The following is a 55808-nucleotide window of genomic DNA, read 5'->3' as shown; positions in this document are numbered from 1 at the left end:
GGGGATATTGGGTGCTGAACCGGGTTTTTGTAAAAATCGGTCTTTTGACCCGGTACTCAGCCAGTGCGCCGCCGATTTCTGAGCAAGATAAGGACGATCCCCAGTGCTGAAAACAGCACCGCCCAGATGGAAATCGGTACGGCCTTGATGTCGTCGAGTCCGGGTAGGGTGATGGTCAGCACGTAGGCGCTGTCCGAATCACTCACCGCGTCTCCGCCGGGATTCGCGATACGGAGAATCTGCCTGCCGGTTACGGTCACCGTATTGATGTGGACGCCCACCCCGCCGCCGTTCACCACGGCATCGAAGGAGCACGAGTAGGTTGCGTCGATGGAAAGACGTTGGGGTAGGGAACAGGTGCCCTGACCGTCGAGGTCGCCGAACTCCGAGTCGTCAAGTTCGCCCAGGAGCAACACCTGAGAACCGGTGTTCGTCACCTCAACCAGAAAGCTGATCGGCGCGCCGGATGCCGCAAGGTTCGGACTGGCGGTTTTTACAACGCGGATATCCAGGTCCGAATCGACAATGGCTACGGTGGCGCTGTCATCGGCTGCGACGGTGTTGGAGAGTTCGTCCTCGCCGGAGGCGGTCACGATATCCGTGATGCCTTCGCCGGGATTGCCGGTCACCGCCTGCACAAACGCGCAAGTGTAGGTTTCTCCCGATGCCAGGGTCTGGGGTACGGCGCAGCTTGTGCTCACGACCGCACCCGCATTTGTAATGTCGTAGGCCGTGCCACCCTCGACGCTGTCCGTGAGACTGTCGATGGTCACCTCGACGGTGCTCGTGTTGAGCACCTCAACCGAGAAGGTCACCACATTCGCCTCGGGGGTCACGACGGATGGGTCGGCCCGCTTAAGCACGTCAAGGGTTCCTACCGGTGTCGCCACGATCGACACATTGGCGCCGCCGGAGGCTTCGAGGGGCATGCCGTCGTCATCGATGCCCGCAGCACGCACCGTGTTGGATACGACATCACCCTCACTAACGTTGTCGCCGCTGATGGACCGTTGAAACCAGCAGCTATATACCCGGCCAAAACCGGTCGTGAGCGTCTGGGGCAAGGAGCAGGCGGGCTTGCCCGGCGAAGCCGGCAGCGTGAGCACGTCTGTAGGCACGCTGGGGGGATTGACCCCCTCCTGTTGAATATCGGTCAGGGAATTGATCGTGACTGTGTCTGTCAGCGATTGATTGAAAACGATGAGTCGATAATCGATCGGGGTGTTGTTGCCGGCGCCGGGATCGGGAATTTCCTCGGGCACCGGCGTTTTGCTTACGGAGATCAACGCCGGGATATCCAGGATCTCGACTTCAGCGCGGTCCGACTCGACGAGGGCATTGCCCGGGTCCGAGTTGGGCTGTGCCGTGGCGGTAACCGTGTTGATGATAACGTCGCCGGCTGCTCCCGCAACGTTGAAGGGGTACGAGCAGTCGTAAGCCGAGCCGGGTGGGATCGTCTGAGGCAGCGAGCAATTACCAACGCCGCCCGCGGAGCCACCGAGCTGGTTATCGTCCAGTGTCGTGAGGGTCAGGGTGTCGTCACCGGTATTGATCACCTGTAGTGTGTATTCCACTTCGCCACCGGGCTCGGGAACGCTGGACGGCGCCGCGCCCTTGACGACCGTCATGGACGCGGGCGGTGGAGCCCCCGCGATGATGGAAACGACGGCGCTGTCGGAGGCCGATACGGCGCTGCCCTCCTCATCCGCACCGTTTACGGTCACGGTGTTTGTGTGGGTGTCTCCCGCAGCCCCGAACACGTTTGCCTCAAAGCGGCAGGTGCTGGAACTGCCCGGTTCGATCCCGTCGGGATCCAGAAGTACGTCGCAGTCGCCGGGAAGCGTCGTGATGTCGCCGAACTTGTCGTCGACCGCCGAACTGATAGTAACCGTGTCGGTGCGGCCTGAAGTATTCGTAACCACTACCTCGTAAGTTACGGATGCCCCGGGGGCTTCAATGATGTCGGGAATTGCGGTCTTGCTCACTGTGACTTCGGGCGGCGTCTCGACGGGGATATCAAAACCCAGATTCACGGAGCTTATACACTTAGATTTCTGATCGGGCACGAAGTCCGCAACCGTCGGCGGCGATGCACAGCTAGCGTTATTTTTGTTGGTCTTCCAGGTTACCGACGCAGAAATGTCGAGACGTCCGTCGCCGTCGTTATCGCGGCAAAGAATCTGCGTGCTTGTGATGTCATGAAGCGTTGTGTCGGCGTCCTCAATATCACCACACTGGTCTCCGGTGAGCTCCCTATAAGGCCCCACGCCGCTGGCGAGATCGGGAGTACCCGTGTTCGGAGTGAGGTAGGAAACGGAGCAGGTTTCCCCCGCTCCGGGATCAATCGTGGCGCTGCCGTTCTCCCCGATGAAGAAACCTAGATTGTAGCGTTCGCTCGCCGCTCTTGATGCCGCCGTCGACCCGATCGAGGTTCTAAACGTGACGCTGATGGTTTCTCCAAGCTCACAGCTGGGAGGGCCTGTGAGCACTTCGGCCTGCAGGCGCAGATCGTTTGCGGTGCAGGTGTTTCCGTTGCCGAGACTCGGCAGGCAGCTGTTGCCTTCCCCCGGGAGCGTCTGGGCAACGGTTTCCGCGCCGGATAGCGCGCACAGAATGAAGGTCAGTAACAATCCGGGGGATAGAGGGTGGCGTCTGCGGGTGCGGCAAGTTAAGAGGGCCATGTTTCTGATCTCGGTCCTGCCTGTGTCCGATCTAAATGCGCGTTTAGGTATGCACCCAAATTTCAAACGGGAATCATACCCGATTTGTCGCCGCCAGGTAGTTGAGACCCCCCTATTGAACGTACTGGGGAGAGCCAGATGGAGATGATGACCCGTAGAGCGTACGGATTCAGGAATTTTGAAAACTACCGATTGCGCGTCTTGGCCCATTGCGAGTGGGATGGCATCATTAACCGAGTTTAGTGAAAACCGGTCCACTCCCGTTGATTGGGCAGAGCCGAGAGCCTGTCTAATCTGCTGTTTTTGAGGGAGAAAAATGGTAGCTACGGGTGGACTTGAACCACCGACCCCAGCATTATGAATGCTGTGCTCTAACCAGCTGAGCTACGTAGCCACAAGGACGCTGAGGAGCGGTTGCTCTCAGCGGGGGCGTATTTTCTACAGAGAGCCCATTCAAGTCAAGCGCCAACGCATCTTCGCGGCGGCAGATTCTCGGCCGGACTCACACATTAAAGCGGAAGTGCACCACGTCGCCGTCGTTGACAATGTAGTCTTTGCCCTCGAGCCGCCAGCGGCCGGCTTCTTTGGCGCCCTGCTCGCCGTTGCCATCGATAAAATCCTCGTAGCCCACCACTTCAGCGCGGATAAACCCCTTTTGGAAATCGGTGTGGATGACACGGGCGGCTTGTGGAGCGGTGGCGCCGACTTGACGTCCAGGCGCGGACTTCTTTGGGGCCGGCGGTGAAGTAGGTTTGCAGATCGAGTAATTGGTAGGCGGCGCGGATGACGCGATTGAGACCGGGCTCCTCCATGCCGATGGTTTCCAGGAACTCGAGCTTTTCATCCTCTTCAAGCTCAATAATTTCTTCTTCGAGTTTGTTACAGATTGCCACCACCTGGGCGCCTTCTTCGGCCGCCAGGGTTTCCACTGCCGTCAGGTGTGGATTTTCTTCAAAACCGTCCTCGGCCACGTTGGCGATATACATCGTGGGTTTGGCGGTAAGGAGGTGCAGCGTTTTTATCAACTCGGCTTCGGTATCGTTTACCATCAGGCTGCGCACGGGTTGCACTTCGTTGAGATGTGGCAGCAGCTTGTCTTCAAGCAGTGATTTCATCGCCACGGACTCTTTATCGCCGCTTTTGGCGGTGCGTACGACCTTTTGCAGGCGTTTTTCACAACTCTCGAGATCGGACAGGGCCAGTTCGGTGTTAATGATTTCGATGTCTGCCAGCGGGTCGATGGCGTTGGCGACATGAATGACGTTTGGATCCTCGAAGCAACGCACCACATGGGCAATGGCGTCGGTTTCCCGGATGTTGGCGAGGAACTGGTTGCCCAACCCCTCTCCCTTTGAGGCACCGGCGACCAACCCTGCGATGTCGACAAACTCCATGGTGGTGGCAATGGTTTTATCAGGCTTCACGATAGCGGCGATTTTGTCCTGACGCGGATCGGGTACCGGAACTACCCCGGCGTTGGGTTCGATCGTACAAAACGGAAAGTTTTGCGCCTCGATGCCCGCCTTGGTGAGTGCATTGAAGAGCGTGGATTTGCCAACGTTCGGCAGACCAACGATGCCACATTTGATTCCCATACTTTGCCCTGTGTGCCTGTCTTCAGGCGTCGTTGTGATACTGAAAGCTGTGCAGCTGGGTCATGGCCTTGACCATGTCTCCCGCCAGTAGTTTGGGTAACGCCTCAATCGCAGCATCGATGCTTGCAGCAATGGCATCTCGGTCTCCGGCGCCCGGTTTGCGCAATACGTAGCCACTGACTTTACTGGCATGCCCGGGGTGGCCGATACCGACGCGAAGCCGGTAAAAGTCCTTGCTGCCACCCAGCGCAGGAATAATATCCCTGAGTCCATTGTGACCCCCATGCCCCCCGCCGTGCTTGAACCGCGCCTGTCCAGGCGGGATATCGAGCTCGTCATGGGCAATCAGGATCTCCTCGGGATTGATCTTGAAAAAGTGAGCCATCGCCGCGACGGCTTTGCCACTGCGGTTCATAAACGTAGTAGGAATGAGAAAGCGCAACGGAAGGCCATTGATGGTACCGCTGGCGGTATCACCGAAAAACTTACTCTCCGGAGAGAGCCGGCAGCCGGCACGGTTAGCCAGGGCATGAACGAAAAAGGCACCCGCATTGTGGCGGGTGCCTTCGTATTCACTGCCTGGATTACCGAGCCCGACAATGAGTCGGATTGCGGTCATGGCAGTTGCTCAGTCCTCGCCGTCCTCTGTGGATTCCTCGGCATCATCACCGGAATCGGTGTCTTCAGCGGCATCCTCAGCGGCAGCCGCATCCTCTTCCTCGATCTCAGCTTCCATGCGTGGTGCAACCACGGAAACAATCATCAGGTCGGTAAGCTCGCCGAACTCGAGTGCAGTAGACACAACGCCTTCCGGCAGCGTGACGTCGGTCAAATGGATGCTGTCACCGATATCGAGTGCTGCCATGTCGACTTCAATGTATTCCGGGATGTTTCTCGGCAGACAGCTGACCTCGATGTCGGTTTCCTGGCGCTGGATGACACCACCGTTGACCTTCACGCCGACACAGGTATCTTCATTCATGAAGTGAATCGGGATTGCCACCTTGAGTTCGGTATCGGCATTGATTCGCAGGAAGTCCGCGTGCATCGGGAAACCCTTGGCGGGGTGACGCTGCAGGTCCTTGAGAATTACGCTCTCGTGGGTACCCTCGACATCGATGTCGATAATGGCGGTATAGAAGGTTTCAGCCTCCAGCATTTTTTCGAAGTCCTTGCGGATCAACGTGATGCTGGTGGGCTCCTTGTCGGTGCCGTAAACGACGGCGGGCATTTTTCCGCCGGAACGACGTAGGCGGCGGCTCGCACCTTTCCCCGTGTCGGCCCGGACCTCGGCTGGTATCACAAAAGAATCAGACATGGTCTGTCTCCTTATTTAAACACCACCTTGCTTGCGACCGGCGCGGTGGTGGGTTGGTTTACGCTGTTTATTCTCCAAACAGCGCGCTAATGGATTCTTCGTTACTGACTCTGCGTATGGATTCAGCGAGCAGGTCGGCAATGGTCAATTGGCGAATCTTGTCGATGGCCTGTGCTTCTGCGGAAAGCGGGATGGTATCGGTCACGACCAGTTCATCGAGTTCCGAGTTGCGAATATTGGCCAAAGCTTTACCCGACAGCACGGCGTGGGTGCAATAGGCGACCACCTTGGTGGCGCCTCGTTCCTTCAGGGCACTCGCCGCCATGCACAGGGTTCCCGCGGTATCGACCATATCGTCGACCAGAATGCAGGTATGACCGTCCACGTCACCGATCAGATTCATGACCTGGGCTTCGTTAGCCCGTGGTCGCCGCTTGTCGATAATCGCAAGCTCGGCGTCGTTCAGTTGCTTGGCTATGGCGCGTGCTCGTACCACACCACCAATATCCGGCGACACCACAATGGGATCGCTGTGATTACATTTAACGATGTCGTTATTAAGAATCGTTGAGGCATAGACATTATCCACAGGCACAGTAAAAAAGCCCTGAATCTGCTCGGCGTGGAGATCGACGGTCAATACGCGATCCACGCCAACACTCACCATCATGTCGGCAACGACTTTCGCAGAAATCGGAACGCGGTTGGACCGTACCCGTCGATCCTGTCGGGCATAGCCGAAATAGGGAACCACGGCGGTGATGCGCCCCGCGGATGCCCGGCGCAACGCGTCGATCATCAGGACCAGTTCCATGATGTTGTCGTTGGTGGGGTAGCAGGTGCTTTGCAGGACAAATACGTCCTTGCCGCGGACGTTCTCTTCGAGCTCTACCGTGACTTCGCCATCAGAGAAGCGACTGACCTTTGCATTGCCCAACGAAAGATACAGTCGATCGGCGACGCCACGGGCGAGTTCCGGGTTTGCGTTCCCCGAAAAGACCATCATCTTGGATGACATGCTGCTAGCCTCACTGCTGCGCCGGTAAAAATTGGCTGGGGTGGCAGGATTCGAACCTGCGAATGCCGGGATCAAAACCCGGTGCCTTGCCACTTGGCGACACCCCAGTAGACGGTTTCCCGCTAAATGCGCAAAACGGGACTCTCATTGATTCCACGCACTACAACGGTCCGCAGGTCCTGTGGTGCGTCAAGAGCAACCGTCCGGGCAGTGTCTTCGCTGTCAAAGCCAGCAAAGACGCAAGCGCCGCTTCCGGTCATCATCGCCGGCGCCGAATTGCTCAACCAATTCAGCGCGTTACGCACCGCGGAGTAGTGTTCAACGACCACTGGCTCTAGATCGTTGCGCACCTGCCCTGCGAAAAGGGCCGACATTGTGATGGGCTTGGTGTTGCGTGTCAATCCGGGATGGCGAAAGATTTCAGCGGTCTGGACCTCGGCCTTGGGGATGGCGACGACGAACCAGCGCGGTGGTAGTGTCAGGGGCGTCAGAATCTCACCCAGACCCTCCGCCCAGGCACTGTATCCGCGGACGAATACGGGCACGTCCGCCCCGAGTCGCAGGCCAATCTCGGCGAGTTCCGATACGGAGGCGCCGAGATTCCAAAGCGTGTTGAGCGCGATCAGCGTGGTCGCCGCATTCGAACTCCCCCCTCCGAGTCCGCCTCCCATGGGAAGTCGTTTTTCGATGTCGATAACGGCGCCGGATTCCGATCCTCCGTAGCTTTCGAGGAGCAATGCCGCTGCCCTGAGAATGAGATTGTTGGACTCGGCGACGCCGGGCATGGGGTGCTTGAGAACAACGCCGGGCTCGGCTCGCGGGCTAAAGCGCATGGTGTCGCCCCAGTCGAGTAATTGAAAAACGGTTTGCAGCGTGTGGTAGCCGTCAGGCCGTCTTCCGGTGATATGCAGGAACAGATTGATTTTGGCTGGCGATAGAACCTCGATCACGGGTGTACTCATTGTGCCCGGGCTGCTGTGGATTCTGGAAGATTCCAGTCCAGTATCACCACGAGGACGCTCACTCCTGCATTCACCCCTGCGCCCTGAAGCGTCAGCTTCCTGGGGACGCTCCAGGCACCGGCGCGTTGCCACGAGTTTACTGTGGTGGACCAGTCTTCAGTAGGCTCCGCAGCCCCCATCAGCCAGCCGCCGAGCTGATCGAAGGGCAGTGTTTGCAGTAACCGCGATGCCTCGTCGGAGACGTCCTCCACATCGGCCAGCGGCACTTCACCATCACCGTCGTCCCAGATCACGTCGGACCCAGTGCGGGTGATCTGCACCCCACCCATACCGATCGGCCCGGTCAGGGTCAGCACTTCCTTGTCGAGGCTGAGCCGCTGCCAGTTAAAGTTGACCGATTCTCTCTGCTCGCGGGTGCTAAGCGCCATTTTTCCTCGGGCTTGCCAGGGCGTGAGCGTGGCTTCGGGTCTAGCGCCGCCCTCCACATCGGACTTTGATACCGGGCCCGCGCATCCCACCCCCAGGGCAATGGATAACAGCGCCAGTAGGCTGAGACCCCTCAGGCGCGGGAGCTCAGGGCAGTGGGAGGTCGACACCGAGCCTGCCGATGGTTTCATTGACGTGGGTATTGTCGGAGTCCTGCCGCAGGGCGCGTGTCCATATGGCTTTGGCGGCGTCAAACCGCCCGAGCGCCCACAGCGTCTCGCCGAGGTGAGCGGCTACCTCGGGATCGGGGAACTGCTGATAGGCGCGCTCCAGGTGCGTGAGTGCTTCTTCCAGACGCCCCATCTTGAAATACACCCAACCGAGGCTGTCGAGAGTGGCGGGGTCTCCCGGATTGAGCGCAAGTGCTCGCTCAATGAGTCCCGCCGCTTCCTCGAACCGATCGGACTGATTGGTCAGCATGTAGCCCAGGGCGTTCAGGGTGGTGGCATTTTCCGGGTCAAAGCTCAATATGCGCCGGAAATCCGCCTCCATTGCGGCGATGTCGCCCAATTGCTCGTGAACAATGGCGCGGCTGTAGATCAGGGGCATGGATTCGCTGTGGATCTCAATCCCTTCGTTGTACACCCGCAGTGCGCGTTCAAGCGCCTTTCTGTCCTGCAGCAGCTCTCCCTGCAGGGCAAACAAACGTTCGTCCAGATCGGGACTGCGCCACCGGTGGTCGTCAAAAAAGGCATCGAACTCGTCGAGCTCACCTGCATTCAACAACAGTCCGCCGGCCCGGCCCACTGCATCGAGCTGCTCCCTGCCTGATTCAACGCGATCGTAGGCGTCGATGGCGGCCCTTGGATTCCCCACCGCTTCCTCGAGCCGCCCGAGGTAATAGTAAGCCTCGTCAACCCGCTGTTCGAGGGCCAGGAGTTGATCGAGTCGCTGGCGACCCGCCTCGTAATCCTCGCGCTCGAGTTCAACCAGCGCGGCAGAGAGAAGGTAGTCACCATTTCTGGGGGAGCTCGCAATCAGTACGTCGAACTGCTCGAGAGCGCGATCGAGTTGGTCATTACTGGCGAGCAGGCGCGCATACTGGAGTCGCAATCGTTCGTTGTCGGGATTCTCATTGACGGCGTCGTCGATGCGGCCAAATGGCTTATCCCTATCCGTGTCGAGCGCGAGCTGCGTCCAGACCACCAGGGCGCGTTCATCATCGGGTTCGCGACTGAGCAGCGCATCGAGCTGCTCGATGGCCGCGGCGGTATCACCTTGCTCACGCTTCAATAGCGCCTGCGCCAGCGTGAGGTCCACATCCTCGGGATACTGCATCGCCAATTCGTTGATGCCTGTTGCGATGATTCTGCGTTCCGCTGCGGGGCGTTGTGAGAAATCCTGAAGCAGCGCTGGGGCGTTGATACGCCTGCCCCCGGCTTTGGCTTTTCGGGCGTATTCGATGGCTCGAGCGGGTTGCCCGACGGCGATTAACAGTCGCATTGCGGTGGCTGCGGCTGCGCTGTCATCGGGATCGAGATCGGCGAGTCGCATGGCAGCGATCAGCGCTGCATCATTGACCTGCATGAATTCTGCCAGCTGCAGCGCGCGCCGCGCCAACGCGGGATCGTCGAGAATCATGGCCTGCTCGAGTAATAACCGGAGGCCGGTCTGGAAGTCCCGATTACGCAGCGCAAATTCAGCCGCCAACAGCGGGTAGACGCTGGCTGCGGGAATCGGCTGCTCGGCGACCTCAGATTCTGGCGTTACCGGCGGCGCATCGGGCTTTGCTTCCGCCACGGGGTCGACGGGCTCGGGCGTTTCGGGCTGCGTGGCGCACCCGGCCAGCACCGCGCTGAACAGTAGCGGGCCTAAAAGAAAACGTTGTCGGAGAGATGTCATAGGACCAAATGATGACACATGGTAGACGCCAAACCCACGGCCCCCCGCGATTTTTCAGAACTTGCTATGATGTCGCCACAAAAGAAGTGGCTGGATGCACAGGGCGCGGCGTGATTCGAAATTTATTAACCATCGGTATTAACCACGATTCGGCATCGGTGGCTCTTCGCGAGCAGGTGGCATTTGCACCGGAGCGCCAGGCCGAGGCCCTCACCAGCGTTATTGAGCATACGGCACTCGAGGAGGCGGTGATTCTCTCGACCTGTAATCGCACCGAGGTTTACGGGATGGCGGCCGAGTCCGAGGATCCCGCAGCGCTCAGCGAGTCCGTGATGCGTTGGGTTGCGGACTTCCACGGCGTTGCTGTTAACGAGCTGGCAACCTGTACCTATCGAAATTACGGCGAGCAGGCCCTGGTTCACTTGACGCGGGTGGCCGCGGGACTCAATTCCATGGTGCTGGGTGAACCACAGATCTTCGGGCAGCTTAAGTCTGCTTACGCGGTCGCAGAGGAAGCGGGGGCTATCGGCGGCCGCCTGAGCCAGCTTTTTCCCGCCGCATTCCGAGTCGCCAAAAAGGTTCGCACGGACACGGCGATCGGTGAAAACCCCGTGTCGGTCGCTTACGCCTCGGTGGACCTGACCGGCCATATCTTTTCCGACCTGGCAAGCTGCACCGCGCTCGTTATCGGCGCGGGTGAGACAATCGAATTGGTCGCACGGCATCTCAAGGAGGCCAATCTCGGTCGTTTGATTGTTGCCAATCGAACCCTGGCGCGCGCGGAGGCCCTGGCACGCCAATTCAACGCTGAAGAAATCATGTTGGCCGATGTTCCCGATCGCCTCGCAGAAGCGGACATTGTCATTAGCTCGACGGGAAGCCAGTTGCCCATTTTGGGTAAAGGGGCGGTCGAGCGCGCACTCAAGGCCCGACGCTGGCGACCCATGCTCATGGTTGATCTCGCTGTGCCCCGGGACATCGAACCCCAGGTCTCCGAGTTGTCGGACGTCTATCTCTACACCGTTGACGACCTGCGCGACGTCATTGAGGAGAATCTGCGACTGCGCGCCTCCGAGGCCAGCAAGGCGGATGAGATTATCGCCGAGGGTATCGCCGGGGTTGAGCGCGAATTTGTTGCCCGACGCTCTTCGGATGTGGTCCGAAGCTACAGGGAATCGGCGCTCGCTATCCAGCATGAGGCGCTAACCCGGGCACACAAGATGCTGGAAAAAGGCGAATCGCCGGAGAAGGTTCTAGAGCGACTGGCGCGGGACCTCACCAATAAGCTCATTCACGCCCCCACCGCAGGTCTGAGGCAGGTTGCTCAGGAGGGCGATCCCGGTAATGTGTCGCGAGTCGCCGCCCTGCTGGGCGTGTCATATCCCCACTTGGAGCGGGATGAAAAAACCACTCTACAGTGAAGGCGTCATTAGTCAGTAAGTTAGAGCAGCTCCGCGATCGCCACGAGGAGGTCTCGGCGATGCTGGGCGATGCCGACGTTATCTCCGATCAGAATCAATTCCGCGATCTATCGAAAGAGTTTTCACAACTCGATGAGGTCGTTCGTGTCTTCGAGGCCTACCAGCGCTGCCAGTCTGATCTCTCTGAGGCCCGTGAGATGCTGAAGGACAGTGATCCTGAGATGCAATCCATGGCTCGCGATGAGTTGGATGCAGGGGAGCCTGAGCTCGCGGCCATGGAAGAAAAGCTCCAGCTTCTACTTCTACCCCGCGACCCCAGAGACAGCCAGAACGTCTACCTCGAGATTCGAGCGGGTACCGGCGGCGATGAAGCGGCGATTTTTGCCGGCGACTTGTTTCGCATGTACCAGCGCTACTCTGAATCCCGCGGCTGGCGTATTGAGGTGATATCCGAGCGCCCGGGAGAGCACGGCGGATTCAAGGAAATTATCAGCCGAATCCAGGGCGACGATATTTATGCCCATCTGAAGTTTGAATCCGGAGCGCATCGGGTTCAGCGGGTGCCGGAAACCGAGTCCCAGGGTCGAATCCATACCTCGGCCTGTACCGTGGCCATTCTGCCGGAACCCGACGCGGTGGAGGATATCGAAATCAACAAGGCCGATCTTCGCGTCGACACTTTTCGCTCTTCGGGCGCCGGCGGCCAGCACGTTAACACCACTGATTCGGCGGTCCGGATTACCCATTTGCCCTCCGGGATTGTGGTGGAATGCCAGGATGAACGTTCCCAGCACAAGAACCGCGCCCGCGCCATGTCACTGCTTCAGGCCAAACTGGCCAGTGCTTCGGAGCAGCAGGCCGCGGCGGAGCAGGCCGAGGAGCGTCGAAATCTCGTCGGTACGGGAGATCGATCGGATCGAATCAGAACCTATAACTTCCCCCAGGGCCGGGTGTCTGATCACCGAATCAACCTGACGCTCTACAAGCTCGATGAGGTCATCGAGGGGGATTTGGATGCACTAATCCAGCCGCTGCGCCGGGAGTATCAGGCAGACCTGCTCGCAGCACTGGCCGATTAGATGGCGAGTGTTCGCGCACTTCTTGCCAGCGCCGGTGCGCCGCTTATGGCGGCCGAAACGCTGCTGTTGCATTGTCTGGAGCGAGATCGGGCATGGCTCTACGCCCACGGTGATGATGAGGTTCCCGCGTCGGTCGCTGCCGATTTTCAGGCCCTTAACCGACGCCGTCTCCGGGGAGAGCCGGTCGCTTATTTGACAGGGGTTCAGGATTTTTGGTCACTGACCCTGAACGTGGGTCCCGGTGTGCTGGTGCCGCGTCCGGATACCGAAACGCTCATCGAGTGGTCGCTGGATCTTTTTCGCCATCGCACGTCACCGCGAATCCTCGATCTCGGCACCGGCAGCGGAGCGATTGCGCTGGCTTTGGCGAGCGAGCTGACCGATGCCTGTGTAACAGCCGCTGATATCAGCGCCGAGGCCCTGGCGACGGCGCGCGCGAACGGCGAGCGTCTTTCCCTCGAGGTTCAGTGGGTGGAGAGCGATTGGTTTGGCGCACTCAATGACGAGCGGTGGTCGCTTATTGTGAGCAATCCCCCCTATGTGGCGGAGGGCGACCCGCATCTCGCCAGCTTGTCAGCAGAACCCCAGTTGGCATTGTTGGGGGGCACTGAGGGTCTGGACTGTGTTGAGCGTATTGTTGCGGCGGCACCCGAGCACCTCGAGCCTGCGGGCTGGCTGCTCGTTGAGCACGGCTATGATCAGGGTTCGGCCGTGCGCACGCATTTGCAGCGGGCCGGTTTCGAAGGGGTTGAGACGCGCCGTGATCTGGCGGGACGCGAACGGGTAAGTGGGGGATATCGCGGTGATTAGTGACCAGCAACTTGAACGTTATTCGCGACAGATTCTGGTTCCCGGTATCGATTTCGCGGGTCAGGAGGCCATTTCCAGCGCCCGAGTACTCGTTGTCGGTTGCGGCGGGCTCGGGTGTCCCATCGCGCTCTATCTTGCGGGCGCCGGCGTGCAGACGTTGCGCCTCGTCGACGATGACTGCGTTGAGTTGAGTAATCTTGCGCGGCAGATCGCCTTCACGGAAGCCGATATTGATCAGCCGAAGGTCGGTGCCTTACAGGCGCGCTTGCAGGCGCTGAACAGTGAGGTAACGGTCGACGCTTACTTCGCACGATTCACATCCGACAACGCGCAGCAGATGCTGGCCGATATTGATTTGGTGATCGACGCCAGCGACTCCCGTGGCACGCGAAGTTTGATTGACCTGTCGACGCGCGAGCGGCAAATACCCTGGATCATGGGTGCTGCGGTGCAGATGAGCGGAATGTGGGCGGCGTTCAGCCCCGGGCGGAGCGAAGGTTGCTACCACTGCCTGATGCCGGATTCGGTCTCAGGACAGCCGGCGGATTGTGCCACGCTGGGCATACTGGGCCCTGTTGTCGCCATGGTGGCGTCGGCTCAAAGTGCGCTGGCACTGAAGTACCTGGCCGATCCCGAATCCATTGCCTGGGGGCGCTTATCGTTGCTCGATATGCGCTCTGAGGAGGTGCAGCGGTTGAATCTGCAGCGCAATCCCCAGTGCCCCTACTGCGGTCCTGTCAATGGCTCATCTCCTCAGTAATTCCCGGCATCACTTCGGGTTCGAAGGTGTCGGGATTGGGCAGGGGTCGGTGCAGTAAGCGCCAGACCCGCCACAGCAGTAGCACCGCGCAGGCCGTGATTCCAAGAATACTGGCGTACCAAAAGCCCGCGGCGCCATCGGCGGGGGTCGTTGCAGACACCAATCCCAGCCAGTAGCCAACGGGCAGCGCGATAAACCAATACGACACCAGCATGGCCCAGAAGGGAAAGCGCGTATCCTTGTAGGCCCGCAACACAAACGACATGATGATCTGGACGGCGTCAATAACAATAAAAAAGGCAGCCAGACGAATCAGGCGGACCGCGACGGTACGAATACTCTCGCTATCGGTGTAGATCGAGATGATGGCCTCGGGGACCAACACCAATATCAGGAGGGCACCGAGGGCGATGATCAGGGAGACCAGGCTGCCAACCAGCAGCGCCCGATTCACCCCCACCTTGTCCCCTGCGCCGATCGCATGACCTATACGTGTCGACATTGCCGACGCAATCGATAGCATCGGTATGTAGAAGACGTCCCAGATATTGAAGGCGATCTGGTGCGACGCCATCACGGTATCACCGAGTGTTGCCACCAGCAGCCCGATAATGGAAAACACCCCCACTTCGAGGAAGAGAGTCAGGCCAATGGGGATCCCCAAACCCAGAATTTCCCCCAGAGCGGCACGATCCGGTGGCGCCCATCGCAGCGGTGGGATGTATGGGGCAACCCGAGTCGACATCAGCATGTAGCCGACGATCAGCACCAGGGTGAGCCACATCGAGAGTGCGGTAGCGATACCACAGCCCTCGGCGCCGAGCTCGGGTGCCCCCCACTCACCGTAAATAAAAGCGTAATTGAGCGGAATATTGGCTACGAATCCAATCGCGCTTGACCAGGCGAAAGGCATGGTGATGCCAACGCCCTGGGTGTGGAAGCGTAGTGCCTGAAACACCGCGGCGGCCGGCAATCCAAGTGCGACCATGCGCAAATAAGCGCTTGCCTTGGTTTCGGTGTCGGCGGCGAGGTCGAGAAGTCCCAGCACCGGTTCGTTGAAAAACGCCAATGGCGTACTGAGAAGCCCCAGCAGGGCAGCGACCCACAGTGACTGGGGCAACAGGGATCTTATTTTCTCAATGCGGCCGGCGCCAAAATCCTGCGCAACAATCGCTGCGCTGGCGACCATGACGCCAACGATGAACAGCAGAAGCGGTAGCCAGGCATTGTAGCCAATGGCGATTGCCGCCAGATCGCCCGCGTTGTAGTGGCCGGCCATGATCGTATCGACAACACCGGTACCCATTTGTGCCAACTGCGCGACAAACAGTGGCCAGGCAATTCGCCACGTATATTTGAGCTCAGTCCTCAGCAGGGGGATGTCGGTTAGTGCGGACATGGATGTCGGCTAGGTTTTGCGTTTGGGGCGCGGAGTTTAGCATGTACGAGCTGTGCTAAACTCCGCGGCGTCTTTTAGAGCATCGAGTCGCCCGTTGAGCAAGCACAAGAAACCAGCACCCGAATCGAGCTGGGTCCCCTCCGATTTTTCCGTCCCCCCTGCTGACGGCAAAACCCGTTTTCACGACCTTGATCTGCGCGAGGAGATCATGCACGGAGTGGCGGAGGCGGGCTTTGAATATTGCTCACCTATTCAGGCCCAGATTCTGCCGCATACGCTTCAGGGGCATGATGCCATCGGCAAGGCGCAGACCGGCACCGGAAAAACGGCGGCATTCCTGATTACCATCTTCAATGACTTGCTTTGCAATCCGCTGGAGGGTGAGCGTTTTCTCGCCGAGCCCCGGGCGGTGATCATCGCACCTACCCGTGAGCTGGTGATGCAAATTGCCGCCGATGCCGAGGATTTGGGACGGCACACCGGGCTCAATACGGTGGCGCTCATCGGTGGGGCTGACTACCAGAAGCAGTTGCAGAAGGTGTCGCGTCGGGTCACGGACCTTATCGTCGCAACGCCTGGCCGTTTGATCGATTTCGTCGAGCGACGGGACCTGTATCTGGATCGTGTGGAAACCCTGGTGCTTGATGAAGCGGACCGAATGCTGGATATGGGTTTTATCCCGCAGGTTAAACGGATAGTGCGCTCGACTCCGCGGAAGGAAGATCGCCAAACCCTGCTTTTTTCGGCGACCTTTACCCCCGATATCATGAATCTGGCGCGTCAGTGGACCTTCGATCCCGTGACCATTGAAATCGAGCCCGACCACGTGGCCACTGACTCTGTGGACCAGAAGGTCTACCTCGTCGCCAGCCATGAACGTATGCGCGTTTTACTCAACGTTCTGCGCTCGGACGAAGCGACCAGCGTCATTGTATTCGCCAACCGCAGGGATCAGGTGCGCAATGTTTACGAGAAGCTTAGAAAAGCGGGAATTTCCTGTGGCATCCTCTCGGGCGAGGTCAATCAGGCCAAGCGCACCAAGACACTGGCCCAGTTCAAGGATGGAACTATCTCGGTGCTGGTCGCGACCGACGTCGCGGGACGCGGGATTCATGTCGATGGCGTCAGCCACGTGGTGAACTACAACCTGCCGGAAGACCCGGAGGATTATGTTCACCGGATTGGTAGAACGGGTAGAGCGGGTGCTACCGGCATTTCCATTAGTTTTGCCAGTGAGGACGACGGCTTTCTGTTGCCTGACATTGAAGCCCTGCTGGGTGAGCCACTGCCCTGCATTCAGCCACCGGAATCCCTGTTGCGCTGAAAGCTAAGCGAGTTCCTCGCACCAGAGGATAGTCGCGCCGACTACTGCCGCTGGGATGACGATCAGGTTAACCAGCGGTATCCCCGAGACGAATGCCACGACACCGCCAAACCCCAGGCTGCTGATGCGCCGTGCAGCGCAGGCGTCCTTGACGTCACTAAATTTGAGTCGGTGGTTATCCATGGGATAGTCGACGAACTGCAGGCTCATCATCCAGGCGCCGAGTAAGAACCACAGCACCGGGGACAGGGCGTTTAGCCCGGGAATCAGCGTTAACACCAGCACCAGCAGCGCTCGCGGCAGGTAATACACCAATTTGCTCAATTCCCTGACGAGTGCTCGCGGGATTTCCAACAGCGCCGCACCGATACCCTCAAGTGCCGGTACCTGCCTGCCTGTTATCCGCTCTTCTACCTTTTCAGCAAGCAGGGAGTGGAAGGGCGACGTCAGTAAAAGAACAACAAAGGTCGATAAGTAGCCGGTGAGCAGCCCACCGAGTATCCAGAACAGCGGTGCGATAATCCAGGAGAGGAAGCTCAACCATCCGGGCAGGCTCTCGGTGGTGTCCTGATAAATCCCATCCATGTAGGAATAGGCGACGCTGCCCAGGGAAAGAAATAGCACCACATTAGCCAATAGCGGAATAAGGACGAAGCCGCGTATGCCGGGTTCTGTGAGCATGCTCAGCCCGCGAAAGAAATAGCCCGCTCCCGTGATCGCATTGCCGCGCATAGGGTTACCTTCTGTTGGTGTTCAACCCCATTATACTGATTGGGTGAAGCGGCAGGTGACAAGGCGATGACCGAAGATGATCTCTTTGAATCCGAGATGGCGGGTGTAAAGCCGCTGCGCTCCGAACCTCGAGAGCGCTTGATTCGAACACCAAAGACGGTATCGGCTGAGGCGCGCCGGGAGGCGGCGGAGGGTCGCCAAAAGGCTACCAATCCACTGGTCGACGAAGGTGTGGAACCCCTCGACGGCTGGTTTGTGCTGAATTTCAAGCGCCCGGGCATTCAGAATGGGGTATTCAAAAAGCTTCGCATGGGCCGCTATGACATCGACGCCCGGCTCGATTTGCACCGAATGACGGTGAAAACGGCCCGGGATGAAGTCATGGAGTTTGTCCGCGAATCGATGGAGCTTGGCTTGCGCACCGTATTGATCTTGCACGGTAAAGGTCAGCAAAAGATCGATCAGCAACGAACCGCGGTCATCAAGGGCTACGTCAACCGCTGGTTGCAGGATATCGAGGACGTGCAGGCGTATCATTCAGCGCAGCCGGTGCACGGCGGCACCGGTGCGGTTTATGTGTTGTTGAGAAAAAGCGCGGAAAAGAAACGCGAAAACCGCGAGCGCTTTATGAAAGGCCGTGTGCCCTACGACAACCGCTAATCGGACAGCTTTTTCATAAGTAGCTGACTGACCAGCTGCGGATTAGCCTGGCCTTTCGACGCCTTCATGATCTGGCCGACAAAAAACCCGCTGAGTTTCTTCTGCTTGGCTTCATCCGCCGCCTGGTACTGTGCGACCTGATCGGGATTGTTGGTGATGACGTCGTCAATCATCGCTTCAAGCTCGCCGGTGTCACTGACCTGCTTCAGTCCGCGGGCTTCGATGATGTCATCCGCCGAACCCTCTCCCAACCACAGACCTTCGAAAACCTGCTTGGCCAGCTTGCTGGACAGGGTGTTGTCGGCAATGCGGGTGATGAGGCCTGCCAGTGCAGACGCCGATACCGGGGTCTGGTCAATGTCGAGATCTTCACGATTCATCGCCGCGCTGAGATCCCCCAATATCCAATTGGCAACCAGCTTGGGCTCATCGCAGTCTGCTACCGCCGATTCAAAATAATCGGCCATTGCCCTGCTCGACACCAAAAGCGCGGCATCGTAATCGCTCAGTGTGTACTGCTCGATAAAGCGTGCACGTTTGGGTCCCGGAAGTTCAGGCAGTGATTGGGCAATGCTTTCAATAGTTGCCTCATCCAGCACCACCGGAAGCAGGTCCGGCTCCGGAAAATAGCGGTAGTCGTTGGCAACTTCCTTACTCCGCATCGAGCGGGTTTCGTTGCGATCCGCGTCATAAAGCCGAGTTTCCTGGGTTACGGTCTCGCCATTATCCAGCAGGTCTGCCTGACGCTCTGTTTCAACCTCGATCGCTTTTTCTACGAAGCGGAAGGAGTTGACGTTCTTGATTTCGGTTCGGGTTCCCAGTGTGTCACTGCCCACGGGGCGAAGTGAGATATTGACATCGCAGCGCATCGATCCTTCAGACATGTTCCCATCCGAGATGCCGAGATAGGTCACCAGCGAGTGCAGGGCCTTGAGGTAAGCGACGGCCTGTTCCGCCGTGCGGAAGTCCGGTTCAGTCACAATCTCCAGCAGGGGAGTGCCGGCGCGATTGAGATCGATGCCGGTCTGATCGGGGAAGGCATCGTGGACTGATTTGCCTGCGTCTTCCTCGAGATGCGCCCGTAAAATACGAATGGGAAACAGTGACCCATCGGGCATGGGAACCTCGAATAGGCCCTCGCCGACGATGGGCTCAAAAAACTGACTGATCTGGTAACCCTTGGGCAGGTCAGGATAAAAATAGTTTTTACGATCAAAGACCGAACGACGTCCTATCTTAGCGCCCACGCCGAGTCCAAACCGGACTGCGAACTCGACGGCACGGGTATTCAGAACGGGCAGCATTCCCGGCATACCCAGATCGACCGCATCGGCCTGTACGTTGGGCTCCGCCCCGAACCGGCTGGGCGATCCCGAGAATATCTTTGAATCAGTGGCCAGCTGGAGGTGCACCTCCAGCCCCATTACCGTTTCCCATGGCATCAGCGGCTAACCTCGACATCGGGTGCGCGACGATGCCAGTCGGTACGCTGCTGCAGACGATGACCCGCTTTCAGCAGGGTACTCTCGTCAAAGGCTCGGCCAATCAGTTGCAGCCCAACAGGAAGCCCGTTAACGGCGCCGGCGGGCAGTGATAAACCGGGCAGCCCGGCAAGATTGACGGCGAGGGTATAAATATCCTCCATGTACATTGATACGGGATCGTTATTTTTCGAACCCAGCGGGAAGGCGGTACCCGGTGTCGCGGGGCCGGCAATAACATCGACCTGTTCAAACGCCCTTGAAAAATCCTCGGAGATGATTCGTCGTACCTGCTGGGCGCGCTTAAAGTAGGCGTCATAGAAGCCCGAGGACAGCACATAGGTGCCTACCAAGATCCGGCGCTTCACTTCATCGCCAAAGCCTTCAGTTCTTGAGCGGAAATAGAGGTCCTCGAGATCCTTGGGCTGCGCACAACGATGGCCGAAGCGAACACCGTCGTACCGCGACAGATTCGTTGAAGCTTCTGCGGGGGCAATGACGTAATAGGTGGCAATCGCGTCACGGGTGTGGGGCAGGTCGATATCAATGAGCTTGGCGCCTTCGGACTCGAGCTCGGACAGCGCCGTTTTGACCTGTGCTGCGATCGCCGTGTCGAGATCATCGCTGAAGTATTCCCGGGGTATTCCGATGCGCAAGCCCTCGATGTTGCCGCCAAGGTCCGCCCGGAAATCCGGTACCGGCCTGTCGGCCGAGGTGGAATCGCCACTGTCCATACCGGCGATTGCAGAAAGCATGAGCGCCGCATCCTCCACGGTTCGTGTCATGGGCCCCGCCTGGTCCAGCGACGACGCGAAGGCAATAATACCTAGCCGCGAGACCCGACCGTAGGTCGGCTTCAGGCCGGTAATACCGCACAGGGCAGCCGGTTGTCGGATGGAGCCGCCAGTGTCGGTCCCGGTGCTTAGGGGTGCAAATCCCGCGGCTACCGCTGCGGCCGATCCGCCCGAGCTGCCGCCGGGGACGCGACTGACATCCCAGGGATTGACGGTTGGACCATAAAAGCTGGTTTCATTGGAGGAGCCCATGGCGAACTCATCCATGTTGGTTTTGCCGAGCATGACGGTGCCGGCATCGCGCAATCGCGCCACGACGGTGGCGTCGTAGGGCGGTACAAAATTATCGAGCATGCGCGAGGCGCAGGTCGTTAGAACCCCATTGGTACAGAAAATATCCTTGTGCAGCAGCGGGATCCCCGTCAAAGGCCCCTGATCGCCTGCTGCAATACGCTGGTCAGCCTCGATAGCATCCTGCCGCGCAGCATCCTCCGTCACGGTAATCACCGCATTGATGGTGGGGTTCAGGCGCTTGATTCGCTCCAGAAAGTGCTCGGTCAGCTCAAGACTGGATACGTCTCCATTGGCCAGTGCAGTGGAGAGCTCGGTTGCGGAGGCCTTTGTCGGGTCGGTGGGTGACATCAATCGATCACCTTGGGGACCAGAAAATAGCCCTCTTCTACCGCGGGAGCTGCCGACTGCAGGGCCTCACGGTTGTCACCCCGAGATACGACGTCCGGGCGCAATCGCTGGATATCGTCGTGGGGGTTCGACATGGGGGCCGTATCCGAGACGTCTACCGCCTGTAATTCATCGACCAGTTCGAGAATGCGGCCAAACCGTTCAACCACGGTGTCGAGCTCATTCTCGGCAATTTCGAGACGCGCGAGGTGAGCAATCTGCACCACATCCTCAGGTGTGACCGACATAAGAGAAGAAGCCTGGGTAAATTAAAGGCGCGAAGCTACCACATTGTACCTTGCCCAAAAACCCCCGCGTTGTTACATTTCCCCGCATTGGAGCTGCCCCCGCGTTTGGGGGCAGCAGACTCGTTTCGTGTCCGGAGGTGGCCAGCGCTGAGCACAGTAGCTCGCGGCTGTCAGGGACGCCTCACAGAATTCAGCTTTAGCCGTTGGATGCGCCGCCCACGGGGCGCTCGGTAAGGCAAAAGGGAATAGAACATGTTCAAACGTCTGCGTGGCGTTTTCTCCAACGATCTGTCGATCGACCTCGGCACGGCGAACACCCTGATTTACGTGAAGGACAAGGGCATTATTCTTGACGAGCCCTCGGTAGTGGCCATCCGCATCCACAACGGTCAGAAATCGATCGAGGCCGTTGGGCGCGAGGCGAAGCGTATGCTCGGCCGCACCCCCGGTAATATCACGGCGATCAGGCCGTTGAAGGATGGTGTGATTGCCGACTTCCAGGTAACCGAGAAGATGCTGCAGCACTTCATTGCAAAAGTGCACGAATCCCAGTTTATCCGCCCCAGTCCGCGTGTTCTCGTTTGTGTGCCCTGTATGTCGACCCAGGTTGAGCGCCGAGCTATTCGTGAGTCCGCCTTGAGTGCGGGCGCCCGTGAAGTTCGCTTGATTGAGGAGCCCATGGCGGCGGCGATTGGTGCGGGACTCGATGTGGATGAAGCATCCGGCTGCATGGTGGTCGATATCGGTGGTGGAACGACCGAAGTGGCCATTATTTCGCTCAACGGTGTGGTTTACCGGGACTCCATTCGCGTCGGTGGCGATCGTTTTGATGAAGCGATTGTGTCCTACGTCAGACGCAGCTACGGTAGCCTGATCGGTGACGCCACTGCGGAACGTATCAAGCAGGAAATCGGCTGTGCCTACAAGGGCAGTGAAACCCGGGAGATCGATGTTCGCGGTCGCCACCTCGCGGAGGGGGTTCCCAAGAGCTTTACGCTCAATAGTGACGAGATCCTGACCGCCCTCGAGGACCCGCTGGACGCCATTATGCAGGCCGTAAAAATGGCACTCGAGCAATCACCGCCTGAGCTTGCTGCAGATATCGCGGAAAGTGGTATTGTGCTCACGGGCGGTGGCGCCCTGCTGAGGGATATCGATCGTCGAATCTCGGACGAGACGGGTTTGCCAGTGATTGTGGCTGATGATCCGCTAACCTGTGTCGCTCGTGGTGGCGGTAAGGCATTGGAGCTGATGGATCGCCATCGCCTGGATCTGCTGTCTACCGAGTAATCGGATAACAGCAAAACTGCCGGAGGTCGGGAGATCAAACCGCTCTTCCTCAAAGAGAGCTATGTCGGTGTCCGCCTCGCGGTGGTCGTGTCCCTCTGCGCCGTTCTTTTTTATTTTCGCGATGATCCCCGGCTGGCCCCCGCCCGTGCGGTAGTCAGCGACGTCACCAGTGTGTTTTATTCAATCGCGGCCGCGCCAGTGACGCTGTGGAATGGTGTGACCGGTTACTTCGTAAGCCAGGAACAGCTGCGCGAGGATAACGAGCGCCTGCGTCAGCAAAACTTTATCTTCAAAGGTAGGCTGCAGCGACTGGCGGCCTTGCAGGCGGAGAATGCTCGCTATCGGGCACTGCTCAATTCTGCAGGTATTGTCGACGACGACGTGATGGTGGCTGAAATTATTGCTGTCGCGTCAGATCCCGCGCGACATTTGCTGGTCCTTGATAAAGGCGTCTCGCACGGCGTGGTCGCCGGCCAGCCACTACTCGGCGCCGATGGGCTGATGGGGCAGGTGGTTTGGGTCGGTAATTCGAGTAGTCGAGCCATGTTGATTACCGATTCTTCCCACGCATTGCCAGTTCAGGTGGTGCGCAACGGTGTGCGCGCGGTAGCGGAGGGCACCGGCGGTCTGGATCGTCTCATCATCCGCCATGTCGCGGCGACTACTGATATTGTGGTTGGCGATATGCTGGAAACCTCGGGCCTGGGTCGCCGCTTTCCCCCTGGATATCCCGTGGCGCAGGTTACCGCGGTGGATCTTGAGGCAGGGGCCGCTTTTTCCACCGTTTCTGCGCAACCGCTGGCGCCACTCGATCGGGGGCGCCACGTGATGTTGGCGATCGGTGAAGACCCAGACGCCGGCGAGTACTGAGGATGGAGCGTGCACAGGCAGTCTGGGTTATTCCGGTCACGCTGATGGTCGCTCTTTTACTGCACGCTGCCCCATTACCCTTTGAGTGGCGCTGGTTCCGTCCCGAACTACCGCTGCTGGTACTGTTTTACTGGGTGTTGGCGCTTCCGCAGCGCGTTGGCCTACTCAGCGCGGCTGTCATTGGTATTGGCATCGATTTACTCGAGGGTAGTGCACTGGGCGGGCTGGCGCTTGGCCTGGTGGTCTCAACGCTGGTGCTACTCTTTACCTACCAACGAATCCGACAATTCAATCTGTTCCAGCAATGTCTGCTCATGGGCCTGCTGATTGCTTTAGCGCTGACGGTAGAAAACTGGGTTCATAAGTTCATGGCGCTACCGACCGGAGGTATGCAGTTTCTCTGGCCGGCGTTAGTTTCGATGCCGTTCTGGGCGGTCATCAGAAAGCCGCTGCGGGGTTTGCGTCGCTACTACGGGGTGACCTGATGGACATCATATTGGCGTCCCGGAGTCCTCGACGACGGGCGTTGCTAAAGCAATTGATTGATGTTTTTGAGTGTCGGCCCGCCGATATTGACGAAAGCCCATTGGACGATGAATTGCCGTCGGCCTATGTCGAGCGCCTGGCCCGGGCCAAGGCCCATCGGTTTGCGGCCGATGATCGGCTGGTGCTTGCCGCCGATACGACGGTGGTACGCGACAGCGACTTGCTGGGTAAGCCGCTTGATAAAAGTCATGCTCGGCGGATGCTCCAATCGTTGTCGGGCCGGGCTCATCATGTCTGGACTGCTGTAGCGATTGCGGGCGAGGGGCGAATCGACAGCCGGACCGTCTGCACCGAGGTCAGTTTCGCAACGCTTTCCGAGTCCCTCATCGATGCCTACCTGGCCACTGACGAACCCTGGGATAAGGCGGGCAGTTACGGGATACAGGGTCTGGCGGGCTGCTTTGTGAGCGCTGTCCGCGGCAGCTATAGCGCTGTCGTTGGACTCCCATTGTGCGAAACCCGTCAATTACTGACGAGTTTTGACATCTTGCCGCACTGGGTTGCGTCCGCCGATGGTTGAGCGCATTCACCGGGGTGTTGGACGCACGATTTGGTATCTGCTGGTTGCGGCAGCGGTGGCGCTTGCGCTCTATGTCTCATTTGCTCGTGTCCTGCTCAGCCATCTCGATGGTACGCGGGCACTATGGCTTGAGGAGCTGGTGCAGCGCTCAGGGGTAGAAGTTGACTTCGCGCACATTTCTGGTGATTTGGAGGGTTTTTCACCGAGTTTTACGTTGCGCGATGGGGACATTGACTTTACCGACAACGATGACGATCACCTACGATTCGATTCCGCGACCGTAGTGGTAGATGCATGGGATAGCCTTGTGGCGCGTCAGCTGCGTTTCCGGCAGGTCACGCTCAATGGTGTCAGGATCAACGTTATCGTCAGCGACGATAACACCGCCTCGGCGCCTGAATTGGTCAAGCTATCTGATTTTCTGCGCTCATTCGAGAGGGTGGATATTGCGGGGTCCTCTCTGGCATTGCGACGGGGTAATGCGGCCCCGCTAAGCCTTGGGCTGGATTTGACCTATCGTCGAGAGGGGAGCTTCCGTCGTTTTAACGCCGTGGTTTCCCGTAACACCGTTCCTGCCTTGTCACTGCGCGGTTCCGGGGTGGGAGATCCACTCCGGTTAGACCGGTTTGCCGGTGAGATTTATGCCTCACTCTCGCTGGGATCGCTGAGTGATCTGGCATCGCTGGTGGGCCTCGAGGTACAAGGCACGGGCCAAACCGAGGTCTGGTACCAGGTTTCGGACAGGCGACCCTCAGTGGCGGTTCGAACCGAGCTTCGCGATGTGGTTGTGTCAGATTCCAGAGGTGATGACGCTCAGCTCAGATTCTCCAACGTTGGATTCAAAGGTGCGATTGATTTGGACTCCGATGACTGGCGCGCACAGTTGGAGGATATTTTGATCGCGGCCGGTGGCGAGCAGCTTGAAGTTCCACGACTGCAGTTGCGGGGAGACGGAAAAGGAACCCGGGTAAAGGTCGCCGCGCTAGACCTCGAGCAATTGGAGCGACTGACTCGCCTCGCCGGTGTGCTGCCGGAGCGTGTAGCCGTCGTCACAGAGCGTTTATCGCCGACCGGTGTCATTCGCACCGCGGATCTTCTGCTGGACGATTGGCGCGCCCCTCTGGATTCATGGTCGATAGTGGCCGATGTCAATTCGGTCTCAACGCGACCCTACGAGAACGTACCCGGATTATCGAATATCTCAGCGACGTTGATAGGCGCCGACAGTGATATACAGGCTTGGATTGACAGTCCCGGTTTTGTTCTCGAACTGCCGCAGGTCTACGAGCAGCCACTGGTCTTCGACCGTGTAACCGGGAGACTGGCGATCCGCTGGGATGGAGCAGATTGGCTTTATCTTGAGGACGGCCTGCTGAATACCTCCGCGCCGGAGCACGACGCCCGTGTCCAGTTTGGAATGGATATTCCGCTTAAACAGGGAGCGGACCCTGTGGCGATGAATCTTACGGTGGCCGCAGACAGTAGCTCGGCAATGGCGCGGGACCGCTACATACCCTATACGCTGAATCAATCACTGCTGGATTGGCTGGATAAGGCGATACCCAAGGGCGAGGTAGAGCGCGCCCTGTTTATATGGCGTGGTGGTTTTCTCGTCGACGATCCGTCGTTACGCTCCTATCAGCTGGGGGTGGGTCTGAGCGCCACCACTCTGGCGTTTGATGAAAAGTGGCCACAAATCGAGGATCTTGCAGGGACCTTGCTGATTGATGACGCTCGCGTCAGCGTTTGGAGTGATACCGCGCGAATGGCGCAGGCAGCGCTGGATTATGTTTCTGTAGAGGCCGCTGTATCCTCCTCAAGTTCGCCCATTAATATTGCGGCGAGTTTCTTCAACAACATCGATGACGGTTTAAGCATTCTGGAGCGGACGCCGCTGGTGGCAGGCCTTGAACCGCTGATAGACGACATTAGCGTCTCGGGTCACGTTGCCGGAGATTTGGCACTTTCAATACCTTTAGGCAGCGATGCACGTACCCGCGTCGATCTGGACCTCAGCCTGCGGGACGCGAGTGCCTATTCACAGGCACTCGATTTGCGCCTCTCCGATCTTAACGGCACATTCAGCTACACCGATACCAGAGGCTTTTTCGGGAGTGGGCTCGAGGGTCGAGTCTTCGGCAGTCCCGTCACTGGGACTATTGGTGGCGAGGTCGCCGATTCAGATGACGCACCACGGTTCCAGATGCAGCTCAAGAGCGTCCTCGAGTCAACACGGGTGATGGACTGGCTCGATCTACCGGAGACGCCGGCGGTCCGTGGGGCGAGTGAGGTGACTGTCGATATCGTCGTCGCCGACGAATCTCGGGTCAGTGTTAGCTCAGAATTGGTTGGAATCGATATTGCGCTGCCAGCGCCACTGGGCAAACAGGCCGATGAGCCAACCCGTGTCTCGGTCGACTTCCCTCTCGACGACCCATCGGGTGAGATCCCGTTCTTCTGGTACGCACGCGCTGTGGGTGAGGTCTATCGTGAGGACGGTGCGATCACAGGCGCTCTGGTTGATGTCACGCCGAGTGATCAGCCCTTCCCGCTTCCCAAAGACGGCGCGCCTGATAGCTTCACGGTGACGGGCTTTCTCCCCGAAATCGATATCACTGCCTGGTTAGGCGCGAAACACACCCTCGACCTCGATGCTGCGTCTTCCTCGGAATCCTACCCGGCAATGGCCGTCAAGAATCTCACCGTGGCTCGGGTCTTATTCCAGGGTCAAAATACCGGGAAGCTGGGGGTCGGTCTCAGGCAGCGCGAAAATACTGATGTCATCAGTCTCGAGGCTGATTGGTTTCAGGCAGAGTTCCTGAGGCCGAGATCGGAAGGGCGATCAGCATTATTGATCAACACACTGGATCTCGAAAGAATGCCGTCACGGTCAAGGGAGGGTGGTGATCCTAAGCCACCGGTTTTTGACAGGCCGCTGGAGGTTGTGGTGGCTAATCTGATCCACCGCGACGAGTCGCTCGGTGCCCTTCGGTTCCAGCTGGAGACCGAGCCCGAGTCCGGTAACTTGCGAGCGACCGCTGTTCGTGGCCAGCTCGCCGGTATTTATCTTGACGAAGGCAGTGAAATGATTTGGTGGGTGCCCGGTGAAGCCGTATCAGGGACCTCTATGACCCTCGCTGCGACCCTGGGTGATATTGGTAATACGCTGGAGCAGCTGGGCTCCGAACGCGTCATCGAAACCGACTCGGGAGAACTGGTGGCGCGGCTGTCATGGCCGGGAACTCCGGGGTCATTGAATCTGGAAGGTGTTCAAGGCGAGCTTGATCTGAAGCTTGAGAAAGGGGCCTTTCTCCCTGTTCCTGCAGAGGCGTCTGGATTGCTCAAGCTGATAGGCGTTTTTAATGTCTCGGGATTGCTGGCGCGCGCGGATATTACCCAGTTATTTGACCCCGGTTTGACCTTTGATTCGGCAACAGGCGCGATGACTATCGGCGGGGGGCAGCTCGATGTTTCTGAATTGACGCTGGTGGGGTCGGGTGGCGATTTCAAATTTGATAGCGATATTGACCTGATTCAGGAGACCATCGACGGGGAACTGATCGTCACGCTCCCGCTGGCGGACAATATTCCCTGGGTGGCGGCCCTTGCCGGCGGTTTGCCCATAGCGGCAGGAGCATTTTTGATCAGCAAAGTCTTTGAGGATCAGGTAAAGCAACTGACCAGTGGCATTTATTCGGTGGAAGGCAGTCTCGACGAGCCCATTGTGAAATTTGAGCGTTTGTTTGACGCCACCAGCACGAAGACGCGCTCGCGTGAACAGGAAGCCCCCGAAGTCGAAACGACTCAGTAGTCGTTGCTGATCTCGTCCAGTGATTTCAGATAGCGAAACAGCTTCCTGGGCACGGCTGAGGGCTTTCCCGCCGCCAGACATTTGCGGTGCTGGCGCAGCAGCTGTCGCAGCTGGCTGGGTTCAGCCTGGGGAAGCGCGGCCAGCACCGCGTTGATTCCGCCGTCGCCGCTTTCGATCAATCCATCGCGCAGTGCTTCCAGGCGATGAAACTGTGCGGCCGTTGCCTGATGTTTGCCGTCCAGGGCCTGCAGCGCATCTTCTATGGGTTGAGGGTCAATGGTGCGCATCAGCTTGCCGATAAATTGCATTTGCCGGCGCAGCCCGCCGCGGGCATTGAGACGCCGTGCCAGATCGATAGCCTCGCGCAATGTCTCGTCCTCGATGGGGATGGTCGCCAGCTCATTGTCGGACAGGGCCACCAACCGGGTCCCGATGGCCTGCAAGGCGTGCATCTCCCGCTTGCGCGCACTTTTACTGGGAGTGAGATCTTCTGGATCGTGTTCGGCGGATGAATCGGGTGCTGTATTCATAGTTCGGGTTACATGTAAAAAAGTGTGGCAAGGCCGAGAAAAGACAGGAACCCAACGACATCGGTAACGGTCGTCAGTACCACGCCCCCAGCCAGTGCCGGATCGATACTCAGGCGCTGCAGTATTAACGGCAGTACAGCGCCGGTCACGCCAGCGGTGATCAAATTGATGATCAATGCGGCGGCAATGACAAAGCCGAGAGTCCAGTCGTCAAACCAGAGTGATGCGGCGACCGCGACCACCGATGCCCAGAGCACACCATTGAGAACCCCCACCATTGCCTCGCGACCAATCAGCCAGCCTTCGTTACGCTTGTTGATATGACCCATGGCCATCCCTCGCACCAAAACCGTGAGTGACTGGGTGCCGGCAATACCTCCCATTGAGGCAACAATGGGCATTAGCACCGCAAGCGCGACCACTTTCTCGATGGTGCCCTGGAACAGATTGATCACCGATGAGGCAATAAAGGCAGTCAGCAGATTAATACCGAGCCAAATGGCGCGCCTTGGCGCCGTATGAAGTACGGTGGAGAAGGTATCTTCTTCCCCGATGCGAGCCAGGGAGGTTAGCGAATGGTCCGCCTCTTCGCGAATGACATCGACGATATCATCAATAGTGATTCGACCGAGCAGTGCGCCGTCATCATCGATGACCGGAGCCGAAATCCAGTCATTACGTTCGAATCGCCGAGCGACTTCCGTAGCCGGCAGCATCGCCGGGATGGGATCTCGTGTGGTGTCCATCATCTCCCTGACCGAGACTCCAGGGTCGGAAACCAAGAGGGTTCTGACCGGTAGAAGCCCCACGTATTGATCTTTCCGATTCACCACAATCACAGCGTCGGTATTTTCAGGCAGCACAGCATGTCGACGCAGATAACGCAGGACGACCTCGAGTTTCATATCGGCGCGCACCGTGATGGTGTCGGTACTCATGAGGCCGCCAGCCACATCGTCTGAATAACCGAGCACGGTCTCGATCCGTGCGCGGTCCTGCTCATCCATGACCTCGAGCACCTGATTGGTCAGGGCGTCGGGGAGCTCCTGAAGAATGTCCGCAACGTCATCGTCATCGAGCTTGCCGACAATATCGGCGAGGGCTTCCGGCTGCATTTCCTCAAGGAAGACGTTGCGCAGTTCGTCGGGCAGCTCATTGAGGACATCGGCCTCTTGTTCTGGCTCGAGAAGCTGCCACAACACATGCCGGAAGGGTGGTGGTGATGAGCTGATCAGGTGGGCGATATCACCGGGGGAGAGCTCTCCCATCAGGTTTGCGACATCGCCGAGGGTTCCCGCAGAAAGGGCGCGATCTAACCGATCAAGCTGCTTTTGTGACCCTGCTGCGGTGTTCAAAGCGAATCCCCTCACGTTTGAATGTGATTGTTAAACCTCTGGCAGCTGGGGCGCCAATGTAACGGTCAGTGGCTACTCGGCCTCGGTGAAGCGATCGGCGATGAGTTCGATAATCGCTGCGGCAGCCGCATCCTCGTCCCGCCCATCGACATGAAGTTGCAGGCGCGTGCCTTTGCCCGCTGCCAGCATCATCACTGACATGATGGATTTTGCGTCGACCATTTTATCTGAATTGCCGATCATTACCCGCGAAGAATAATGCGCGGCGCAATCCACCAGCTTGGCAGCCGCACGTGCGTGCAGACCCAGTTTGTTAATGATTTCAATTTCGGTCTCAATCATGGCCGGGTAATCTCCGTCAAGTCGCGGTGTCGCAACTGGATTTTCGGATGATCCCTGGACAGTGTGCGATGGACCTGCTCGGCTACAAAGACCGAGCGGTGTTGGCCTCCGGTACAGCCAATGGCCACAGTCATGTAACGTCGTTGACTCGCTTCATAGTGGGGTAGCCAACGCGACAGGAAGTCGACGATGTCCGCAACAAATCGATCGGTCTCGGAATGTTGCTGTAAAAATTCGGCGACTTCGGAATCTCGACCCGTGAACGGACGCAGCTCTGATTTCCAGTGTGGGTTAACCAGTAATCTGGCATCGAACATAAGATCGGCGTCGGCTGGAACGCCGCGTTTGAAGCCAAAGGATTCGATGAGCAACGACAGCTCATTATCCTCGACCTGGCCCAGTCGCGACGTAATGACGGCCCGAAGGTCGTAGATATTCGATTCCGTGGTATCAATGGTCAGATCGGCGGCCGCTGCGAGGGGCTCCAGAAGTTCGCGCTCACTGGCGATCGACTCTGCCAGCGAGTGGTCTGCATCGCTCAGCGGATGCTTGCGTCGAGTCTCGCTGAAGCGCTTGATCAAAACCGATTCATCCGCGTCGAGGAACACGATCTGTCGTGAGATATCGGTCGAAAGCTGCGACAGTACGTTGTCGATCTGGCCCAGGTCGCTGCGGCTATTGCGCGCATCGATACAGACCGCTATGCCACGGTAGCCGGTGTAATTTCCACCCAGCATTTCACGGGTGAGATGCTGCAGCAACCCCGCCGGAAGATTATCGACACAGTAATAGCCGATATCTTCCAGCTGGTGCAGCGCGGTGGATTTTCCCGATCCCGAGCGCCCGCTGATGATCACCAGCTCCATGGCTAGGCAGCCTCGGAGTGAACGGCGGAATCGAGCAGGTCTGCGCTGGAATGGGCGTTACGCAAGGCGCTGCAGTAGGCCGGGTCAGAAAAGCGCCCGGCGAGCTCTGCGAGAATATCGAGGTGCTCCTGGGTTGCCTCAAGCGGTACCAGCAGTACGAAAAGCAGATCAACGGGTACATTGTCGGGGGCATCGAAGGGGATAGCCTGATCGAGTGTAATCAGGCAGCCCAGCGGCTGCGCACAGCCTTCCACGCGACAATGCGGTATGGCGACCCCTTGACCGAGACCGGTGGTGCCCAGTTTTTCTCGTGCAAGCAACTGGGTGTAGATATCATCGTCGCTGAGGTCAGGTTCGACCTCGGCAATCTGCTCGGCGGCCAACTCAAAAATCCTTTTTTTACTCGAGACCTCGACACGCCACATGACACGAGCGGGTGACAGCAGGTTGACAAGCCTAGTCATGGTTCAATGGCCCCGATGTTTTTCCTTGTGCTTGATGATTTGGCGATCGAGCTTGTCAGCAAGCGCGTCTATGGCGGCGTACATATCTTCTGACTCCACCGCAGCGAAGAGGTCGGCGCCTGAAATATGCAGATTGGCCTCTGCTTTGTGGACATGGCCATCGATGACCAGTTTGACGTCAATATTGTTGATGTGATCGATGTGGCGCTGGAGCTTGTCAAATTTTTCTGATACGTGGTTTCGAAGGGCGTCCGTAACGTCGATGTGGTGCCCGCTGACGGTTAATTGCATCGCTGTTCTCCTTATTTGAATCTGATCCTGCCGTTTAAATCAGACGCTTCCGTTCATTCGACGGAGCGATGTTCAGTTGTTCGCGGTATTTAGCCACCGTGCGGCGTGCCACCGTCACGCCTTGCTGCTCCAATAGTGTACACAGTTTGCTGTCGCTTAGCGGTTTGCGCTGGTCTTCGCCCTGAACCAACTTCCGGATAAGGGCTTTGATCGCAGTGGAGGACGTCTCCCCGCCACCGACGTTAGCCACGTGGCTGGAGAAAAAGTATTTAAGTTCGAAGACGCCGCGGGGAGTGTGCATGTACTTACGCGTGGTCGCTCGGGAAACCGTGGATTCGTGCATGCCAATTTGGCTGGCGATTTCGGACAGTACCAGCGGTCGCATTGCCTCCTCACCCACCTCAAGGAACTGACGCTGATGCTCCACGATCTTGCTCCCCACCTTGAGAAGCGTCTCATTGCGGCTCTGCAAGCTCTTCATGAACCAGCGCGCCTCCTGAAGATTATCTTTTACGAAGGAGCGATCGCCGTCAGAGTGGCCTTTTTCCATCAGTTTGGTGTATTGGTTGTTAATGCAAAGTTTTGGAGCAATGTCGGGATTGAGTTCGACGCGCCAATGACCGTTTACTTTTCGGACAAAAACATCAGGAACGATGTATTCGGTATCCTCGCTATTGAGCGACGCGCCCGGTGTCGGATCCAGCGATCGAATGAGTGCTACTGCGCCCGACACGGTGTCTTCGTCGCAGCGCAACCGGCGCGCGAGCGAGCGGATATCTGAGCCGCTGGCGAGCTGATCGAGGTACCTACTGACCAGTGCGCCCGCAGTTTCCCGGTAAGGCGTATCCAGAGGCATTTGACGCAGCTGAATGAGTAGACACTCGCGCAGATCCTGAGCGAAAACCCCGGTGGGTTCGAAATGTTGCAGACGGTGCAGTACCGCAACCACCTCGTCGAGCTCGATGTCGGGGTCGTCGAGAGCGATCCTTATTTCATCGGGTGTTTGCGTCAGGCGGCCATCGCTGTCGACCGAGTCGATTAGCGCCAGCGCGATGGCGTGATCGGTATCTGAAAATCGGGTGAGGTTAAGTTGCCATTGCAACTGGGTCTGCAGCGAGTCTGGGTTTGAATCGCGATCGTCAAAATTGTAGTCATCACCGGACGGACCCGAGCTTGTAGGTGCCGAGCTGGGAATCAAATCCTCCCAGCGGGTATCGACGGGTAAATCATCTGATGAGTCGGGAGCGGTGTTGCTCTCTGGTTCACTGAAGTCAACCGCGTTCTCACCAGGCGCGTTGCCGTCGTCGTCGGCGGCTTGCTCCAGCGCGGCCTCTTCCTCCCGCTCCAGCAGGGGGTTACTCTCCAGCGTCTCCTCAATGGCCTGCTGTAAATCAAGCGTGCTCAACTGCAGCAGCTTTATGGCTTGCTGTAGCTGGGGGGTCAGTGTCAGTGACTGACCTAGCTTGAGTTGCAGGGATTGTTTCATGGGCTTCAGAGTGGCTGAAAGCCTGAGTTTAGCCCCGGCGGTGCTTTCCAGCAAACATTGGCTCGAAATTTGCTTAAGCCGTGTCAGGTGCGCTGCTTGTGTCGCCCCTGAACCGGTTAAAGACGGAAGCTGTCACCGAGGTATACGGCCCGCACCTGCGCATCATTGAGCACATGATCCGGCGTGCCGCTGGCCAGGACCTTGCCTTCGCCGACGATATAGGCGCGCTCACAAATATCGAGGGTCTCGCGAACGTTGTGATCGGTAATCAGAACCCCGATACCTCTCTCCTTGAGGTGGCTGATAACGCCTTTGATATCACTAATCGATATGGGGTCGACGCCGGCAAAGGGTTCATCGAGCAGAATGAAGGCAGGGTCAGTGGCCAATGCGCGGGCGATCTCGACCCGACGGCGTTCTCCGCCGGACAGCGCCTGGCCCAGCGCGCTGTCGAGATGCCCGATGTGGAACTCCTCGAGCAGCGCGTTGCAGACGGTTTTACGCTCGGACTTTGACAGTTCTTTGCGCGTCTCCAGTATGGCCAGGATATTGTCTCTGACGGTCATGCGCCTGAAGATCGAGGCTTCCTGGGGAAGATAACCCAACCCCGCTCTCGCACGCTGGTGAATCGCCATGCCGGTGATGTCATTGCCATTGAGAAAAATACGGCCATGGTCGGCATCAATCAGGCCAACAATCATATAAAAGCAAGTGGTTTTGCCGGCGCCATTGGGGCCCAGCAGGCCCACTACCTGGCCTGAACCCACACTCAGTGAGACGTCACTAACCACTTTTCGGCCGCGAAAGGACTTGGCCAGATTTTTAACCTGCAGTTCTGAAGCGGAGTTCACTCTGACGGATCCGTGTCATCGGCGGGCGGCGAGATTGGCTCGGCCGTTTCGGGCACTGCCGGCTCGGGAAGTGGGCGCTCCGGAGTTGCCGGCTTCGCAGGTGCAGGCGTGGTTACCTGCGGTGGAATAGTGACTTCGACGCGTTGCCCACCCTCGATACGCTCACCCGCGCGCGCAAGCACTCGTTGTTCGGTGATGAGATAGTCAATCGAATCACCGGTGACGACGGCACCGTCCTGCTCAATACGTGCGGTTTGCGTCAGCTTGATCAGATCCTCGCTCCGGATATATTCAATTTTACCCGCCTCCGCCTCGATGGGCGGGTCGCCCACAGCAGGCAATTGGGTCAGTGTCGCCGGATCGCCAACAGCAATAATACGATCGGCGTTGGCCTTGTCGTGAAACACGGTTAATCGATCCGCCTTGATGTGCAGTGAGCCCTGAACCAACTCCACACTGCCAATGTACTGGGTGCGCTGACTGCGCTCGTCACGCTCCGCTGAATCGGCCGATATCTTAATGGGCTGTTCGCGATCATCCTTGAGCGCTGCGATCGGTGGTGCAACCGTGCCAAGGACAAGCAGAGTAAGTAGCGCCGGAATAAATCGCTGTCCGATGCACTTTTGTACCGTCGCCTCAACCCTCATAAATCGTCTCGACATTGGCGAGGAACTTCGCCGTTGTTTCATACAGGTCGATCTCCAGACCGCGCGCCGTGGTGACACTGGTCTCAGTAACGAGTTCTACAGGCGAGTTGTTATAGGCCTTCTGGTTTCCCGGCTCAAGCATCAGCTTTGGCGTAGTCAGTACCGCGCCCCCTCCAGGGACCCTGATTTCGACACCGTCAAAAAGTCGGAGTTCATCGTCGATGATTTTATGGACGCCACGGCCCGCCCGAATATCCCAATACCGGCCCTTGTTGTCGCTGCCCAGGAAGGACAGTCCCTTGAAACGAACCGGTCTTCCAACCGGGCGGCTGCCACTGGTGATGACGACCTGCTGTTCAGGTGTCCCATCGACGCCAAAGCGCCATTGGTCCAGCCCCTCAAAATACGATTCGGTTGGCGGATTGACGGGCTCAGGTTGCTTTTCCCATGTAATTTCAGTTGATTCGATAGTGAGCCATATCAAGCCGATGCCAATAATCGCTGACAGGGTTGAGAACCGCTTTCTCATGGCCTGAAGCGCTCGATTAATCCGTCCCAGCGCCCCTGCGCGATGAGTAACATCTCGATGAGCTCGCGAACGGCACCGGATCCGCCGGGCTTATGGCTTACCCAGTCGGCGGCCTGCAGGACTTCGGCCGTTGCATCCGATGGACAGGCGCCGACGGCCACGCTCATGATGGCGGCAAGATCAGGAAGATCATCGCCCATGTACGCGGCTTGCTCAGGCGATAGTTCACGTTCGTCGAGCAAGTCACGCAAAACAGCGAGCTTGTCTTCACGTCCCTGAATGAGCGTGGTGATGCCCAGTTCCTGCGCCCGGCGCTCGAGGAGCATTGACTGGCGTCCGGTGATGATGGCGACCTCGATACCCGCACGCTGCGCCAGTTTGATACCGAGCCCATCTTTGATATTGAAGGCTTTGAGCTCCTCTCCGGAATTGTCGTAGATCACAGCGCCATCGGTGAGGACGCCATCGACATCCAACGCTAAAAATCGAATCGGCTGTGCCTTTGCGGAGAGCGCGAGGGTATCCATCAGGCAAGCCCCGCGCGCAGCAGTGCCAACAGATGCACCACGCCAATGACCGCACCGTTACGGTCGGTGACTACCAGTGCGCTGATGCGGTGCTCTTCCATCATTCCCAGAGCTTCGGCGGCGAGGGTGCCTTCGGTAACGGTAATGCCACCCGTGGACATCAGGCTGTCTATGGGCGTCTGGTTGATGTCCGGCCGCGCCTCGAGCGCCCGACGCAGATCGCCATCGGTAAAGATACCGAGAAGCCGACCGGTGCTGTCGGTTACGGTTGTCATACCAAGTCCTTTCGCGGTGATCTCCATCAAAGCCTCGGCCAGCGTCGCCCCGGGCGCCACCCGCGGTACATCACCGGCTGCGGACATGACGTCTTCGACCTTCAGCAACAGCTTTCTACCCAATGCGCCACCGGGGTGGGAAAAGGCGAAGTCATCAGCGGTGAAGCCGCGGGCTTCGAGCAATGCAATCGCCAGGGCATCGCCAAGCACCAACGCGGCGGTCGTACTGGATGTGGGTGCCAGGTCGAGTGGGCATGCCTCTGTTTCAGCGCCCGCATACAAATGAAAATCGGCGGCTTCCGCCAGCGCCGATCCGGCTGCGCCGGTCATTGCGACCAGAGTAACGTTGAGACGCTTGAGTAGGGGTAAGAGGGTCAGTACTTCAGGGGTGGTGCCACTATTGGACAAGGCGATTACCGCATCCCGTGCCGTAATCATGCCCATATCCCCGTGGGAGGCCTCTGCTGGATGAACGTAAAAGGCGGGGGTGCCCGTCGATGCCAGGGTGGCTGCGATTTTGTTGGCGATGTGGCCGGACTTACCCATACCGGTAACCACAACACGACCTTCAGTACGCAGCAAAGCCCGGCAGGCGTGTGCGAAGGTGTCTCCCACATGCTCCACGAGCGCGCCAACGGCACTCTGCTCCATGGTAATGGTACGCTTTGCCGACGCTACTAGCTGATCATCATCGAACATCACAGTGGCTCAACTACCTAAATTGGGCTGTGCAAACAGCCACCCGGTGTAGAGGGCATAGAGTGCCAGAAAAGCGATGCCCGCGCTCCGCCCCAGGTGGCCCCTGTGGCTGGTTCGATTCCAGCCCAGAAACACGAACAGGGTCAGTAATAATGTGCTGATCAGAACCGTACCCAAATCGCGGCCGAGCGCGGCGGTGCTGATGGTCAAATTACCGAAGAAGCCCGGTATGGCCAAGACCACCACAAGATTGAACATATTGGACCCCACGACGGCGCCAATGGCGATATCGGCATGACCGCGCCGGGCGCTCACGACGGAGGCCGCCAGTTCGGGCAGGCTGGTACCAATGGCGACGATGGTCAGTCCGATGACCAGCTCCGATACGCCAAATGCTGCTGCGATATTGGATGCTGACCACACCAGCGCGCGGGAGGAGGCGATCAGGAGTGTTGTGCCGATCAAAAAGAGCCACCACGCTTTTGCCAGGGGCAGTTGCGGAATATCCGGTTGTTGGTCGTTGATATCCGGGTGCTTGAGATGGGCCGACAGGCGGGCGAAAAAGATAACCAGTCCGACCGTCAATACCAGCGAGTCGAGTAGTGAGAGGACGCCATCGCGCAGTAAAAAGCCGCAGGTAATAATGGTCAGCAGCAGCAGAGGCAGGTCCTTGGTCGCGGTGGTTCGGCCCACCGTGAAGGGTGAAATCAGTAGGGTAATGCCGAGCACGAGACCAATGTTGGCGATATTGGAGCCAAAGGCATTGCCAACCGCCAGATCGCCGGATCCGGTGATCGATGCCATCAGTGATACCAGAATCTCGGGGGCCGATGTGCCGATGGAGACGATGGTCATGCCGATGAGTATCGGGGGCATGCCCATGCTGCGAGCGATGGTCGCCGAACCCTCGACAAAACGATCGGCGCTCCACAGCAGTGTGGCCAATCCGACGGTGATGACGATGAAGTTGAGCAGCATGGAAACTTCGCTGTGAGGTCGTTGTCTTCAGAAGCAGGGCGCTGTTGTCGGCGTCAGGTCAGCGGATCGGGTATCATTGGCAACCCGGGGCCCGCTTTAACCCGCCCGCAGTGACTGCGCGCCCGGCATGGATGGGGTTGCCGCGAAGTGTAACCCACCTTGGTAAGAATCGGAGAAAACAATGAGAGTAGTTAACATGTCCGCTGCCTTCGGGCGCGTGATCCGCGGCGTCGTGATGTTGGTAGGCGTGTCGCTGGCGCCGCTGCTGGTGGCCGAAGAGATGGCCGCACCAGGGCCGGGAGCTGTTGTCAAAGCGGCGACCGATCACATTATGGCGGCAGTCGCTGAGGCGCCCGAGTATTTCGATACCGATCCTGAGCGTTACTACGCCGAGGTCGGTGCTGAACTCGATAAAGTGGTCGATTTTCGCGGATTTGCCCGCGGCATTATGGGCAGCTACGCGAGTTCTGAACGCTTTCGCAGTCTGGACAAGGCGGGTCAGGAAAACCTGCGGGCACAACTCGATCGATTTACCGGTGTGGTTCGAGACGGCCTGATCACTACGTACAGCAAAGGCCTGCTTGCTTTTGGCGGATCCGACGTAGAACTAAAGGATGTGGAGCTTTCCCCGGACAGTGTCCGTGTCGCCTCGGTTACGCAGCTGGTTCGCGCCGACGACAGCCGCGTTTACACCCTCAAATACCAGATGGGGCAGTATCGGGATGGGCAGTGGCGCTTGCGAAATATGATTATCGAGAACATCAACCTCGGAGAGATTTACCGTGGTCAGTTCGAAGCCGCCGTCAAGGCGGAGGACGGTGATATTGATGCGGTTATCGACGCGTGGAATACAGTGGCGTTCGATGACGCTGGTGAGGAGGCCTGACCATGGAAGCGAACGAAGTACAGGCACTGGTTGCGACGGCTTTCCCCGATGGCGAGGTCCGGGTCGACCTGGATGGTGGCCACTACACCGTAACTGTGGTTTCCGCTGCTTTTGAGGGGGTGCGTCCGGTTGCGCGCCAGCAGCGGGTGTATGCACCCCTCGCGCCAGTGATTGCCCAGGGCACGATACATGCGGTCAATATCAAAGCGTTGACTCCCTCAGAGCGGGATGCCGGTTAGGTGGACAGCCTTGCCATTCGTGGCGGTCACCGGCTCAGTGGCCGGCTAAAGGTTTCTGGCGCAAAGAACGCGGCGCTACCTATTCTTGCCGCAACGCTGCTGACGCCATCAACTGTGAGGCTGAGCAATCTTCCGCATCTCCACGACATCACCACGATGATCGAGTTACTCGGCTGTCTGGGTGCGCGGCTGACGGTTGATGAGCGATTGAGTATTGAAGTCGACGGCACAGGCGTCGATAGTGTCGTTGCGCCTTACGAGCTGGTGAAAACCATGCGTGCCTCTATCCTGGTGCTGGGCCCGCTGGTGGCGCGCTTTGGTCAGGCGCGGGTTTCGTTTCCCGGTGGATGCGCCATCGGCAGCCGCCCGGTGGATCTCCACCTTAAGGGTCTGGAGGCGATGGGTGCAACCATCTCGATTGAGGATGGCTATATCAACGCGTCGATTGATGGCCGACTGCAGGGCGCCGATATCACCCTGGAAACTGTAACCGTTGGTGGGACTGAGAACCTCCTCATGGCGGCGTCACTGGCCGAGGGCACCACGGTGTTGCGTAACGCGGCGCGGGAACCCGAAGTGGTCGATCTGGCCCGCTGCTTGATTGCCATGGGTGCCGATATCGAGGGCGCGGGTAGCTCGACGATTACGGTCCGCGGTGTATCCGAGTTACACGGCTGTGAGTACCGGGTCATGCCGGATCGCATCGAAGCCGGTACTTATCTCGTGGCTGCTGTAGCCACCGGTGGCAGCGTTCGACTTGACGGTGCTAACCCCCATCATCTCGATATCGTGCTCGACAAGCTTCGCGAAGCGGGTGCCACAGTTAATGTGGGTGAAGATTGGATCGAAGCGGATATGGAAGGTCGGCGACCGCGTTCTGTGGCGATCACCACGGCACCGTACCCGGGTTTCCCTACGGATATGCAGGCGCAATTCACAGCGCTGAACGCGATCGCCGAGGGTACGGGAAGAGTCACCGAGACCGTGTTTGAAAATCGACTTATTCAAACCCACGAAATGAACCGGATGGGAGCCGATATCTCCATAGAGGGGAATATGGCGATAATCGCGGGTCGCGAGTCATTGAAGGGTGCGCCGGTGATGGCATCGGACCTGCGTGCCTCGGCGAGTCTGGTGATCGCAGGCCTGGTTGCCGAGGGTGAGACCCGGGTTGACCGCATCTATCATATTGATCGCGGTTATGAGTGTATTGAGGAGAAACTGCAGTCTCTGGGCGCCGACATTCGTCGCGTGTCCGGCTGAGCTTGCGGAGAACAGCATGGCAATGACGCAACCGCTGGTTATGGCACTGACCAAGGGCCGTATTCTGAAGGAGACGCTGCCGTTATTGGCAGCGGCGGGTATCGAGCCGCTCGAGGACGTGCACAGCAGTCGCAAGCTCATTTTCGAGACGAACCGGCCCGATCTCAGGCTGGTTATCTTGCGGGGCTCGGACGTACCCACTTATGTGCGTCATGGCGCGGCCGATGTGGGTGTTGTGGGTAAGGATATGCTGCTCGAGTTTGGCAGCGAGGGCCTCTACGAGCCCCTCGATCTTGGGATATCCCGATGTCGGTTGATGACGGCGGGATTTCCCGATGCACCGCGCTCGCGCCCCCGGCTGCGGGTCGCGAGTAAATTCGTCAATCTGGCGCGCCGACACTACGCCAACAAAGGTATACAAGCGGAACTGATCAAGCTTTACGGCGCCATGGAGCTTGCGCCCCTGATGAATCTGGCCGATGAAATTGTCGATATTGTCGATACGGGTAACACCTTGAGGGCCAATGGCATGGTGCCGCTCGAGCATATCGCCGATGTGAGTTCGCGCCTCGTTGTTAACAAGGCGGCCATGCGAACCCGGCATTCCAGCATCGACGCCCTGGTCAAGGCACTTCGGGGGGCGGTTGAGCAGGGTGTCGCGGCATGAGCGGGTTGATTAACCGTCTGAAGGCCGATGACGCTCAGTTTGAGGCACAATTTCAGGCGCTAACGTCCCATGCCGATGAGCGCGACCCGACGCTGGTCGGCGTCGTCGCCGACATTATCAGCGAGGTGCGAAGCCGGGGTGATGCGGCTCTGGTGGAGTACACCCGGAAATTTGATCGACGTGCCGTCGAGCGCATGGACGACCTGGTTCTGGACGGAGCGGCCCTTCAGGCGGCACTGGCCAGAATCGACCCCATTGACCGCGACGCACTGGAGATGGCCGCGGAACGTATCCGGGATTATCACCAGCACCAGTTATCCGCGAGCTGGTCTTTTACTGACGACTATGGCAACCAGCTGGGACAGCGCGTAACGCCGCTGGCGCGCGCGGGGGTCTATGTGCCCGGTGGGAAAGCCAGTTATCCGTCTTCGGTACTGATGAATGTGATCCCCGCCACAGTGGCCGGGGTTCATGAAATCGCCTTGGTGGTTCCGGCCCCGGAGGGAAACCTCAATGATCTCGTATTGGCGGCCGCAGCCATTGCCGGGGTCAGTCGTGTGGTGACGATCGGTGGTGCCCAGGCGATCGCTGCTATGGCCTATGGCACGGAAACCGTGCCGAGGGTCGACAAAATCGTAGGGCCGGGCAATCGCTTTGTCGCGGAGGCCAAGCGGCAGGTCTTTGGCGCCGTCGGTATCGATATGGTCGCCGGTCCCTCGGAGATTCTGATTATCGCCGATGGCAGTGTCGACCCTGCCTGGATGGCCATGGACCTGTTCTCGCAGGCGGAACACGATGAGCAGGCGCAGGCGATCCTTCTTGGCACCGATGCCGCGTATCTGGATGCGGTGGAAGCCGCGATAGCGGCGGCGCTACCGGATATGGAGCGCGCCGACATTATTCGTGAATCACTGGGAAATCGTGGCGCGCTGATTCAGGTTGCAGACATCGATGCGGCAATTATGTTGTCGAATCGCATAGGCCCTGAGCACCTTGAGCTTGCGACCCGGGATGCAGAGCAACTGGTTGATCGAATTGATGTCGCCGGGGCTATTTTTGTCGGTCCGATGACCTCCGAGGCGCTGGGAGACTATTGCGCGGGCCCTAATCACGTTCTGCCGACATCGAATACGGCGCGCTTCTCCTCGCCGTTGGGTGTCTATGACTTCCAGAAGCGGAGTTCGGTCATTCACTGCTCCGAACAGGGGTCGGCGGCGCTCGGCAAAGTCGCCTCGGTCCTCGCCCGGGGAGAGTCCCTGACTGCTCATGCGCGCAGCGCTGAATTACGCGGTGAGTAAGACGCTTAGCTCGGCAGCTCCCGGGTGCCCACTACGGCGCTGATTTCAAACGCATTCTCGCCGCGTTTAATACCCACAGCAACCTGCTCTCCCGGTCGCAGTCGCGCAATTCGATGCATGGCGACACGACCGTCCGTTACGGGGTCACCATTGATGGAAACGATGATATCGCCAAGGCGGATGCCGGCGCGCTCCGCAGGCCCTCCTTCGGAAAGCGACGATACCACCAGAAACTGAGCCTGGCGTCCGGTTTCATCGCGCCCCAGTAGCAGCTCCACACTAACCCCCAGCCAGCCGCGTATGACACGGCCGTAGCGAATCATGTCCTCCAGTACAAAGCTCGCAAGATTACTGGGGGTGGCCAGGTTAATCCCTATGCCGCTCGAAACCTCCGATCCACTCCCCGCGGTGTAAATCAGCGTATTGATCCCGACGAGTCCTCCCGCGTTGTCAATCAGTGCGCCGCCGGAATTGCCGAGGTGAATGCTGGCATCGGTTTGGATGTAGTCCTCGTAGTCCGATAGCTGCAAACCGTACCGGCCGAGGCCGGAAACAATGCCCTGGCTGACCGAGTGACCGAACCCATAGGGGTTGCCAATCGCGAGGACCACGTCGCCGACAGAAATTGAATCAGAATCGGTAAGCTCGATGGGACTGAGACCGGGTAGATTAATTTTCAGTACAGCGAGATCGGTGGCAGGGTCGGTACCGACGACGGCTGCATTCGCGGAGCGGCCATCGGCGAGCAGAACCTGTATGGCATCGGCTTCAGCGATCACGTGATTATTGGTGATAATGTGGCCATCGGCGGTCATGATGACGCCGGAGCCGAGCGAGCGCTCAACCCGCTGCCTGCGGGTGCTCGGCTCCGGGAAGCGCCGCAAAAGCGGGTCATTTAGTCGCGCGGTTCGACCCTGGGACACCAGCTTGGCGGTGTAAATGTTTACAACTGACGGGGTCGCCGAAGCAACGGCCTCCCGGTATCCCGATGAGTTGCCCTTGCTGTGGGGTGCCAGCAGGGGCTCCTCGAGGACCCAATGGTCGAGTATAAGCAAAGCAGCCATGAGCCCGGCAATAGCGGGCCACACAAATGTGATAATGGCATCTTTCAATGGGTGTCTCCTCTGCCGCCGCATTGTAAACCACGCGGTCCGCGTTATTCTGGAGGTGAGTATGCCGCTAAATGAGGATTTTTGCTGATGTCTGTTTCCAGAGATCGGTTGGTTGAGGCGCTGAGTGAGCTGCTTGCCCCCGATCGCTTTGCGGATTACTGCCCCAATGGGTTGCAGGTTGAGGGTTGCGAGTCGATTGAACGCCTTGTGAGTGGCGTCACCGCATGTCAGGCCTTGATTGATGCGGCGGTGGAATACCAGGCCGACGCGATTCTGGTGCACCACGGCTACTTCTGGCGCTCAGAGGACCCGTGTATCACCGGCATGAAAGGGCGTCGGATCCGGACCTTGCTTCAGGCAGACATCAACCTGCTGGCTTATCATCTGCCGCTGGACTGTCATGCTGAGCTCGGCAACAACGCGGGTTTGGGCAGGGCGCTCGGTGTTACCAGCATGGGGCCACTCGACCCCGGCGATCCTACCTTCCCCGTATTTATTGGTAATCTGGCGAGACCCTGTGCGCAGCAGTCGCTGGTGGATCGGCTCACCACCGAGTTGGGTCGGCCGGTAACGTCGGTCGCTGAACGCGAGGTCCATAGGCTGGCCTGGTGTACCGGGGGTGGCCAGGGTTATATCGACGCCGCAGCGGATGCGGGCGCCGATTTGTTCGTCAGCGGCGAAATTTCAGAGCAGACGGTACATGTTGCCCGGGAGCGGGGAATTGGCTTTATCGCTGCAGGCCACCACGCGACTGAACGTTTCGGCGCACAGGCGGTGGGTGAGTGGCTGGCGCGGACCTTTGACCTCGAACACCAATTTGTCGATATCGACAGCCCCGCCTAGCCTCGATTGACTCAGGGGTTGGGTTTGTCCTCATCCGACGGCTTGTCATCGGCCTCGGATGCGAAATCACTGTCGCTGGGCATTCCAGCCTCCGGGTGCTCAGGCTTTTCCAGGCCAAAGCGCTCGGATAGTTGCCCGTCCTCGTCGTCTTTGCGAGGGGCGTAGTCGAGCGGCTGCGCAACGTCAATTTTCTCTGGTGGGATCTCCGGGCTTTCTCCGTCAGCGCTCGAAGGCGGGGCCAGGGTCACCGATCCGTCGCACAGCCGTTCGGCGCCGTTGGCGACGTGGTGGTACACCGCGCGGTAGTTATCCGCCATCTGGGTCACCAATTGCGCCGTCGTTGTAAAGTGCTCGGTGACTTGTGCTTCATAATCGGCTTTGGCCTCCATCGCAGCCTCAAGTCGATGCTGAAGGTCGAGAATCTCGGCACGCCTGCTTTTCTTGCGCATACCCAGGCTCCAACCGGCCAGAAATCCGAGTATCAGGGCAATTGCGCCTACGGCAATTACAAGAGGTTCCACGTCCATTAAAAACTCCGGCAACAATGATTGAGGATGCAGTTTAACCCGTTGTCCGGGCGGATGCGTAGTCATACATCAATTGCGAAGCGAAGACGCCGCGGCTAGAGTGCGGGCGCGATCGAGAGTCATCAGCTGAGATGACGGGCGCGTACATCGACTGACACAGAGACCGGATAACGAGCTTTGACCCCCAAGCAGCGCTATTTACAGGACCTCGAACGACCCGACTTTGTGCGCGACGAGGCGCAGGCCAACGCGGTGGCCCATCTCGATGCGCTGTACCAGCGATTGGTCGAACGCGATGCAACGGACCAGGGCATCGCCCGTAAATTGTGGCGGTTAACCCGCGGACCGCGCCCTCCAGAAACGGGGCTTTATTTTTGGGGAGGCGTGGGCCGGGGCAAGACCTACCTGGTCGATACCTTTTTCGACAGCCTGCCCTTTGAGCGAAAGCTCCGGGTGCACTTCCATCGCTTTATGCAGCGGGTGCACCATGATCTCACCGCGTTGGCGGGCGAAAAGAATCCGCTAGAGCTGATCGCTGACCGGGTGGCCTCAGAGGCGCTTGTTATTTGCTTTGACGAGTTCTTCGTCAGCGATATCGCTGACGCCATGCTGCTGGGTGGCCTGATGGAGGCGCTTTTTGAGCGCGGCGTCACGCTGGTGGCGACCTCCAACATCACCCCCGATCTGCTTTACAAGGACGGTTTACAGCGCGCGCGCTTTTTGCCTGCCATCGAATTGATAAAAAATCACACTTTAATCGTCAATGTGGATTCCGGAGTCGACTATCGCCTGCGAACGCTGGAGCAGGCCGAGATTTTTCATGCGCCGCTCGATAGTGCGGCCCAGGCCGCCCTCGAGCATAGTTTTCGGGCGCTCGCCAATGGCGCGGAGGGACGTCCCGGTGAGATCGAGATCAATAACCGAACGCTGAAAGTGCTCCATGAAGTAGAGGGAATGGCGTGGTTTGATTTTGACGAGCTCTGCCGCAAGCCCCGCAGTGCCAGCGATTTCGTCGAATTGGCGCGTATTTACGGAACGGTTCTGATCGAGGGCGTGCGGCAAATGGACTCCGCCGCCGATGATGCCATGCGTCGTTTTATCAATTTGGTGGATGAGTTTTACGATCGCAATGTGAAACTGATTCTGACCGCCGAGGTATCCCCGGAAGCGCTGTATTCGGGACAGCGGCTGACGTTTGAATTCCAGCGCACCCTGTCGCGGCTATTGGAGATGCAATCCAAGGAGTATCTCGCCAGAGAGCATCGGCCCTAAGGGCAATTGAGTGTTGAAATGGGTGGAGGGTTCCAGTAACATCCGCGCTCCTTTAAGTACGGCCCCCGAGGGCAAAGATCATGAAAACCTACAGCGCCAAAGCAGGCGATGTTCAAAACGATTGGTTCATCGTCGACGCGGCAGACAAGACGCTAGGCCGTCTGGCGGCGGAGATCGCTCACCGGCTGCGGGGTAAGCACAAGCCCGAGTACACGCCGCACATGGACATGGGCGACTACATTGTCGTGGTTAACTGCGAGAAAGTGCGGGTCACTGGCCGCAAGCGCACCGACAAGATGTATCACCACCATTCGGGTTATCCGGGTGGTATCAAGTCCTACAGCTTCGAAAAGTTGATCGATCGCGCTCCCGAGCGCGTGCTCCAGCGTGCTGTTAAGGGCATGCTGCCGCGCAGCCCGCTTGGTCGAGCAATGTTCAGGAAGTTAAAGGTGTATGCGGGTCCCGAGCACCCGCATACCGCCCAGCAGCCTCAGCAGCTGGCTATTTAAGGAGTATTGGTAAATGGCATCAACACAGTATTACGGCACTGGTCGACGAAAGACATCAACCGCGCGGGTATTTCTGACCTCAGGCAACGGTACGATTACCGTCAATGGTCGACCGCTTGACCAGTACTTCGGCAGAAAAGTGGCCCAAATGATTGTCCGTCAGCCGTTTGAGACCGCTGATCTGGTCGATAAGTTTGACGCCAATGTGACGGTGGCTGGTGGCGGTAGTTTTGGTCAGGCCGGCGCCATTCGGCACGGGTTGACCAGAGCCCTGATGGATTACGATGAGTCATTGCGTCCCACCTTGCGTTCAGCGGGTTTCGTCACCCGGGACGCGCGCGCTGTAGAGCGGAAGAAGGTCGGTTTGCGCAAAGCTCGACGTCGTCCGCAGTTCTCCAAGCGCTAAGCGACTGTTGCAAATGCGAGAGCCGGCGAGTGCCGGCTTTTTTTTGTCTTAAATTCAGGTGGTTAAGCGAGTTTCGTAGAGGTTTTGACCGGTGCTTTGGGTTGCTCATTAGCGCACATCCCTTTAGACTTCGCGATCCAAAAATGGTGCACCTGCGCCTATGTGTTTGGCAGCAGTGCGTGCGCAATGAGCCCCGCGGGTCGTTGTGCGTCTTTCCACTCATCCGGAGACCGACTTAGATGAGCGAAAACAGCAATAACGCCGATAGTCAGGCGTCAACTCAAACCAGGCGCCGTTTTCTGATCGCGGCGACTTCGGCTGTCGGCGTTGCTGGCGTTGCTGGCGTAGCCGTTCCCTTCCTCGGTAGCTGGAATCCCTCCGAGAAAGCCAAAGCGGCGGGCGCCCCCGTCAAAGCCGATATCAGCAAGATTGAGCCCGGCCAGATGGTTGTTGTCGAGTGGCGCGGCAAGCCGGTTTACGTGGTTCGTCGCACCCCCGAGCAAATTGACGCGTTGTCACAGCTTGATGGCAACCTCAAGGATCCGTCCTCGGCGATCTCAAAGCAGCCTGGATACATCTCCGGCATTGGTCGTGCGATCAAGCCCGAGTTCCTGGTGGTGGTCGGATTGTGTACCCACCTGGGCTGCGCACCTGCCTTCCGTCCCGAAGTGGGTGCTGCGGACATGGGTGGTGACAGCTGGGTCGGCGGCTTCTTCTGTCCCTGTCACGGTTCAAAGTTCGATTTGGCCGGACGTGTATTTTCTGGTGTGCCCGCGCCCACCAATCTTGAAGTTCCCCCCTACTCATTTGAAGACGACAACGTTCTTGTCGTCGGCGTAGATTCGGAGGCAGCGTAGTGGAAAAGGCTTTGACGTCATTTATTGGCTGGGTCGACGAGCGTCTGCCCGTCACTCGGGCATGGAACACCCACATGGGCGAGTACTACGCGCCCAAAAACTTCAACCTCTGGTATTTCTTCGGTGTGTTCTCGCTGCTTGTGCTGGTCAACCAGTTGCTCACAGGCATTTGGCTGACGATGAACTACACGCCGAGCGCGGAGGAAGCGTTTGCATCGGTCGAGTACATCATGCGCGACGTCGATTACGGTTGGTTGCTGCGCTACATGCATTCCACCGGTGCCTCTGCGTTCTTTATTGTCGTTTACCTGCACATGTTCCGTGCACTGATTTACGGTTCCTACAAAAAGCCCAGAGAGCTGATCTGGATATTCGGCATGCTCATTTTTGTTGTGCTGATGGCAGAGGCGTTCGTTGGGTATGTGCTGCCATGGGGTCAGATGTCGTACTGGGGCGCTCAGGTAATTATCTCGCTCTTTGGCGCCATCCCTGTTATCGGCGAGGACCTGGTCACCTGGATTCGTGGTGACTACCTGATTTCCGGTATCACACTCAATCGATTCTTCGCACTACACGTGGTGGCCCTGCCCATCGTACTGCTCGCCCTGGTGGTGCTGCATATTCTGGCGCTGCACGAAGTGGGTTCGAATAACCCGGATGGGGTCGACATCAAAAAGAACAAGGACGCCAACGGCGTGCCGCTGGATGGAATCCGGTTCCACCCGTATTACTCGGTGCACGATATCCAGGGTATCGCGGTCTTCCTGTTCTTCTTCTGCGCCATCATCTTTTTTGCACCGGAGATGTCGGGCTATTTCCTGGAGTTCGCTAACTTCCAGGAGGCTAACGCCCTGAAAACGCCGGATCATATCGCTCCCGTGTGGTACTTCACGCCGTTCTACTCGGTGCTGCGTGCGGTTCCCGATAAGTTCTGGGGCTTTGTTTTCTTTGCCGCATCGGTGGCGATCCCCTTCGCCCTGCCATGGCTCGATCGCTGTAAGGTGCGCTCCTGGCGCTATCGCGGCAATATCAACAAAGTGATGTTGGTACTGTTCGTCGCCAGCTTCCTGATCCTCGGTGTGCTGGGTGTCAAGAACCCAACACCGGCGCGAACCGTATTGGCTCAGATATGTTCGATCTTCTACTTCGCATTCTTCCTCGCCATGCCGATCTGGTCCGCTATGGACAAAACCAAGCCGGTGCCCGAGCGGGTTACCATGGATGGTGGTATGCCTATCTGGAAGAGTCTTGGTGTCGTGGTTGTTATCGCCCTGCTAACCGTGTTGCCCCTCAAGGCCGTGGGTGCAAGCTCGGCGTACCAGTGCGGCTCGATGCCTGCGATTCCCTTTGAAGCCGATTCCAGCGACCATGCCTCGCTGCAACGTGGGGCAACGCTTTACATGAACTACTGCATGGGCTGTCACTCGCTGCAGTATTCGCGTTACAACCGGGTGGCGCGCGATATCGGCGTCCCTGAAGATCTTTACAAAGAAAACCTGATGTTCGATCCCTCGGTAAAGATCGGTTCCCTGATGGATAACACCATGGATAAAGGCAATGCCAAGGTGTGGTTCGGAGCGACGCCGCCGGATCTCACCCTGGTATCCCGGGCGCGTCAGCCCGAGTGGTTGTACACTTACCTGCGCACGTTTTATCGCGATGACAAGCGGCCCTATGGGGTGAACAACAAGGTGTTCGAGAATGTGGGCATGCCCCACGTGCTGCTTGAGCTGCAGGGCATGCAGGAGTGCGCGGCAGGGGGCCAGGAGGGCGTTGATCCCCTGAGCGGCGAGGCGGTGATGGCGGATCCCTGTGGGACCCTCAAGATCGTTGAAGAAGGAACTATGGCGCCTGAAGAATTTGATGGTGTTATCTACGATCTGGTTAATTTTCTCGCCTACACCGCGGAACCGATGAAGGCGGATCGTCAGCGTATGGGTATCTACGTGCTGTTGTTCCTCGCTGTATTCTTTATTTTCGCCTGGCTGTTGAGTCGTGAATACTGGAAAGACGTTCACTGATTCAAAAGTTAGCTTGGGCATCCCTCGTGGGGTGTCCCTTTCATCTGCCTCCAGAGGTGGATTTACGGAGTTGATCCATGAAGCTCTCTGACGATGCCCAAGGGCTGGTCTCAAAACGTTCTTCGATGACGTTGTTCTCGGATAACACAAGCCACTATAGCCACAGAGTACGTATCGTACTTGCCGAGAAGGGCGTGACTGTAGACATGATCACTTCTGACTCGGGTAATCCGCCCGCTGAGCTTGGCGATCTCAACCCCTATAACAGCATGCCGACGCTGGTCGATCGCGACCTTGTTCTTTTTGAGTCCAAGGTGATGATGGAGTACCTCGATGAACGCTTTCCGCACCCGCCCTTACTGCCGGTTTATCCGGTAGCGCGCGCTGAGAGCCGCCAACTCATGCATCGGATTGAGCGGGATTGGTGCGCACTGGTGGACGCTATCCAGAATTCCCGCAGTGATAATGTGGTTTCAAAATCGGTCAAGGAGCTGCGGGACGGGATTGTTTCAATTGCGCCTATCTTTAACGAAAAGCCCTTTTTTATGAGTGAAGAATTCACGCTGGTGGATTGCTGTATTGCGCCGATTCTTTGGCGATTGCCCTCCCTGGGTGTGGATATTCGGCCGAGCAAGCAATCGAAGCCGCTGATGAATTACATGGACAGTATGTTCAACCGCGAGGCTTTCCAGGAGAGTCTGTCCGATCAGGAACAGGAACTGCGTTAACGCGACCCTGTGACGCCGAGTAGACCCTATATTATCCGCGCCATCTACGATTGGATTGTGGATAACGATTGCACTCCGCACCTTCTGGTTGACGCGGCAATGACGGACGTCGAGGTCCCGGAATCCTACGTGGTCGACGGGCAGATCGTTCTTAATATCTCGCCGACGGCCGTCGTGAGCCTGCAGCTTGGCAACGATGCCATTTCATTCAATGGTCGCTTTGGCGGGCGGCCGTTCGATATTTTTGTCCCGATAGCGGCGGTGATGGGAATTTATGCCCGGGAGAATGGACAGGGCATGGTGTTTGATGCCGAGCCGGAACCTGAGCCCCCCGATTCGCCGACCCCGGAGCCCGATCGGACGCGACCAGCGCTGCGGGTCGTTAAATAGCCCGCGGGTAAATAATCTCAAACATCTTGATAACGCGCTCAACGCCGCCGACATCGGCAGCCACCGCGGCCGCCCTGTCCGCTTCCTCCTCGGTCAGTAGGCCCATCAGGTAAACGACATCCGCTTCAGTGACAACCTTTATGCGGGTCGACGGTGTGTCCGAACTGAAAAGGAGGGCGCTCTTCACCTGACTGGTCAGCCAGGTATCGTGGGCTCTGTCAGTGGCGTCGCTGTTACTGGCAACGGTCAGCTCGTTGTAAATGCGTCTTACGCCCTCGATTTTTTTTACGATATCGGGCGCCTCATCTTTGAGCGCCCGGGTGCTGACCTGCCCGGCGAGCAAAACAAAACCGTTGTAAGCGACGATCACCAGATGGGCGTCATCAAAGCCGTCGTTTCCCGCCCTTAAATTCACGATCGCTTTTGTCTCAATGCTCTCATCGAGCACCTGCGCGGCGAGGCTGCGTTCACCGGGGTCCTCCTCAATGGCATCGCTTTCAAGCGTAGCCAATAGTGACCCACAACCGCTGAGGCAAAGGGAAAAGAGTAGCGCGAGCAAACCCCAAGTCCGAATCATGACTAACCCTCCAGTGGTCCAAATGCCGTGATATCGATCAATTCAGCAAGCGCGATGGCGCTCGCACTGCTCAAGGCCAGTGCGGTGGCGGCACTGGTCTCGGGAAATGTGAGTTCAATGCCCTTGCCGGAATTTCCGATCCAGACGCCGGCAATATCCCGCGCCGCCAGCGCGCCGCTGATCTCCTGAACACCTGACGCGGGCAAACCGCTGGCAAAAATAATGGCCATATCGCCCGGTTGGCCCAGCGACTGCAGCTGATGGCTCACCCAGGAGGCGCCATCGCTGGCGTTCACCGAGTGCCTGGCAACCAATTCGATGACGGGAAGCGCGGGGCGCTCCCGAAACACGCCGCGCTGGAGTAATTCGGACAGCAGAATCGCGTTGGCGCCATCGGCACCGATGCCACAGCTGAACAGCTTTTGCTCGGTGAATATGGCTTCGGCTGCATTGTCCGCAGCATGCCCGATCACTTCTGCGATGATGTCTACCGACAGGCTCAATGCCCCGATGTGGGATTCGAAATGTCGGGCAATTTGATCGTAATGGTTCATTGGGTCTGGTATCCATGGGCCATGGCATTGGCGCTGAACGCACTCCGAAGCCACTTCGGAGTGTCGGGATCATCTGCCCCGACATCATAAGCGATGACATCGAATCGACAGTGGGTGTCGGCCATCGCGCCATGCTGCTGCAGGTAAAATGCAGCACTGCGGATGATTTTTTTTTGCTTGGCCCGTCCTACGGAACTCGCTGCGTTACCGAAACGCGATCGTTTTCGTTTTCGAACCTCGACAAACACGATGACTCCCTGATCATCCCCAATGAGATCTATTTCACCGAAGGGGCACGTGAAATTTTGGACAATGATAGTAAGCCCGTGCCCTCGCAGGAATGAGGCGGCCTTGATTTCCCACTGGTTGCCCTCTGAGCGCATGTCTACTCTCGTTCTGGTAAGGCTTCTCAGGGTAGTGCTGCGCGATGTACTTGTGCACCATCGATTCTGGCCGGTTCCAGATCTCTTTCGACCTCGCCGTTGGCGGTGCGCTTAAGCCGTCCCGTGCGCCCCGCAAAAAGAACAGCGTCGGTGGCCTCTGCCTGCTGCCAGTGACTGCAGAAGGTAACGCCGTCGCCGCCGAGTGCACGAAGCCGCGTGTATCGATCGAGGTCCTTACGGCCCAGGACATCGGGAATCTCGACAAAATTGACGTCATTGAGATCCCGGCTGGGCAGTATCAGTGACCCATCCACCACGGTTGCAGGCATGTAAACCGGCACATCCCCTGCAAAATGGAAGACGAGGAGCGGGCGCAGCTCCCGTGCTTCACTGGCGGATGGCGCCAGCAGGAATACCGTATCAATATCGTTACGGCGTCGCGGCCGCGCCTGGACGGGCGCTTCAAAAGCGTCTTCCAGCTGCCCGATGCGAGTCTCGCTGGATAGCGCGCCCAGGGCTTTACCCATAGTCTCTGAGGGCGTTTCCTCATTGCCCAGGAGAGCGGTGCTGGCAATCACGCCACCGAGCGCTCGCCAGCGCTGGGTGAGAGCCGACGTCATCCGGATTCCCCAGTCGGTATCCGGCGCCGTAATCATGGCGCGACGTGCGCCGCGTGCGAAGGCAAGCTCGGCGATCTGTCGTGCCTCGTCCTCGGGAGCCAGCGCGAGTGCGCTCCAGCGCGCCGCCGCCGCTGGGGGTACTGCCTCCGGGCGGTTGAGGGCCACCACGGGGGTATTCCTCGGCGAGAGCAGACTGAGCTCCCTTGTCTTTGCCTTGGTTAAAGGGCCCACGATGATGTCGGCCCCCTCCGCTTCCGCGGCGCGGTAAGCCGCGCGGGCATCGGCATAGCGAGTGGTATCGATGACCGATAGCGCCGGGCGTTGAGTCGAATCGGCATGTTCCGCATACAGCGCCTCAATAGCTCCGGCAAGAACCGCTTCCCCGGCACTGCGCAGGGGGCCACTGAGTGGCAGCATCATCACGATTCTTTGCGGCCTTGGCTGCGCTCTCCAGAGATCGAGTGCCGCCGGTGGACGGAGTGTGACGGGAAAGCCGCGGAATCGCCGCGACCATTCATCAAAAGCTAGATGCCCCTCGCGATAAGCCACCACCAATTCCAGCCAGCCGCGCCAGTCGTTTCGGGGCAGGGATCTGCTGACGGTTGTCAAGCGGTTGCTGGGTACCTGCATGAGGTAGGAAAACAGGCGATCCCGTTGTTCCGTACTGTCGGTGCCTGACAGCTCCATTTGGCGATGCAGCGCCTGGGATGCCTCCATCCACTCCCGTTGTAATGCGGCCCGGGTTTCCTGCTCTCGTAATAAAAGAAGCTGCCCTTGACGATCGGTATTCAAGCCGGCAATCAGGCGCTCGGCTTCCTCAATGTCGCCTTCGAGCCAGGCCAGTCGAGAGTCAATAATGGCAAGACTGACACTGTCAATGCCCCGGTTGAGCAATTTCCAGCGCTCTCCCCGCGCGGCCAGTGTACCCTCTGCCAAGGCGACGCTTTGAACCCGGTCCAATGCCTGGGTGTTGATTTCCTGTTCGGGCTTGGCGGGGATGGGTTCTGGAATCCGCGCGACAGGATCGACGCCGGGATCGATAGGGGGCTGGGGTTGCCGGGGATCGCTTGAGCAGCCACCGGCAATCACCAGAACGATGAGCACGCCGTAGACGCTGACGGACTTTCGCGGTGTTTTAAGTAGGCGCAGGGCGGCGCTTAAACAAAGAGTATTCATCAGTGCAGTATAAGGGGAACCAGCCTATGGAGTCCGGTTTGTACATCGTGCCAACGCCAATTGGCAACCTCGAAGACCTGAGTTTGCGCGCGCGGTCGGTATTGGAAACCGTGGATGTGATTGCCGCGGAGGACACTCGCCATAGCGGTACGCTGCTTCGACACTATGACATCGACACACCAATGATCAGTTATCACGAGCACAGCACTGCGCAGACCACTCAGGAACTCTGTGATCGAATGCGCTCGGGCGCGGCAATCGCACTGATTTCCGATGCCGGGACGCCGCTGGTATCCGATCCCGGCTATCGCCTGGTTCGCGCGGCGCAGGACGCCGATGTGCCCGTCGTACCGTTACCGGGTCCCTGCGCAGCGGTGACGGCATTGAGTGCGGGGGGATTGCCCACGGATCGATTCCACTTCGAGGGCTTTTTGCCCAATAAAGCGAGCGGCCGGCGTAAACGCTTACAGGCGCTGTTGTCGGTTGAGGCGACGCTGGTCTTTTATGAGGCGCCCCATCGCATACTGGCGACACTTCAGGATGCCGGTGAGATTCTCGGGGAGGCTCGTGAAGCGACCCTGGTTCGTGAGTTGACCAAGACGTTTGAAACGGTGCGACGGCTGCCGCTGGCGCAGTTGGCGCAGTGGGTGGCGAGCGATACTAACCAGCAGCGCGGTGAGATCGTATTGCTGATCAGTGGCGCCGAAGCGGCGGGGGAAGTTGATGCCGAGGCGCGTCGCCTGCTGGCGCTGTTGGCCAAGGCGTTGCCCCCGCGCAAGGCGGCGAGCATCACCGGCGAGTTTTTCGGTATCCGGGGCCGTGCGCTCTACGATGAGCTGTTGCGGCAAAAGGAGTAATTGCCCGCTTTCCGGTTTAGTCGCAGATAGCGTGACGCTCGCTTGAGCGCCGGGAGCATGAGGTATACAGTGCGCCCCGAGTTGGTTAGGCGATCGCTGTCGCAATGCGGCAGAGGAAAGTCCGGGCTCCAACGGGTCAGAGTGCCAGGTAACGCCTGGGGGACGTGAGTCCACGGAAAGTGCAGCAGAAAGGAAACCGCCGGGCATTGTCCGGTAAGGGTGAAAAGGTGCGGTAAGAGCGCACCGCGCGGCTGGCAACAGGCGTGGCGATGGTAAACCCCACTCGGAGCAAGACCAAATAGGAATCCAATAGCCGTGACCCTCGGCGGATTCGGGTAGGTCGCTTCAGGCGGGCGGTGACGCCCGTCGCAGATGAATGATCGTCCAAGACAGAACCCGGCTTATCGACCAACTCACTATGCGCCCCCGCTCCGATGGATCGGGGGCGCGCCTTT

General features: G+C 58.4%; 57 protein-coding genes, 2 tRNA genes, 1 other RNA gene and 1 pseudogene. 27 read left to right on the top strand and 34 right to left on the bottom strand.

What is annotated here, in order from left to right; translation table 11 throughout:
• Positions 1-56: 56 nt before the first annotated feature.
• Complete coding sequence (locus tag NOR51B_RS01860) at positions 57-2681, bottom strand: DUF7507 domain-containing protein (protein WP_154647577.1); 2625 nt, start codon at positions 2679-2681, stop codon at positions 57-59.
• 138 nt (positions 2682-2819) lie between these two features.
• Between NOR51B_RS01860 and NOR51B_RS15880 the strand changes: the two genes are divergently transcribed.
• On the top strand, positions 2820-2924 hold the full coding sequence (locus NOR51B_RS15880; protein WP_407635204.1) for a hypothetical protein: 105 nt from the start codon (positions 2820-2822) through the stop codon (positions 2922-2924).
• Between the two features lie 74 nt (positions 2925-2998).
• Here NOR51B_RS15880 and NOR51B_RS01855 read toward each other — a convergent pair.
• The 9 genes and pseudogenes from NOR51B_RS01855 to NOR51B_RS01815 all read right to left on the bottom strand — a co-directional run bounded on the left by NOR51B_RS01855 (position 2999) and on the right by NOR51B_RS01815 (position 9902).
• Positions 2999-3075 (bottom strand) — tRNA-Met (locus NOR51B_RS01855).
• Between the two features lie 108 nt (positions 3076-3183).
• Positions 3184-4276 (bottom strand): annotated as a pseudogene (gene ychF / locus NOR51B_RS01850) (redox-regulated ATPase YchF).
• 22 nt (positions 4277-4298) lie between these two features.
• Entirely contained in the window at positions 4299-4895 is a 597-nt protein-coding gene (pth, locus tag NOR51B_RS01845; RefSeq protein WP_009019571.1) for an aminoacyl-tRNA hydrolase, read from the bottom strand.
• A gap of 9 nt (positions 4896-4904) precedes the next feature.
• On the bottom strand, positions 4905-5594 hold the full coding sequence (locus NOR51B_RS01840) for a 50S ribosomal protein L25/general stress protein Ctc (protein WP_040481571.1): 690 nt from the start codon (positions 5592-5594) through the stop codon (positions 4905-4907).
• Between the two features lie 67 nt (positions 5595-5661).
• Positions 5662-6612, bottom strand: a complete 951-nt coding sequence (locus tag NOR51B_RS01835) for a ribose-phosphate pyrophosphokinase (RefSeq protein WP_230198380.1) — start codon at positions 6610-6612, stop codon at positions 5662-5664.
• Between the two features lie 32 nt (positions 6613-6644).
• Positions 6645-6719: transfer RNA gene (locus NOR51B_RS01830), tRNA-Gln, on the bottom strand.
• 15 nt (positions 6720-6734) lie between these two features.
• Entirely contained in the window at positions 6735-7574 is an 840-nt protein-coding gene (ispE, locus tag NOR51B_RS01825; protein WP_040481568.1) for a 4-(cytidine 5'-diphospho)-2-C-methyl-D-erythritol kinase, read from the bottom strand.
• Complete coding sequence (locus tag NOR51B_RS01820; protein WP_195891459.1) at positions 7571-8170, bottom strand: outer membrane lipoprotein LolB; 600 nt, start codon at positions 8168-8170, stop codon at positions 7571-7573. The genes ispE and NOR51B_RS01820 overlap by 4 nt, the downstream gene beginning before the upstream one ends.
• The gene (locus NOR51B_RS01815; RefSeq protein ID WP_040482252.1) at positions 8148-9902 is read right to left on the bottom strand and encodes a tetratricopeptide repeat protein; all 1755 of its coding nucleotides are present in this window, start codon (positions 9900-9902) and stop codon (positions 8148-8150) included. The genes NOR51B_RS01820 and NOR51B_RS01815 overlap by 23 nt, the downstream gene beginning before the upstream one ends.
• Before the next feature lie 110 nt (positions 9903-10012).
• Here NOR51B_RS01815 and hemA point away from each other — a divergent pair, with 110 nt between their 5' ends.
• Genes hemA through NOR51B_RS01795 form a run of 4 tightly spaced genes read left to right on the top strand, consistent with a single transcriptional unit; the run spans position 10013 to position 13972 of the window.
• Positions 10013-11323, top strand: a complete 1311-nt coding sequence (gene hemA, locus NOR51B_RS01810) for a glutamyl-tRNA reductase (protein ID WP_009021359.1) — start codon at positions 10013-10015, stop codon at positions 11321-11323.
• On the top strand, positions 11320-12402 hold the full coding sequence (prfA, locus tag NOR51B_RS01805; protein WP_009020169.1) for a peptide chain release factor 1: 1083 nt from the start codon (positions 11320-11322) through the stop codon (positions 12400-12402). Before hemA ends, prfA begins: the two co-directional genes overlap by 4 nt.
• On the top strand, positions 12403-13212 hold the full coding sequence (gene prmC / locus NOR51B_RS01800) for a peptide chain release factor N(5)-glutamine methyltransferase (RefSeq protein ID WP_040481564.1): 810 nt from the start codon (positions 12403-12405) through the stop codon (positions 13210-13212).
• Positions 13205-13972, top strand: coding sequence for a HesA/MoeB/ThiF family protein (locus NOR51B_RS01795; protein ID WP_009021407.1), 768 nt, complete (start codon positions 13205-13207; stop codon positions 13970-13972). Before prmC ends, NOR51B_RS01795 begins: the two co-directional genes overlap by 8 nt.
• Here NOR51B_RS01795 and NOR51B_RS01790 read toward each other — a convergent pair.
• Positions 13950-15371, bottom strand: coding sequence for an MATE family efflux transporter (locus NOR51B_RS01790; protein WP_009020379.1), 1422 nt, complete (start codon positions 15369-15371; stop codon positions 13950-13952). The genes NOR51B_RS01795 and NOR51B_RS01790 overlap by 23 nt on opposite strands.
• Positions 15372-15465: 94 nt before the next feature.
• On the opposite strand from NOR51B_RS01790, the gene rhlB reads away from it, so the two are divergent.
• Positions 15466-16695 (top strand): ATP-dependent RNA helicase RhlB, encoded by a 1230-nt coding sequence (rhlB, locus tag NOR51B_RS01785; protein ID WP_009020521.1) that lies wholly within the window; start codon positions 15466-15468, stop codon positions 16693-16695.
• Between the two features lie 3 nt (positions 16696-16698).
• Here the strand turns inward: rhlB and cysZ are convergent, their stop codons facing one another.
• Positions 16699-17427 (bottom strand): sulfate transporter CysZ, encoded by a 729-nt coding sequence (gene cysZ / locus NOR51B_RS01780; RefSeq protein ID WP_009019348.1) that lies wholly within the window; start codon positions 17425-17427, stop codon positions 16699-16701.
• Between the two features lie 66 nt (positions 17428-17493).
• On the opposite strand from cysZ, the gene smrA reads away from it, so the two are divergent.
• Complete coding sequence (smrA, locus tag NOR51B_RS01775; RefSeq protein WP_040481561.1) at positions 17494-18087, top strand: DNA endonuclease SmrA; 594 nt, start codon at positions 17494-17496, stop codon at positions 18085-18087.
• Here the strand turns inward: smrA and gatB are convergent.
• The 3 genes from gatB to gatC are packed head-to-tail and all read right to left on the bottom strand — an operon-like array spanning position 18084 to position 21291.
• A complete protein-coding gene (gene gatB, locus NOR51B_RS01770; RefSeq protein WP_040481558.1) occupies positions 18084-19529 on the bottom strand; it encodes an Asp-tRNA(Asn)/Glu-tRNA(Gln) amidotransferase subunit GatB in 1446 nt (481 codons plus the stop codon). The genes smrA and gatB overlap by 4 nt on opposite strands.
• Positions 19529-21004, bottom strand: coding sequence for an Asp-tRNA(Asn)/Glu-tRNA(Gln) amidotransferase subunit GatA (gene gatA / locus NOR51B_RS01765; protein ID WP_009019553.1), 1476 nt, complete (start codon positions 21002-21004; stop codon positions 19529-19531). Before gatA ends, gatB begins: the two co-directional genes overlap by 1 nt.
• The gene (gene gatC / locus NOR51B_RS01760) at positions 21004-21291 is read right to left on the bottom strand and encodes an Asp-tRNA(Asn)/Glu-tRNA(Gln) amidotransferase subunit GatC (protein ID WP_009021134.1); all 288 of its coding nucleotides are present in this window, start codon (positions 21289-21291) and stop codon (positions 21004-21006) included. The genes gatA and gatC overlap by 1 nt, the downstream gene beginning before the upstream one ends.
• Before the next feature lie 252 nt (positions 21292-21543).
• Between gatC and NOR51B_RS01755 the strand changes: the two genes are divergently transcribed.
• From NOR51B_RS01755 to NOR51B_RS01735, 5 genes are read left to right on the top strand one after another with little or no spacing between them, the layout of a single operon-like run.
• Positions 21544-22581: a rod shape-determining protein gene (locus tag NOR51B_RS01755; protein WP_009020625.1), complete on the top strand. Its 1038-nt coding sequence runs from the start codon at positions 21544-21546 to the stop codon at positions 22579-22581.
• 33 nt (positions 22582-22614) lie between these two features.
• On the top strand, positions 22615-23451 hold the full coding sequence (gene mreC, locus NOR51B_RS01750; protein WP_081443869.1) for a rod shape-determining protein MreC: 837 nt from the start codon (positions 22615-22617) through the stop codon (positions 23449-23451).
• Positions 23452-23453: 2 nt separating this feature from the next.
• On the top strand, positions 23454-23936 hold the full coding sequence (mreD, locus tag NOR51B_RS01745) for a rod shape-determining protein MreD (RefSeq protein WP_009020047.1): 483 nt from the start codon (positions 23454-23456) through the stop codon (positions 23934-23936).
• Positions 23936-24517, top strand: a complete 582-nt coding sequence (locus NOR51B_RS01740; RefSeq protein ID WP_040481555.1) for a Maf family protein — start codon at positions 23936-23938, stop codon at positions 24515-24517. Before mreD ends, NOR51B_RS01740 begins: the two co-directional genes overlap by 1 nt.
• On the top strand, positions 24510-28328 hold the full coding sequence (locus NOR51B_RS01735; protein WP_009018878.1) for a YhdP family phospholipid transporter: 3819 nt from the start codon (positions 24510-24512) through the stop codon (positions 28326-28328). Before NOR51B_RS01740 ends, NOR51B_RS01735 begins: the two co-directional genes overlap by 8 nt.
• Here the strand turns inward: NOR51B_RS01735 and yjgA are convergent.
• The 13 genes from yjgA to NOR51B_RS01670 all read right to left on the bottom strand — a co-directional run bounded on the left by yjgA (position 28322) and on the right by NOR51B_RS01670 (position 38168).
• A complete protein-coding gene (gene yjgA / locus NOR51B_RS01730) occupies positions 28322-28858 on the bottom strand; it encodes a ribosome biogenesis factor YjgA (protein WP_009020343.1) in 537 nt (178 codons plus the stop codon). The two genes, NOR51B_RS01735 and yjgA, sit on opposite strands and share 7 nt — an antisense overlap.
• A gap of 8 nt (positions 28859-28866) precedes the next feature.
• The gene (gene mgtE, locus NOR51B_RS01725) at positions 28867-30213 is read right to left on the bottom strand and encodes a magnesium transporter (RefSeq protein WP_009021491.1); all 1347 of its coding nucleotides are present in this window, start codon (positions 30211-30213) and stop codon (positions 28867-28869) included.
• A 72-nt stretch (positions 30214-30285) separates the two neighbouring features.
• Complete coding sequence (locus NOR51B_RS01720; RefSeq protein ID WP_009019205.1) at positions 30286-30555, bottom strand: HPr family phosphocarrier protein; 270 nt, start codon at positions 30553-30555, stop codon at positions 30286-30288.
• Positions 30552-31421 (bottom strand): RNase adapter RapZ, encoded by an 870-nt coding sequence (gene rapZ / locus NOR51B_RS01715; RefSeq protein ID WP_009020079.1) that lies wholly within the window; start codon positions 31419-31421, stop codon positions 30552-30554. The genes NOR51B_RS01720 and rapZ overlap by 4 nt, the downstream gene beginning before the upstream one ends.
• A 2-nt stretch (positions 31422-31423) precedes the next feature.
• A complete protein-coding gene (locus tag NOR51B_RS01710; protein ID WP_040481552.1) occupies positions 31424-31885 on the bottom strand; it encodes a PTS sugar transporter subunit IIA in 462 nt (153 codons plus the stop codon).
• Positions 31886-31888: 3 nt separating this feature from the next.
• Positions 31889-32176, bottom strand: coding sequence for a ribosome hibernation-promoting factor, HPF/YfiA family (gene hpf, locus NOR51B_RS01705; protein ID WP_009018991.1), 288 nt, complete (start codon positions 32174-32176; stop codon positions 31889-31891).
• Positions 32177-32210: 34 nt separating this feature from the next.
• Positions 32211-33662, bottom strand: a complete 1452-nt coding sequence (locus NOR51B_RS01700) for an RNA polymerase factor sigma-54 (protein ID WP_009021129.1) — start codon at positions 33660-33662, stop codon at positions 32211-32213.
• 116 nt (positions 33663-33778) lie between these two features.
• Complete coding sequence (gene lptB / locus NOR51B_RS01695; RefSeq protein ID WP_009020653.1) at positions 33779-34513, bottom strand: LPS export ABC transporter ATP-binding protein; 735 nt, start codon at positions 34511-34513, stop codon at positions 33779-33781.
• Positions 34510-35160 (bottom strand): lipopolysaccharide transport periplasmic protein LptA, encoded by a 651-nt coding sequence (lptA, locus tag NOR51B_RS01690; RefSeq protein WP_009020953.1) that lies wholly within the window; start codon positions 35158-35160, stop codon positions 34510-34512. Before lptA ends, lptB begins: the two co-directional genes overlap by 4 nt.
• Positions 35150-35689: an LPS export ABC transporter periplasmic protein LptC gene (lptC, locus tag NOR51B_RS01685; protein ID WP_009018879.1), complete on the bottom strand. Its 540-nt coding sequence runs from the start codon at positions 35687-35689 to the stop codon at positions 35150-35152. Before lptC ends, lptA begins: the two co-directional genes overlap by 11 nt.
• Positions 35686-36216: a KdsC family phosphatase gene (locus tag NOR51B_RS01680; protein WP_009021521.1), complete on the bottom strand. Its 531-nt coding sequence runs from the start codon at positions 36214-36216 to the stop codon at positions 35686-35688. The genes lptC and NOR51B_RS01680 overlap by 4 nt, the downstream gene beginning before the upstream one ends.
• Positions 36216-37190, bottom strand: a complete 975-nt coding sequence (locus tag NOR51B_RS01675; RefSeq protein WP_009021066.1) for a KpsF/GutQ family sugar-phosphate isomerase — start codon at positions 37188-37190, stop codon at positions 36216-36218. Before NOR51B_RS01675 ends, NOR51B_RS01680 begins: the two co-directional genes overlap by 1 nt.
• 9 nt (positions 37191-37199) lie before the next feature.
• Complete coding sequence (locus tag NOR51B_RS01670) at positions 37200-38168, bottom strand: calcium/sodium antiporter (protein WP_009020324.1); 969 nt, start codon at positions 38166-38168, stop codon at positions 37200-37202.
• Positions 38169-38349: 181 nt separating this feature from the next.
• On the opposite strand from NOR51B_RS01670, the gene NOR51B_RS01665 reads away from it, so the two are divergent.
• The 5 genes from NOR51B_RS01665 to hisD are packed head-to-tail and all read left to right on the top strand — an operon-like array spanning position 38350 to position 42521.
• Complete coding sequence (locus tag NOR51B_RS01665) at positions 38350-39054, top strand: MlaC/ttg2D family ABC transporter substrate-binding protein (RefSeq protein WP_154647576.1); 705 nt, start codon at positions 38350-38352, stop codon at positions 39052-39054.
• A gap of 2 nt (positions 39055-39056) precedes the next feature.
• A complete protein-coding gene (locus tag NOR51B_RS01660) occupies positions 39057-39293 on the top strand; it encodes a BolA family protein (protein ID WP_040481547.1) in 237 nt (78 codons plus the stop codon).
• Positions 39294-40556 (top strand): UDP-N-acetylglucosamine 1-carboxyvinyltransferase, encoded by a 1263-nt coding sequence (murA, locus tag NOR51B_RS01655; protein WP_009021006.1) that lies wholly within the window; start codon positions 39294-39296, stop codon positions 40554-40556.
• 22 nt (positions 40557-40578) lie between these two features.
• The gene (gene hisG / locus NOR51B_RS01650) at positions 40579-41223 is read left to right on the top strand and encodes an ATP phosphoribosyltransferase (protein ID WP_040482248.1); all 645 of its coding nucleotides are present in this window, start codon (positions 40579-40581) and stop codon (positions 41221-41223) included.
• The gene (gene hisD / locus NOR51B_RS01645; protein WP_009019910.1) at positions 41220-42521 is read left to right on the top strand and encodes a histidinol dehydrogenase; all 1302 of its coding nucleotides are present in this window, start codon (positions 41220-41222) and stop codon (positions 42519-42521) included. Before hisG ends, hisD begins: the two co-directional genes overlap by 4 nt.
• Positions 42522-42526: 5 nt before the next feature.
• On the opposite strand, the gene NOR51B_RS01640 is transcribed toward hisD, so the two are convergent.
• Complete coding sequence (locus NOR51B_RS01640) at positions 42527-43633, bottom strand: S1C family serine protease (protein ID WP_009019302.1); 1107 nt, start codon at positions 43631-43633, stop codon at positions 42527-42529.
• A gap of 87 nt (positions 43634-43720) precedes the next feature.
• On the opposite strand from NOR51B_RS01640, the gene NOR51B_RS01635 reads away from it, so the two are divergent.
• Positions 43721-44476, top strand: coding sequence for a Nif3-like dinuclear metal center hexameric protein (locus NOR51B_RS01635; protein WP_009019914.1), 756 nt, complete (start codon positions 43721-43723; stop codon positions 44474-44476).
• A gap of 11 nt (positions 44477-44487) precedes the next feature.
• Here the strand turns inward: NOR51B_RS01635 and NOR51B_RS14765 are convergent, their stop codons facing one another.
• Entirely contained in the window at positions 44488-45003 is a 516-nt protein-coding gene (locus NOR51B_RS14765; RefSeq protein WP_009021273.1) for a YhcB family protein, read from the bottom strand.
• Between the two features lie 177 nt (positions 45004-45180).
• Between NOR51B_RS14765 and zapE the strand changes: the two genes are divergently transcribed.
• From zapE to NOR51B_RS01595, 7 genes are all read left to right on the top strand, one after another.
• Entirely contained in the window at positions 45181-46275 is a 1095-nt protein-coding gene (gene zapE, locus NOR51B_RS01625) for a cell division protein ZapE (RefSeq protein WP_009021284.1), read from the top strand.
• An 80-nt stretch (positions 46276-46355) separates the two neighbouring features.
• Positions 46356-46784 (top strand): 50S ribosomal protein L13, encoded by a 429-nt coding sequence (rplM, locus tag NOR51B_RS01620; RefSeq protein WP_009019322.1) that lies wholly within the window; start codon positions 46356-46358, stop codon positions 46782-46784.
• Positions 46785-46797: 13 nt separating this feature from the next.
• On the top strand, positions 46798-47190 hold the full coding sequence (rpsI, locus tag NOR51B_RS01615; protein ID WP_009019308.1) for a 30S ribosomal protein S9: 393 nt from the start codon (positions 46798-46800) through the stop codon (positions 47188-47190).
• Positions 47191-47429: 239 nt separating this feature from the next.
• Entirely contained in the window at positions 47430-48047 is a 618-nt protein-coding gene (gene petA, locus NOR51B_RS01610; protein ID WP_009019585.1) for a ubiquinol-cytochrome c reductase iron-sulfur subunit, read from the top strand.
• Positions 48047-50068 carry a ubiquinol-cytochrome c reductase gene (locus tag NOR51B_RS01605; RefSeq protein ID WP_009021638.1) on the top strand — a complete coding sequence of 674 codons (2022 nt, stop codon included), beginning with the start codon at positions 48047-48049 and terminating at the stop codon, positions 50066-50068. Before petA ends, NOR51B_RS01605 begins: the two co-directional genes overlap by 1 nt.
• Before the next feature lie 77 nt (positions 50069-50145).
• Positions 50146-50796, top strand: coding sequence for a glutathione S-transferase N-terminal domain-containing protein (locus tag NOR51B_RS01600; protein WP_009020808.1), 651 nt, complete (start codon positions 50146-50148; stop codon positions 50794-50796).
• Between the two features lie 9 nt (positions 50797-50805).
• Positions 50806-51186 (top strand): ClpXP protease specificity-enhancing factor, encoded by a 381-nt coding sequence (locus NOR51B_RS01595; RefSeq protein WP_009020236.1) that lies wholly within the window; start codon positions 50806-50808, stop codon positions 51184-51186.
• Here the strand turns inward: NOR51B_RS01595 and NOR51B_RS01590 are convergent.
• From NOR51B_RS01590 to NOR51B_RS14755, 4 genes are read right to left on the bottom strand one after another with little or no spacing between them, the layout of a single operon-like run.
• Complete coding sequence (locus NOR51B_RS01590; RefSeq protein ID WP_009020447.1) at positions 51179-51763, bottom strand: BON domain-containing protein; 585 nt, start codon at positions 51761-51763, stop codon at positions 51179-51181. The genes NOR51B_RS01595 and NOR51B_RS01590 overlap by 8 nt on opposite strands.
• Before the next feature lie 2 nt (positions 51764-51765).
• Positions 51766-52317 carry a phosphoheptose isomerase family protein gene (locus NOR51B_RS14760; protein WP_009019552.1) on the bottom strand — a complete coding sequence of 184 codons (552 nt, stop codon included), beginning with the start codon at positions 52315-52317 and terminating at the stop codon, positions 51766-51768.
• Complete coding sequence (locus tag NOR51B_RS01580) at positions 52314-52700, bottom strand: YraN family protein (protein WP_009018844.1); 387 nt, start codon at positions 52698-52700, stop codon at positions 52314-52316. Before NOR51B_RS01580 ends, NOR51B_RS14760 begins: the two co-directional genes overlap by 4 nt.
• 26 nt (positions 52701-52726) lie before the next feature.
• On the bottom strand, positions 52727-54496 hold the full coding sequence (locus NOR51B_RS14755; protein ID WP_009020830.1) for a penicillin-binding protein activator: 1770 nt from the start codon (positions 54494-54496) through the stop codon (positions 52727-52729).
• A gap of 26 nt (positions 54497-54522) precedes the next feature.
• Here NOR51B_RS14755 and rsmI point away from each other — a divergent pair, with 26 nt between their 5' ends.
• Both rsmI and rnpB read left to right on the top strand, forming a co-directional pair.
• Positions 54523-55353 (top strand): 16S rRNA (cytidine(1402)-2'-O)-methyltransferase, encoded by an 831-nt coding sequence (gene rsmI / locus NOR51B_RS01565; protein ID WP_009020269.1) that lies wholly within the window; start codon positions 54523-54525, stop codon positions 55351-55353.
• Between the two features lie 77 nt (positions 55354-55430).
• An RNA gene (gene rnpB, locus NOR51B_RS15105) (RNase P RNA component class A) lies at positions 55431-55773 on the top strand.
• The last annotated feature ends 35 nt before the right edge of the window (positions 55774-55808 follow it).

It is taken from the genome of Luminiphilus syltensis NOR5-1B (assembly GCF_000158175.1).
GTDB classification, from domain to species: Bacteria; Pseudomonadota; Gammaproteobacteria; order Pseudomonadales; family Halieaceae; genus Luminiphilus; species Luminiphilus syltensis.
Note: the sequence above shows the minus strand (reverse complement) of the source record. Positions and strands in the feature narration are given on the sequence as shown.

Bases quoted from the DNA above. Each gene is read 5' to 3' on its own strand.
- NOR51B_RS01720 (WP_009019205.1), bottom strand. From the start codon at position 30,555: ATGATTGAGACCGAAATTGAAATCATTAACAAACTGGGTCTGCACGCA.
- NOR51B_RS01710 (WP_040481552.1), bottom strand. From the start codon at position 31,885: ATGACTAGGCTTGTCAACCTGCTGTCACCCGCTCGTGTCATGTGGCGT.
- gatB (WP_040481558.1), bottom strand. From the start codon at position 19,529: ATGCCATGGGAAACGGTAATGGGGCTGGAGGTGCACCTCCAGCTGGCC.
- hisD (WP_009019910.1), top strand. From the start codon at position 41,220: ATGAGCGGGTTGATTAACCGTCTGAAGGCCGATGACGCTCAGTTTGAG.
- NOR51B_RS01700 (WP_009021129.1), bottom strand. From the start codon at position 33,662: ATGAAACAATCCCTGCAACTCAAGCTAGGTCAGTCACTGACACTGACC.
- cysZ (WP_009019348.1), bottom strand. From the start codon at position 17,427: ATGCGCGGCAATGCGATCACGGGAGCGGGCTATTTCTTTCGCGGGCTG.
- NOR51B_RS01600 (WP_009020808.1), top strand. From the start codon at position 50,146: ATGAAGCTCTCTGACGATGCCCAAGGGCTGGTCTCAAAACGTTCTTCG.
- NOR51B_RS14755 (WP_009020830.1), bottom strand. From the start codon at position 54,496: ATGAATACTCTTTGTTTAAGCGCCGCCCTGCGCCTACTTAAAACACCG.
- NOR51B_RS01735 (WP_009018878.1), top strand. From the start codon at position 24,510: ATGGTTGAGCGCATTCACCGGGGTGTTGGACGCACGATTTGGTATCTG.
- rapZ (WP_009020079.1), bottom strand. From the start codon at position 31,421: ATGGAGCTGGTGATCATCAGCGGGCGCTCGGGATCGGGAAAATCCACC.
- NOR51B_RS15880 (WP_407635204.1), top strand. From the start codon at position 2,820: ATGGAGATGATGACCCGTAGAGCGTACGGATTCAGGAATTTTGAAAAC.
- NOR51B_RS01590 (WP_009020447.1), bottom strand. From the start codon at position 51,763: ATGATTCGGACTTGGGGTTTGCTCGCGCTACTCTTTTCCCTTTGCCTC.
- hisG (WP_040482248.1), top strand. From the start codon at position 40,579: ATGACGCAACCGCTGGTTATGGCACTGACCAAGGGCCGTATTCTGAAG.
- rpsI (WP_009019308.1), top strand. From the start codon at position 46,798: ATGGCATCAACACAGTATTACGGCACTGGTCGACGAAAGACATCAACC.
- prmC (WP_040481564.1), top strand. From the start codon at position 12,403: ATGGCGAGTGTTCGCGCACTTCTTGCCAGCGCCGGTGCGCCGCTTATG.
- yjgA (WP_009020343.1), bottom strand. From the start codon at position 28,858: ATGAATACAGCACCCGATTCATCCGCCGAACACGATCCAGAAGATCTC.
- smrA (WP_040481561.1), top strand. From the start codon at position 17,494: ATGACCGAAGATGATCTCTTTGAATCCGAGATGGCGGGTGTAAAGCCG.
- NOR51B_RS01840 (WP_040481571.1), bottom strand. From the start codon at position 5,594: ATGTCTGATTCTTTTGTGATACCAGCCGAGGTCCGGGCCGACACGGGG.
- petA (WP_009019585.1), top strand. From the start codon at position 47,430: ATGAGCGAAAACAGCAATAACGCCGATAGTCAGGCGTCAACTCAAACC.
- NOR51B_RS01635 (WP_009019914.1), top strand. From the start codon at position 43,721: ATGTCTGTTTCCAGAGATCGGTTGGTTGAGGCGCTGAGTGAGCTGCTT.
- mreD (WP_009020047.1), top strand. From the start codon at position 23,454: ATGGAGCGTGCACAGGCAGTCTGGGTTATTCCGGTCACGCTGATGGTC.
- NOR51B_RS01790 (WP_009020379.1), bottom strand. From the start codon at position 15,371: ATGTCCGCACTAACCGACATCCCCCTGCTGAGGACTGAGCTCAAATAT.
- NOR51B_RS01665 (WP_154647576.1), top strand. From the start codon at position 38,350: ATGAGAGTAGTTAACATGTCCGCTGCCTTCGGGCGCGTGATCCGCGGC.
- NOR51B_RS14765 (WP_009021273.1), bottom strand. From the start codon at position 45,003: ATGGACGTGGAACCTCTTGTAATTGCCGTAGGCGCAATTGCCCTGATA.
- NOR51B_RS01755 (WP_009020625.1), top strand. From the start codon at position 21,544: ATGTTCAAACGTCTGCGTGGCGTTTTCTCCAACGATCTGTCGATCGAC.
- NOR51B_RS01740 (WP_040481555.1), top strand. From the start codon at position 23,936: ATGGACATCATATTGGCGTCCCGGAGTCCTCGACGACGGGCGTTGCTA.
- NOR51B_RS14760 (WP_009019552.1), bottom strand. From the start codon at position 52,317: ATGAACCATTACGATCAAATTGCCCGACATTTCGAATCCCACATCGGG.
- gatC (WP_009021134.1), bottom strand. From the start codon at position 21,291: ATGTCGGTCACACCTGAGGATGTGGTGCAGATTGCTCACCTCGCGCGT.
- ispE (WP_040481568.1), bottom strand. From the start codon at position 7,574: ATGAGTACACCCGTGATCGAGGTTCTATCGCCAGCCAAAATCAATCTG.
- pth (WP_009019571.1), bottom strand. From the start codon at position 4,895: ATGACCGCAATCCGACTCATTGTCGGGCTCGGTAATCCAGGCAGTGAA.
- NOR51B_RS01675 (WP_009021066.1), bottom strand. From the start codon at position 37,190: ATGTTCGATGATGATCAGCTAGTAGCGTCGGCAAAGCGTACCATTACC.
- NOR51B_RS01815 (WP_040482252.1), bottom strand. From the start codon at position 9,902: ATGACATCTCTCCGACAACGTTTTCTTTTAGGCCCGCTACTGTTCAGC.
- hpf (WP_009018991.1), bottom strand. From the start codon at position 32,176: ATGCAATTAACCGTCAGCGGGCACCACATCGACGTTACGGACGCCCTT.
- NOR51B_RS01670 (WP_009020324.1), bottom strand. From the start codon at position 38,168: ATGCTGCTCAACTTCATCGTCATCACCGTCGGATTGGCCACACTGCTG.
- NOR51B_RS01580 (WP_009018844.1), bottom strand. From the start codon at position 52,700: ATGCGCTCAGAGGGCAACCAGTGGGAAATCAAGGCCGCCTCATTCCTG.
- NOR51B_RS01660 (WP_040481547.1), top strand. From the start codon at position 39,057: ATGGAAGCGAACGAAGTACAGGCACTGGTTGCGACGGCTTTCCCCGAT.
- rplM (WP_009019322.1), top strand. From the start codon at position 46,356: ATGAAAACCTACAGCGCCAAAGCAGGCGATGTTCAAAACGATTGGTTC.
- gatA (WP_009019553.1), bottom strand. From the start codon at position 21,004: ATGTCACCCACCGACCCGACAAAGGCCTCCGCAACCGAGCTCTCCACT.
- rsmI (WP_009020269.1), top strand. From the start codon at position 54,523: ATGGAGTCCGGTTTGTACATCGTGCCAACGCCAATTGGCAACCTCGAA.
- NOR51B_RS01680 (WP_009021521.1), bottom strand. From the start codon at position 36,216: ATGGATACCCTCGCGCTCTCCGCAAAGGCACAGCCGATTCGATTTTTA.
- lptA (WP_009020953.1), bottom strand. From the start codon at position 35,160: ATGAGGGTTGAGGCGACGGTACAAAAGTGCATCGGACAGCGATTTATT.
- lptC (WP_009018879.1), bottom strand. From the start codon at position 35,689: ATGAGAAAGCGGTTCTCAACCCTGTCAGCGATTATTGGCATCGGCTTG.
- NOR51B_RS01835 (WP_230198380.1), bottom strand. From the start codon at position 6,612: ATGTCATCCAAGATGATGGTCTTTTCGGGGAACGCAAACCCGGAACTC.
- NOR51B_RS01860 (WP_154647577.1), bottom strand. From the start codon at position 2,681: ATGGCCCTCTTAACTTGCCGCACCCGCAGACGCCACCCTCTATCCCCC.